We start from the raw sequence: 56653 nt of genomic DNA, 5'->3' as shown, positions 1-56653 counted from the left end.
CCAGGCGCATGGCCAGTTCCAGCTGCGGATCGTTCTTGATGCCCAGCTCGCCCAGCACTTCGTCGCAGGTCTTCTTCATCACCGTGGCACGCGGGTCGCGGTTCTTGTAGACGCGGTGACCGAAGCCCATCAGCTTGAACGGGTCGTTCTTGTCCTTGGCCTTGGCGATGAACTTGTCGATGTTCGAGACATCGCCAATTTCATCGAGCATGGTCAGGACGGCCTCGTTGGCACCGCCGTGGGCAGGGCCCCACAGTGCGGCGATACCGGCGGCGATACAGGCGAACGGGTTGGCACCCGAAGAACCGGCCAGGCGCACGGTGGAGGTGGAGGCGTTCTGCTCGTGGTCGGCGTGGAGGATGAAGATCCGGTCCATTGCCTTGGCCAGCACCGGGCTGATCGGTTTGATCTCGCACGGGGTGTTGAACATCATGTGCAGGAAGTTTTCCGCGTACGACAGGTCGTTGCGCGGGTACATCATCGGCTGGCCCATGGAGTACTTGTAAACCATCGCGGCCAAGGTCGGCATCTTGGCGACCAGGCGCACCGCGGAAATCTCGCGGTGTTGCGGGTTATTGATGTCCAGGGAGTCGTGGTAGAACGCCGACAGGGCGCCGACCACGCCACACATCACCGCCATCGGGTGAGCGTCGCGGCGGAAACCGTTGAAGAACGACTTCAGCTGCTCGTGAACCATGGTGTGGTTCTTCACGGTGCTGACGAACTGGGCCTTCTGCTCGGCGTTCGGCAGTTCGCCGTTGAGCAGCAGGTAGCAGGTTTCCAGGTAGTCGGACTTCTCGGCGAGCTGTTCGATCGGGTAGCCGCGGTGCAGCAGCACGCCCTTGTCGCCATCGATGTAGGTGATCTTCGACTCGCACGAGGCGGTCGCCATGAAACCAGGGTCGAAGGTGAAGTGACCAGTGGCCCCCAACCCGCGGACGTCGATTACATCAGGACCAACGGTGCCGGTTAAAATGGGCAGCTCGACGGGGGCAGCGCCCTCGATGACCAACTGCGCTTTTTTGTCAGCCATGTGGCCTCCTATTAATGCTTGAAATCATCAGACAGCCCCCCACGCAGGGCCCGCACCACTATAGAGAAGTAAATTCGAATGTCAATTTGCCTAAAGGCTGCTTGAAAGCCCCTCTGAAGCCTGATTTTTCTGGAATTTCTTGCCCGTTTACGCTTTTTGCTGGCTAAAGGCAATGCGCTATTTGGGCTAGCCCGTCACGTTGTCATAAGCAGCCTAACTGTCTATACTCGGCAGCCGACTCCCAAGGGCTTTCCTGCCCTTATCAGGGGGTCGCGCTTCTTGGGTGGTGGGTACCTGACCAGTACACTAACCAACAACCTTGCCCTGTTCGCTAGGGCTCTTCAGTGTGAAAAAAGCCGTGAAAAGCCAACGACCTGTAAACCTAGACCTAAGGACCATCAAAGTCCCAATTACCGCTGTTACGTCATTTCTTCACCGCGTCTCCGGCATCATCGTCTTCCTTGGCCTGGGCATCATGCTGTTTGCGCTGAGCAAGTCGCTGGGCTCCGAGGAAGGCTTCGCCGACGTGAAGGATTACCTGACCAGCCCGCTGGCCAAGTTCGTAGCATGGGGCCTCCTGTCTGCCTTGCTGTACCACATGATCGCCGGTGTCCGTCACCTGATCATGGATATGGGTGTCGGTGAAACGCTTGAAGGCGGCCGACTGGGCTCGAAAATCATCGTCGCCCTTTCCCTGGTGGCGTTCGTCCTGGCAGGAGTCTGGATATGGTAACTAACGTCACAAACTTTTCCCGTTCGGGTCTTTATGACTGGATGGCGCAGCGCGTTTCCGCTGTCGTGCTCGCGGCTTATTTCATCTTCCTGATCGGCTACCTTGCGCTGCACCCTGGCATCGATTACGCCCAGTGGCATGCCCTGTTCTCCAACAATGTGATGCGTGTCTTCAGTCTGCTTGCCTTCGTTGCCCTGGGCGCTCACGCCTGGGTCGGCATGTGGACCGTCACCACTGACTACCTGACGCCTCTGGCGATCGGCAAGTCGGCGACGGCGGTACGTTTCCTTGCTCAGGCGGTATGCGGCGTTGCGATGTTCGCTTACTTCGTCTGGGGTGTGCAGATTCTCTGGGGTATCTGATCCATGGCTAGCATTCCAACCATTTCCTTCGACGCCATCATCATCGGTGGCGGCGGCGCCGGCATGCGCGCTGCGCTGCAGCTGGCACAAGGCGGTCACAAGACTGCCGTGGTCACCAAGGTGTTCCCGACCCGTTCGCACACAGTATCGGCCCAGGGTGGCATCACCTGCGCCATCGCTTCGGCCGACCCGAACGACGACTGGCGCTGGCACATGTACGATACCGTCAAGGGTTCCGACTACATCGGTGACCAGGACGCTATCGAATACATGTGTCAGGAAGGCCCGGCTGCGGTCTTCGAGCTGGACCACATGGGCCTGCCGTTCTCGCGTACCGAAACCGGTCGTATCTACCAGCGTCCGTTCGGCGGCCAGTCCAAGGACTTCGGTAAAGGTGGCCAGGCCGCCCGTACCTGCGCCGCTTCCGACCGTACCGGTCACGCGCTGCTGCACACCCTGTACCAGGGCAACCTGAAAGCCGGCACCACCTTCCTCAACGAATACTATGCCGTTGACCTGGTGAAGAACCAGGACGGCGCATTCGTAGGTGTGATCGCGATCTGCATCGAAACCGGCGAAACCCTGTACATCAAGTCCAAGGCCACCGTACTGGCCACGGGCGGTGCCGGCCGTATCTACGCCTCCACCACCAACGCCCTGATCAACACCGGTGACGGTATCGGCATGGCCCTGCGTGCAGGCGTGCCGGTGCAAGACATCGAGATGTGGCAGTTCCACCCAACCGGCATCGCCGGCGCCGGCGTACTGGTTACCGAAGGCTGCCGCGGTGAAGGTGGTTACCTGATCAACGCCCACGGCGAGCGCTTCATGGAGCGTTATGCGCCGAACGCGAAAGACCTGGCCGGCCGCGACGTGGTTGCCCGTTCCATGGTCAAGGAAATCATCGCCGGCAACGGCGTGGGCCCGAACAAGGACCACGTACTGCTGAAGCTGGACCACCTGGGCGAGGAAGTGCTGCACAGCCGCCTGCCAGGTATCTGCGAACTGTCCAAGACCTTCGCCCACGTCGACCCAGTGGTCGCGCCGGTGCCGGTCGTTCCAACCTGCCACTACATGATGGGCGGCGTTGCCACCAACATCCACGGCCAGGCCATCACCATGGACGCCGAAGGCAACGACCACATCATCCCAGGCCTGTTCGCCGTCGGTGAAGTGGCGTGCGTATCGGTTCACGGTGCCAACCGCCTGGGCGGCAACTCGCTGCTCGACCTGGTGGTGTTCGGCCGTGCTGCCGGCCTGCACCTGGAGAAGGCGCTGTCCGAAGGCGTGGAATACCGCGACGCCAGCGACACCGACGTCGATGTTGCCCTGAACCGCCTGAACAAGCTCAACGAGCGCACTTCCGGCGAAGACGTTGCCAGCCTCAAGCGTGAGCTGCAAAGCTGCATGCAGAACTACTTCGGTGTATTCCGTACTGGCGAATACATGCAGAAGGGTATCGAGCAACTGGCCGGCCTGCGTGACCGCATCGCCAACGTCAAGATCAACGACAAGTCCCAGGCCTTCAACACCGCGCGTATCGAAGCGCTGGAGCTGCAGAACCTGCTGGAAGTCGCCGAAGCTACCGCCATCGCGGCCGAAGCCCGTAAAGAGTCTCGCGGCGCCCACGCCCGTGAAGACTTCGAAGACCGTGACGACGAAAACTGGCTGTGCCACACCCTGTACTACCCGGGTGAGAAGCGCGTTGCCAAGCGCGGCGTCAACTTTGCGCCGAAGACAGTTCCTGCCTTCGAACCAAAAGTCCGGACTTACTAAGGGTGGCTGCTATGTTGAAAGTCGAAGTTTATCGTTACAACCCGGACACCGATTCGGCCCCCAAAATGGAGTCGTTCGACGTCGATACCGGCGGCAAGGACCTGATGGTGCTGGATGTATTGGCACTGATCAAGGAAAAGGACGAAGGTTTCTCGTACCGTCGCTCCTGCCGTGAAGGCGTTTGCGGTTCCGACGGCATGAACATGAACGGCAAGAACGGCCTGGCCTGCATCACCCCGCTGTCGGGTGTGGTGAAGAAGGGCAAGTTGGTGCTGCGTCCGCTGCCAGGCCTGCCGGTCATTCGTGACCTGGTGGTCGACATGAGCATCTTCTACAGGCAGTACGAGAAGGTGAAGCCATTCCTGCAGAACGACACCCCGGCCCCGGCTATCGAGCGCCTGCAATCGCCGGAAGACCGTGACAAGCTGGACGGCCTGTACGAGTGCATCCTGTGCGCCTGCTGCTCGACGTCCTGCCCATCGTTCTGGTGGAACCCTGACAAGTTCCTGGGCCCAGCGGCCCTGCTGCAGGCCTATCGCTTCCTGGCCGACAGCCGTGACACCAAGACCCAGGAGCGCCTGGCGTCCCTGGATGACCCGTTCAGCGTATTCCGCTGCCGCGGGATCATGAACTGCGTCAACGTTTGCCCGAAGGGTCTGAACCCAACCAAGGCAATCGGTCACGTACGTAACATGCTGCTGCAAAGCGGCACCTGATACAAAGTGTTGTACCTGCAGTAAGCCGAGGTGCGGGTGGTGAGCCCGCACTGAGGTAAAACCTGGGCAAGGGCCCACAAAGCCCGCGCTCGATACCTATGAAGATATGAGACCAGCAGGGGCTTTCCGGGCTGGTACCCGGAAAATCAGCAGGATCCAAGTGGCGTGGTTCAGTCGCTTTATTCGGACTTTTCCAGGTTTGCTGTGGCTCTCGCCGATCAGTCCCCTAACCGAGGGTGACCAAGCATGCAAGAAAGCGTGATGCAGCGCATGTGGGAAAGCGCCCACCTTTCAGGTGGTAACGCTGCATATGTGGAAGAGCTCTACGAGCTCTACCTGCACGACCCTAACGCTGTGCCAGAAGAGTGGCGCACTTACTTCCAGAAGTTGCCCGCCGACGGCAGCACCGCTACCGATGTATCGCACTCGACGATCCGCGACCATTTCGTATTGCTGGCAAAGAACCAGCGCCGCGCCCAACCGGTGTCCGCCGGGAGCGTGAGCACAGAACACGAGAAGAAGCAGGTTGAAGTTCTGCGACTGATCCAGGCCTATCGTATGCGCGGCCATCAGGCTGCCAAGCTCGACCCGTTGGGGTTGTGGCAGCGACCTGCGCCTGTAGACCTGTCGATCAATCACTACGGCTTGACCAATGCCGATCTTGATACGACCTTCCGTGCCGGCGACCTGTTCATCGGCAAAGAGGAGGCGAGCCTACGCGAGATCGTAGAGGCACTCCAGAAGACATATTGTCGCACCATTGGTGCCGAGTTCACCCACATCGTCGATTCCGAGCAGCGCAGCTGGTTCCAGCAGCGTCTGGAGAGCGTGCGCGGCCGTCCGGAATTCTCCGTCGACGTGCAGGCTCACCTGCTTGAGCGCGTGACCGCCGGTGAAGGCCTGGAAAAATACCTGGGCACCAAGTACCCGGGCACCAAGCGCTTCGGCCTGGAAGGTGGCGAAAGCCTGATCCCGATGCTGGACGAAATGATCCAGCGCTCGGGCTCCTATGGCACCAAGGAAGTCGTGATCGGCATGGCCCACCGTGGCCGCCTGAACGTGCTCGTCAACACCTTCGGCAAGAGCCCGCGCGAGCTGTTCGACGAGTTCGAAGGCAAGAAGATGAACGAGCTGGGCTCCGGTGACGTGAAGTATCACCAGGGCTTCTCCTCCAACGTGATGACCTCCGGTGGCGAAGTTCACCTGGCCATGGCATTCAACCCCTCCCACCTGGAAATCGTCTCGCCAGTGGTGGAAGGTTCGGTTCGTGCCCGCCAGGACCGTCGCAACGACACCGTTGGCGACAAGGTGCTGCCGATCTCGATCCACGGCGACGCAGCCTTCGCCGGCCAGGGCGTGGTCATGGAAACCTTCCAGATGTCGCAGACCCGCGGTTTCAAGACCGGCGGCACCGTGCACATCGTGATCAACAACCAGGTCGGTTTCACCATCAGCAACCCGCTGGACTCGCGCTCCACCGAGTACGCCACCGACGTTGCCAAGATGATTCAGGCGCCGATCCTGCACGTCAATGGCGACGACCCGGAAGCCGTGCTGTTCGTGACCCAGCTGGCCGTCGACTACCGCATGCAGTTCAAGCGTGACGTGGTCATCGACCTGGTCTGCTACCGTCGCCGCGGCCACAACGAGGCCGACGAGCCGAACGGCACCCAGCCGCTGATGTACCAGCAGATCACCAAGCAGCGCACCACCCGCGAGCTGTACGCCGAGTCGCTGATCCAGGCTGGCCGCATCGATGCCGAGCGCGCCCAGGCCAAGATCGACGAGTACCGCAATGCGCTGGACAACGGCCTGCACGTGGTGAAAAGCCTGGTCAAGGAGCCGAACCGCGAGCTGTTCGTCGACTGGCGTCCGTACCTGGGCCATGCCTGGACCGCGCGTCACGACACCCGCTTCGACCTCAAGACCCTGCAAGACCTGTCGGCCAAGCTGCTGGAGCTGCCGGAAGGCTTCGTCGTTCAGCGCCAGGTCGCGAAGATCTACGAAGATCGCCAGAAGATGCAAGCCGGTGGCTTGCCGATCAACTGGGGTTATGCAGAAACCATGGCCTACGCCACCCTGCAGTTCGAAGGTCACCCGATCCGCATGACCGGCCAGGACATCGGCCGTGGCACCTTCTCGCACCGTCACGCGGTGCTGCACAACCAGAAGGACGCCAGCACCTACGTACCGCTGAAGAACCTGTTCCCGGGCCAGCCGAAGTTCGAACTGTACGACTCCTTCCTTTCGGAAGAAGCGGTACTGGCCTTCGAATACGGCTACTCCACCACCACGCCGAACGCGCTGGTGATCTGGGAAGCCCAGTTCGGCGACTTCGCCAACGGTGCGCAAGTGGTGATCGACCAGTTCATCACCAGCGGCGAGCACAAGTGGGGCCGCCTGTGCGGTCTGACCATGCTGCTGCCACACGGCTATGAAGGGCAGGGGCCGGAGCACTCCTCCGCGCGTCTGGAGCGTTACCTGCAGCTGTGCGCCGAGCACAACATCCAGGTCTGCGTACCGACCACCCCGGCACAGATCTACCACCTGCTGCGTCGTCAGGTCATTCGTCCGCTGCGCAAGCCGCTGATCGTGCTGACGCCCAAGTCGCTGCTGCGCCACAAGCTGGCCATCTCGACCCTGGAAGACCTGGCAGAAGGCTCGTTCCAGACCGTGATCCCGGAAATCGACGCGATCGATCCGGCCAAGGTCGAGCGCCTGGTCCTGTGCAGCGGCAAGGTCTACTACGACCTGCTGGAAAAACGCCGTGCCGAAGGCCGCGAAGACATCGCGATCCTGCGTCTGGAGCAGCTGTACCCGTTCCCGGAAGACGACCTGGTCGAAATCCTGGCGCAATACAGCAACCTCAAGCACGCCGTATGGTGCCAGGAAGAACCGATGAACCAGGGCGCCTGGTACAGCAGCCAGCACCACATGCGCCGTATCCTGGGCCGCCACAACAAGGCGCTGGTCCTGGAATACGCCGGCCGCGACGCATCTGCCGCGCCCGCTTGTGGTTACGCTTCGAAGCACGCCGAACAGCAGGAAAAACTGCTGCAAGACGCCTTCACTGTCTAACGCCTTCGCGCACCTGAAACCGAATTTAAGGAAACACAGATAATGGCTATCGAGATCAAAGCCCCAACCTTCCCGGAATCGGTTGCCGACGGCACCGTTGCCACCTGGCACAAGCAGCCGGGCGAAGCCGTCAAGCGTGACGAGCTGATCGTCGACATCGAAACCGACAAGGTCGTCCTGGAAGTGCTGGCCACTGCCGACGGCGTGCTGGGCGCGATCGTCAAGGGCGAGGGCGACACCGTCCTGTCCGACGAAGTACTGGGCTCGATCGTTGAAGGTGGCGCTGCCGCTGCTGCCCCTGCCGCCGCACCGGCCGCTGCTGCCCCGGCTGCCGCTGCCGCCGACGCTGGCGAAGACGACCCGGTCGCTGCCCCAGCCGCACGCAAGCTGGCTGAAGAAAACGGCATCGACCTGGCCACCGTTGCCGGCACCGGCAAGGGCGGTCGCATCACCAAGGAAGACGTCGTCGCTGCCGTCGCCAACAAGAAGTCGGCGCCTGCACCGGTTGCCAAGCCTGCCGCTGCCGCTGCTGCTGCCCCAGTTGTGGTCGCCGCCGGCGACCGCACCGAGAAGCGCGTGCCGATGACCCGCCTGCGCGCCAAGATCGCCGAGCGCCTGGTCGAAGCCCAGTCGAACATGGCCATGCTGACCACCTTCAACGAAGTGGACATGACCGAAGTCATGGCCCTGCGTTCGAAGTACAAGGACCTGTTCGAGAAGACCCACAACGGCGTACGCCTGGGCTTCATGTCGTTCTTCGTCAAGGCTGCCACCGAAGCCCTGAAGCGCTTCCCGGCGGTCAACGCCTCGATCGATGGCAACGACATCGTCTACCACGGCTATGCCGACGTCGGCGTTGCCGTGTCCAGCGACCGTGGCCTGGTGGTTCCGGTTCTGCGTAACGCCGAGTCGATGAGCCTGGCTGAAATCGAGAACGGCATCGCCACCTTCGGCAAGAAGGCCCGTGACGGCAAGCTGGCCATCGAAGAGATGACCGGTGGCACCTTCACCATCACCAACGGCGGCACCTTCGGTTCGATGATGTCGACCCCGATCGTCAACCCGCCGCAGGCCGCGATCCTCGGCATGCACAACATCATCCAGCGCCCGATGGCCATCAATGGCCAAGTGGTGATTCGCCCGATGATGTACCTGGCGCTGTCGTACGATCACCGCCTGATCGATGGCAAGGAAGCGGTAACCTTCCTGGTCACCATCAAGAACCTGCTGGAAGATCCGTCTCGCCTGCTGCTGGACATCTAACCCTCTGGCTGCGTACCGTGCCGGGCCTGGCTTCGCGAGAAGCCATGCCGCGCGGTCCGCGGCTTGTAGCTTGTAGCTGATAAGGAATCTTTTATGACCCAGAAATTCGACGTAGTGGTAATTGGTGCAGGTCCTGGCGGCTATGTGGCTGCCATCAAGGCCGCACAACTTGGTCTGAAGACTGCCTGTATCGAGAAGTACACCGACGCCGAGGGCAAGCTGGCCCTGGGCGGCACCTGCCTGAACGTAGGTTGCATCCCCTCCAAGGCGCTGCTGGACAGCTCCTGGAAGTACAAGGAAGCCAAAGAGAGCTTCAACGTCCACGGCATTTCCACTGGCGAAGTGAAAATGGACGTGGCCGCGATGGTTGGCCGCAAGGCTGGCATCGTCAAGAACCTGACCGGTGGCGTTGCCACCCTGTTCAAGGCCAACGGCGTGACCTCGATCCAGGGCCACGGCAAGCTGCTGGCTGGCAAGAAAGTCGAAGTCACCAAGGCTGATGGCACCACCGAAGTCATCGAAGCCGAGAACGTGATCCTGGCTTCCGGCTCGCGCCCAATCGACATTCCGCCGGCTCCGGTCGACCAGAACGTCATCGTCGACTCCACTGGCGCCCTGGAATTCCAATCGGTACCCAAGCGCCTGGGCGTGATCGGCGCTGGCGTGATCGGCCTGGAACTGGGCTCGGTATGGGCTCGCCTGGGTGCTGAAGTCACCGTCCTGGAAGCCCTGGACACCTTCCTGATGGCTGCCGACACCGCGGTGTCGAAAGAAGCCCAGAAGACCCTGACCAAGCAAGGCCTGGACATCAAGCTGGGTGCGCGCGTCACGGGCTCGAAAGTCAACGGCAACGAAGTCGAAGTGACCTACACCAACGCCGAAGGCGAGCAGAAGATCACCTTCGACAAGCTGATCGTCGCGGTTGGCCGTCGCCCGGTGACCACCGACCTGCTGGCTGCCGACAGCGGTGTGAACATCGACGAACGTGGCTACATCTTCGTTGATGACTACTGCGCCACCAGCGTGCCGGGCGTGTACGCCATCGGCGACGTGGTACGCGGCATGATGCTGGCCCACAAGGCCTCGGAAGAGGGCATCATGGTCGTCGAGCGCATCAAGGGCCACAAGGCCCAGATGAACTACGACCTGATCCCATCGGTTATCTACACCCACCCGGAAATCGCTTGGGTCGGCAAGACCGAACAAGCCTTGAAGGCCGAGGGTGTTGAGGTTAACGTAGGCACCTTCCCGTTCGCGGCCAGCGGCCGTGCGATGGCAGCCAACGACACCGGTGGTTTCGTCAAGGTCATCGCCGACGCCAAGACCGACCGCGTCCTGGGTGTGCACGTGATTGGCCCGTCCGCTGCCGAACTGGTACAGCAGGGCGCAATCGCAATGGAATTCGGCACCAGTGCCGAGGACCTGGGCATGATGGTCTTCAGCCATCCAACCCTGTCCGAAGCGCTGCATGAAGCAGCGCTGGCAGTGAATGGCGGCGCCATTCACGTAGCCAACCGTAAGAAGCGTTAATTATAAGAAACCACGGCGGGCTGCCCGTCGTGAGTCTTGCGTGCATGACTCACCGCGGAACGTCCGCCGGACTGAACCACATGGGATAACCCGGGGTTAACGGTCACAGGTGGTGCGGCGCCAGCAATGGCGCAGCGCCGAAGCGCAGTACCTAACGAAGACGGTAAAAAGCATGAATCTTCACGAGTATCAGGGTAAGCAGCTGTTCGCTGAATACGGCCTGCCAGTTTCCAAGGGTTTCGCAGTCGATACCCCTGAGCAAGCTGCAGAAGCCTGCGACAAGATTGGCGGTTCCGAGTGGGTTGTCAAAGCCCAGGTTCACGCCGGTGGTCGCGGCAAAGCGGGCGGCGTCAAGCTGGTTCGCAGCAAGGAAGACGCCAAGGCGTTCGCTGCACAGTGGTTGGGCAAGAATCTGGTTACCTACCAGACTGATGCCAACGGTCAACCCGTCTCCAAGATTCTGGTCGAATCCTGCACTGACATCGCCAAAGAGCTGTACCTGGGCGCTGTAGTGGACCGCTCGAGCCGCCGTATCGTGTTCATGGCCTCCACCGAAGGTGGCGTGGACATCGAGAAAGTCGCTCACGAAACACCTGAGAAGATCCTCAAGGCCACCATCGACCCGCTGGTCGGCGCTCAGCCGTTCCAGGGCCGTGAGCTGGCGTTCCAGCTGGGCCTGGAAGGCAAGCAAGTTCAACAGTTCGCCAAGATCTTCGTTGGCCTGGCCAAGCTGTTCAAGGATCACGACCTGGCCCTGCTGGAAGTGAACCCGCTGGTGATCAAGGCCGATGGCGACCTGCACTGCCTCGATGCCAAGATCAACATCGACGCCAACGCCATGTACCGTCAGCCTAAGCTGAAAACCTTCCACGACCCGTCGCAGGACGACGCCCGTGAAGCCCACGCTGCCAAGTTCGAACTGAACTACGTTGCCCTGGAAGGCAACATCGGCTGCATGGTCAACGGTGCCGGCCTGGCCATGGGTACCATGGACATCGTCAACCTGCACGGCGGCAAGCCAGCCAACTTCCTCGACGTGGGCGGCGGTGCTACCAAAGAGCGCGTTACCGAAGCGTTCAAGATCATTCTGTCCGACAGCAATGTCGCGGCCGTTCTGGTCAACATCTTCGGCGGCATCGTTCGCTGCGACATGATTGCCGAAGGCATCATCGGTGCAGTGAAAGAAGTCGGCGTTAAAGTTCCGGTTGTGGTTCGCCTCGAAGGCAACAACGCCGAACTGGGCGCTAAAGTACTGGCAGAAAGCGGTTTGAACATCATTGCGGCCACCAGCCTGACCGACGCTGCTCAACAAGTTGTCAAAGCTGCGGAGGGCAAGTAATGAGCGTTCTGATCAATAAAGATACCAAAGTCATCTGCCAGGGCTTCACCGGCTCGCAGGGTACTTTCCACTCCGAACAAGCCATCGCCTACGGCACCAAGATGGTCGGCGGCGTAACCCCGGGCAAGGGTGGCACTACCCACCTGGGCCTGCCAGTGTTCAACACTGTCAAGGAAGCCGTGGAAGCTACCGGCGCTGACGCTTCGGTCATCTACGTTCCGGCTCCTTTCTGCAAGGACTCGATCCTGGAAGCGGCCTTCGGCGGCATCAAGCTGATCGTCTGCATCACCGAAGGCATTCCTACCCTGGACATGCTGGATGCCAAGGTCAAGTGCGACGAGCTGGGCGTGACCCTGATCGGCCCTAACTGCCCAGGTGTCATCACCCCGGGCGAGTGCAAGATCGGCATCATGCCAGGCCACATCCACCTGCCAGGCAAGGTCGGTATCGTTTCGCGTTCCGGCACCCTGACCTACGAAGCGGTCAAGCAGACCACCGACGCCGGCTTCGGCCAGTCGACCTGCGTGGGCATCGGTGGCGACCCGATCCCAGGCTCCAACTTCATCGACATCCTGAAGCTGTTCCAGGAAGACCCGAAGACCGAAGCGATCGTCATGATCGGTGAGATCGGCGGTTCGGCTGAAGAAGAAGCGGCGGCCTACATCAAGGCTAACGTGACCAAGCCAGTGGTTTCCTACATCGCTGGTGTTACCGCACCTGCGGGCAAGCGCATGGGCCACGCTGGCGCCATCATCTCCGGCGGCAAAGGCACTGCGGACGAGAAGTTCGCTGCGCTGCAGGACGCCGGTGTGAAGACCGTGCGTTCCCTGGCTGACATCGGCAAGGCCCTGGCCGAGCTGACTGGCTGGGAAGCCAAGAAGTAATTTAGCGACACCCCCCACGCGCACAGAGGCCACCTTCGGGTGGCCTTTGTCGTTTCAGGGATTCGGGTATTAACCCACCTGGTAGGAGCGAGCGTAGCTCGCGATGGGGCTGCAGAGCAGCCCCGGCATCATGTGCTGCGAAGCTGAAACCCCTGGGCCGCTGCGCGCCCCATCGCGAGCTACGCTCGCTCCTACCAGGTTGGCGCACGCCCCTTGGATATGGGTTACGCAAAGAGGGTTGTCGAGGCAGCAAAGATTTTTCGATAGGTTTAATAGGGATTTTCACACAGACAAATGTTTCAGTCCGAGGATAATTCCTACTGTCTTCGGTCATACAGACGACAAACATGTACGCACATCGGACAAGCAGCACTGTGCCAGTGCGTTTACCGGGTAAAACGGTTAATCTACGCGTTCACTCTGTGCCCGTACCCCAAAAGGGAACGACACGCTAAACGGGTCTGGCCTATCAAGCCGGGCAGCATTTCCCTCACCCATGGGGAAATCCCCTCTCGAATCCCGATTTCAGCAGTGTGGTACTACCCTAAATGAAAGTTCTCAAAGGCCAGGATATCCTGGCGCTTGGCTTTATGACGTTTGCGCTTTTCGTAGGCGCCGGCAACATTATCTTCCCGCCTATCGTTGGCCTGCAGTCTGGCCCGCACGTATGGATGGCGGCCCTGGGCTTCCTGGTTACCGCCGTGGGCCTGCCGGTCATCACCGTGGTCGCTCTGGCCAAGGTCGGTGGCGGCATGGACGCGCTGAGCAGCCCGATCGGCAAGTTCTTCGGCGGCCTGCTGGCGGCTGTGTGCTACCTGTCGGTCGGCCCGCTGTTCGCCACCCCGCGTACGGCAACCGTGTCGTTCGAAGTGGGCGTTGCGCCGCTGACCGGTGAAAGCCCGATTGCGCTGTTCATCTACAGCCTGGTGTATTTCGCCGTGGTACTGGCCGTGTCCATGTACCCAGGCAAGCTGCTCGACACCGTCGGCCGCTTCCTCGCGCCGCTGAAGATCATCGCCCTGGCGGTGCTGGGCATCGCTGCCTTCGCGCTGCCGGCCGGAACCATTGGTGAAGCGCAGCCGGCCTATGCCGCCGCCGCCTTCTCCAAGGGCTTCTCCGACGGCTACCTGACCATGGACACCCTGGGTGCCCTGGTGTTCGGCATCGTGATCGTCAACGCCATCCGCTCGCGCGGCGTGGAGTCGCCGAAGTTGATTACCCGCTACGCCATCATCGCCGGCCTGATCGCCGGTGTAGGCCTGGCCCTGGTGTACATCAGCCTGTTCCGCCTGGGTGCCGGCAGCCACGAGATCGCCGCCAACGCCACCAACGGCGCCGCCGTGCTGCACGCCTACGTGCAACACACCTTCGGCTCCCTGGGCAGCGGTTTCCTCGCCGTGCTGATCGCCCTGGCGTGCCTGGTGACCGCGGTGGGCCTGACCTGCGCCTGCGCCGAGTATTTCAGCCAGATCCTGCCGCTGTCGTACCGCGCCCTGGTGGTGATTCTGGCCGGCTTCTCGCTGCTGATCTCCAACCTGGGCCTGACCAAGCTGATCATGTTCTCGATTCCGGTGCTCACCGCCATCTACCCGCCGTGCATCGTGGTGGTGGGCCTGAGCTTCGTGAAGGAACTGTGGAACTCGCCGACCCGCATCCTGGCGCCGGTGATGCTGGTGTCGCTGGTGTTCGGCATGGTCGACGCGATCAAGGGCAGCAGCATTGCCCACGTACTGCCAGACTTCATGGCCCACCTGCCGCTGAGCGACCAGGGCCTGGCCTGGCTGGTGCCGTCGGTGGTAACGCTGGTTGGCGCCGTGGCATGCGATCGCATGCTCGGCAAGCCGCGTGAGGCGTTAGCCTGATGGCATGATGTTGAAGCCTGAGGGCGGCACCGGCCACAAGCCGAAGGGTGCTCGCCAAGGGTGGAAACGCGAAGGCCCCGTGTCCGAGAGGATGCGGGGTTTTTTATTGCCTGTGTGGGCCTCTTCGCGGGGCAAGCCCGCTCCTACAAGGGTATTGCACGCATTTTGTAGGAGCGGGTTTACCCCGCGAAGAGGCCTGCACGAATTGTGCAATTTTCACAGTAAACCCTGTGCCTTTTGCCACTGGCCAGCGTCGAACCCCGGACTCTATTCTTTGTGCACCTGGCCCCTGCGGAACCCTGCATGAACTTTATCCAAAGCAACCTCCACAACCTCCTGGCCGTCTGCTGGTTCGCCCTCTGCTGGGGCGGCTACACCCGTTATGCCATCTGGAAGGGCCGCGACACCGCGTGCCTGGCCAGCGTGCTGCACCTGTACCGGGAAGACTGGATGCGCCGCATGCTGCTGCGCGACAACCGCATCGCCGACGCCAGCGTGATCGGCAACCTTGAACGCAACGCCTCGTTCTTCGCCTCCAGTACCCTGATTATCCTGGCCGGCATCCTTACCGTGCTCGGCGCCTCGGACCGCGCCCTGTCGCTGCTGGCCGACCTGCCCCTGGTGCAGCAGGCCTCCCAGGGCATGTCGGAAATCAAGCTGCTGTGCCTGGCGATGGTGTTCGTCTACGCCTTCTTTACCTTCAGTTGGTGCATGCGCCAGTACAACTTCGCCGCCGTGCTGGTCGGTTCGGCGCCGATGATCGGCGAACGCCTGGTCAATGAACTGGAGCGCAAGGCATTCGCCTCGCGCGCAGCGCGGGTGTTGTCGCTGGCGGCCAACCAGTTCAACTTTGGCCTGCGCTCGTATTACTTCGGCATGGCCATGCTGACCTGGTTCATCAGCCCCTGGTTGTTCATGGTGATGAGCGTGGGCGTGGTGTTGGTTCTTTATCGCCGTGAGTTTCATTCCGATGTGCTGGACGTGATGGTATTCACGCCCACGGAAAGTGCCCCGACCGATGTCCCTAGGGAAAGTTCCAGTGCAAGTAACTGAAACGTTTAATCGATAAAACACAGGCACAAAAAAACCCGACAAGCGTCGGGTTTTTTTGTATTGGCTTATTACTGCTTGGCAGGTTCGGCCGGGGTAGCAGGCGCGGTTTCCGGCGCCGGCGTTGCCGGGGCGGCTTCTTCCGCTGCCTTCTGCTCGGCTTCGGCCTGATCTTTGGCGGCTTCGGCGTTTTCCTTGGCGGCGTCGTTCATTTTATCCTGAGCTTCGCCCATCTTTTCCTGGGCTTGCTCGGCATGTTTCTGTGCGTCCTGGGCTTTGTATTCGCTCGCTTTATCGCAAGCAGCCAGGCCCATGGCAGCAGCCAGCATCAGAGCAAAAGCAAAAGGTTTACGCATGGGGTTGTTTCTCCTTGGTGGAATAACTGAGTTGTTCCTTCGAGTTCAGCCATGGCGGATAAGTTCCACGGCAGTTACAGATATATAACACCGCGTTCTATATAGACTTTTTACGGGTTTTATGCCGTTTCGGCAGTGAGCAGGGAAACTGTGTATGAACGACTCGAACTTGCAGGCCATGGCCGAACGTTTCCTGGGGGCGTTGAAGCATTGCCAGGTGTTGCAGATGCGCGTGGCCCAGGCCGATGCCCAAGGCATCACCCTGGAGCTGCCCTGGTCACCCTCGATTGTCGGTAACCCGCAAACCGGCGCGGTGCACGGCGGCGCGTTGACCACGCTGATGGACACCACCTGCGGCATGGCCACCCTGTGCGTGCTGCCGCGCTTCGAAGTGTGCCCGACCCTGGACCTGCGCATCGACTACATGCACCCGGCCGAGGCCGGCAAGCCCATCTTCGGCCATGCCCAGTGCTATCGGGTGACCCGCGACGTGATTTTCACCCGCGGCAGCGCCTACCAGGACGACCCCGAGCAGCCGATCTGCCAGGTGGTGGGCACCTTCATGCGCCTGGGCCACGACATCCAGGGTGGGATTCGTTTCGGCAACAGCCTGAAGGAGGGCAAGGCATGATCCCTGAAGAGGTTCGCCAGCAACTGAGCGCCGCCCATGCAGCCGGAGACTACCGCCCCCTGCTGGCACTGATCCCCTATGCCGGGCTGATCGGCATCGAGTGCCAGCGCCAGGATGACGACCTGCTGTTCCGCCTGCCGGCCAGCGCCGACAACATCGGCAACCCGTTGCTGCCGGCCATCCACGGCGGCGTTATTGCGGGTTTCATGGAGCTTTCGGCGGCGCTGTACCTGCTGATCTACAGCGAAAGCATGAGCATCCCCAAGATCATCGATTTCTCCATCGACTACCTGCGCGCCGGGCACGTTCGCGACACCTACGCCCAGTGCCAGCTGTGGCGCCAGGGCCGGCGCGTGACCAACGTGGCGATCACCGCCTGGCAGGGTGATCGCCAGGCGCCGATCGCCACTGCCCGTGCGCATTTCAAGATCGAGCCGCAAAAGCCCTTGAAATCGTCTGGGCAGCCCCCATCTGCATGACATCCGCCGTTAAAGCAGGCCATGTCGGCCGCCAGGCGCCACTGCCATCAGATCGGAGTTTTGAAGACCATGAGTGTGGAGACTCAAAAAGAAACGCTGGGCTTCCAGACCGAGGTGAAGCAACTGCTGCACCTCATGATCCATTCGCTGTACTCGAACAAGGAGATCTTCCTGCGTGAGCTGGTCTCCAACGCCTCCGACGCCGCCGACAAGCTGCGTTTCGAGGCCCTGGCCAAGCCAGAGCTGTTCGAGGACGATGCCGACCTGAAGATCCGCCTGAGCTTCGACAAGGACGCCGGTACCGTGACCCTTGAGGACAACGGCATCGGCATGAGCCGCGAAGACGTCATTGCCCACCTGGGCACCATCGCCAAGTCCGGCACCGCCGACTTCATGAAGAACCTCACCGGTGACCAGAAGAAGGACTCGCACCTGATCGGCCAGTTCGGCGTGGGCTTCTACTCGGCATTCATCGTCGCCGACAAGGTCGACGTCTACAGCCGTCGCGCCGGCCAGCCGGCTGCCGAAGGCGTGCACTGGTCGTCCAAGGGCGAGGGCGAATTCGAAGTCGCCACGATCGACAAGCCGCAGCGCGGCACCCGCATCGTCCTGCACCTGAAAAAGGACGAGCTGGAGTTCGCCGATGGCTGGCGCCTGCGCAATGTGGTGAAGAAGTACTCCGACCACATCGCCCTGCCGATCGAACTGCCCAAGGAACAGGCCGAGGCCGCCGAAGGTGAAGAAGCCCCGGCGCAGGAATGGGAAACCGTCAACCGTGCCAGCGCCCTGTGGACCCGCTCGCGTTCCGAGGTGAAGGACGAGGAGTACCAGGAGTTCTACAAGCACATCGGCCATGACTTCGAGAACCCGCTGGCCTGGAGCCACAACAAGGTCGAAGGCAAGCTGGAGTACAACTCGCTGCTGTACGTGCCGGCCCGTGCGCCGTTCGACCTGTACCAGCGCGAAGCGCCACGCGGCCTGAAGCTGTATGTGCAGCGCGTGTTCATCATGGACCAGGCCGAGTCGTTCCTGCCGCTGTACCTGCGCTTCATCAAGGGTGTGGTCGACTCCAACGACCTGTCGCTGAACGTGTCTCGCGAAATTCTGCAGAAAGACCCGATCATCGATTCGATGAAGACCGCGCTGACCAAGCGCGTGCTGGACATGCTGGAGAAGCTGGCGAAGAACGAGCCTGAGCAATACAAAGGCTTCTGGAAAAACTTCGGCCAGGTGCTGAAGGAAGGCCCGGCTGAAGATTTCGCCAACAAGGAGAAGATCGCCGGCCTGCTGCGCTTCGCCTCCACCCAGGACGATAGCGGCGAGCAGAGCGTCGCCCTGGCCGACTACCTGGCCCGCGCCAAGGAAGGCCAGGACAAGATCTACTACCTCACCGGCGAGTCGTACGCGCAGGTCAAGAACAGCCCGCACCTGGAAGTCTTCCGCAAGAAAGGCATCGAGGTGCTGCTGCTGACCGACCGCATCGACGAGTGGCTGATGAGCTACCTCAACGAGTTCGATGGCAAGGCCTTCGTCGACGTCGCCCGTGGCGATCTGGACCTGGGCAAGCTGGACTCCGAAGAGGACAAGAAAGCCCAGGAAGAAGTCGCCAAGGACAAGGAAGGCCTGGTCGAGCGTCTGAAAGCGGCGCTGGGTGACAGCGTTGCCGAAGTGCGCGTGTCGCACCGCCTGACCGACTCGCCGGCCATCCTCGCCATCGGCGAACAGGACCTGGGCCTGCAAATGCGCCAGATCCTCGAAGCCAGCGGGCAGAAGGTGCCGGACTCCAAGCCGATCTTCGAATTCAACCCGACTCACCCGTTGATCGAGAAGCTGGACCACGAGCAGAGCGAAGACCGCTTCGCCGAGCTGTCGCACATTCTCTTCGATCAGGCCGCACTGGCGGCCGGTGACAGCCTGAAAGACCCTGCTGCCTACGTTCGTCGCCTGAACAAGCTGCTGGTCGAGCTGTCTGCTTGAGTTGATGCAAAGGAAAGCCCGCTTCGGCGGGCTTTTTTCATGGCGGGCTTTTTAAGAAAAAGTGCCTAAGGAGTGCTTGATGAGCAAAGTAATCGTCGAATCGCTGGTCTATCACCTGTCCGGCAAGACCTATGAAAGCCGCCTGGTGTACGAGCCCGGCGCGCTGAGCCGCCCGGGGCTGGTGATGGCACCGAACTGGATGGGCATTGGCGAAGGCGCCGAGCGCATCGCCAAGGAAGTGGCCGAGAAAGGTTATGTGGTGCTGATTGCCGACCTGTACGGGCAATCGGTGCGGCCGTCCAGCGCCGAAGAAGCCGGGGCGGCGATGATGCCGTTGAAAAACGACCGCGGCGAACTGCGCAAGCGCATGCAGGAAGCCCTGTCGCAGCTGTTGGGCCAGTCCAAGGCGCTGCTGGAGCCTGGCCAGGTGGCGGCGTTCGGTTTCTGCTTCGGTGGCTGCTGCGCCCTGGAGTTGGCGCGTACCGGCGCCGACCTGAAGGCTGCGGTGTCGTTCCACGGCACGCTGGATACGCCGAACCCTGAGGATGCCAAGCGCATCAAGGGCTCTGTGCTGGTACTGCACGGCGCCTCGGACCCGTTGGTGCCCCAGGAGCAATTGCCGGCGTTTGAAGCTGAGATGAACGCGGCCAAGGTGGACTGGCAGTTGGTGAGCTACGGTGGCGCGGTGCATTCGTTCACCGACCCGCATGCCAATGTGCCGGGCAAGATGCAGTATGACCGCCGCACCTCGGAGCGGGCATTCCGGGCCATGCATAACCTGCTGAGCGACGTGTTCCCGCGTTGAGATCGCAGGGGGCCGCTTTGCGGCCCATTCGCTGTGTAGGAGCGGGCTTGCCCCGCGATGGGCCGCAATGCGGCCCCACGCTCAGCGAGGCAACTCGATCCTCGCCGTTTCCCCCGGCACCCGAGGCCAATCCCCCGCCGCCCACCGTACCCGCGCCCGTTCGATCAGCTGCGGGTCGCTGGCCACGAAATTCCAGTTCATCCGCCGCGGCCCATCCAGTGGCGCCCCGCCAATCAGCACCAGCTGGCTCTGTTCTTCGGCATACAGCGTCACCTCCTCGCCCTCAGGCAGCACCACCAGGCTGCACGCCTCGACGGGCTCATCGCCCATCAGCAATTCACCATCGAGCAGGTACAGCGCCCGCTGTGCATGTTCGGCCGGCACCATCAGGGTGGTTGCTGCCTGCATCTGCACCTGCGCATACAGGGTAGGGGAGAGTACTGGCACCGGTGACTGCAGGCAGAAGCCGGTGCCGGCAATCATGCAGATCCGCACCCCCAGGCTGTCGCTGACCGGCAAGCTCGCTGCCGGGTGATGGCTGTAGTGCGGCTCACCCTGTTCCAGTGCCTGCGGCGACGCCAGCCACACCTGTAGCCCATGCAAGCGCGAGCCGTGGGCCAGGGCGTCGGCGGGGGTGCGCTCGACATGCGCCACACCTCGCCCGGCGGTCATCCAGCTCACGTCCCCAGGCAGCACGCGCTGCTCCGAGCCCAGGCTGTCCTTGTGCAATATCGCCCCTTCGAACAGGTAGGTCAGGGTCGACAGGCCGATATGCGGGTGTTGGCGGATGTCCATGCCATGGCCCGGGGCGTAGTCGGTTTCCAGCATATGGTCGAAGAACACGAACGGGCCAACGCTGCGGCACTGCGCCGAGGGCAGCGGGCGCAAGATCGGCTGCCCCTCCACCGATTCGGCGCGTGGGCGGATGACCAGGGGGCTGCTCATGGTGGGCTCCGGGCAGGGCAGGGTAGGCAAACAGCATAGCGCGTCGCCAAACATTGCTGAACCGCTGTGCAGGCAATATTGCCCGCAAGCGCGCCGCGATCCCCTGTAGGAGCGGGCTTGCCCCGCGAACACCGGCGAAGCCGGTGCCATGCACCGCGCCGCCTGCTTCGCGGGGCAAGCCCGCTCCTACAGAAATATCCGTTAAATCAGATAGTTATGATTTGTTCCATAGAAGCGGCTTGCCGCGAAGCAGGCGACGCGGTGGCTGGCGCCGGTACAAGCAACACCAACAAAAACGCCCCGAACCAGTCGGGGCGTTTTCAGTTACCGCAGCAGCGCCTTACTTGCCTTCCCAGCGCTTGAGCACCAGGGTGGCGTTGGTGCCGCCGAAGCCGAAGCTGTTGCTCATCACGGTGGTGAGCTTGGCGTCTTCGGTCTTGCGCACGATCGGCAGGTCCGCAACTTCCGGGTCCAGCTCGTCGATGTTGGCGGAGCCGGCGATGAAGTTGTTTTCCATCATCAGCAGGCAGTAGATCGCCTCGTGCACGCCCGCGGCGCCCAGCGAGTGGCCCGACAGGCTCTTGGTCGAGCTGATCTTCGGTGCCTTGGCGCCGAACACTTCGCGCACGCCCTTCATCTCGGCTACGTCGCCCACCGGCGTCGAGGTGCCGTGGGTGTTCAGATAGTCGATCGGGGTGTCGACGGTGGACAGCGCCTGCTGCATGCAGCGGATGGCGCCTTCGCCGCTCGGGGCGACCATGTCGTAGCCGTCGGAGGTTGCGCCGTAGCCGACGATTTCGGCGTAGATCTTCGCGCCACGGGCCAGGGCGTGTTCGAGTTCCTCGACCACTACCATGCCGCCGCCGCCAGCGATCACGAAGCCGTCACGGTCGGCGTCGTAGGCACGCGAGGCCAGTTCCGGGGTTTCGTTGCGCTTGGTCGACAGGGCGCCCATGGCATCGAACAGGAACGACTGGCTCCAGTGCTCTTCTTCACCGCCACCGGCGAAGACGATGTCCTGCTTGCCCCACTGGATCTGCTCCAGGGCGGTGCCGATGCAGTGCGCGGAAGTGGCGCAGGCCGACGAGATCGAGTAGTTGATACCCTTGATCTTGAACGGCGTGGCCAGGCAAGCCGACACGGTGCTGCCCATGGTGCGGGTGACGCGGTACGGGCCAACGCGCTTGACGCCTTTCTCGCGCAGGGTGTCCAGCGCTTCCATCTGGTTCAGGGTCGAGGCGCCGCCGGAACCTGCCACCAGGCCGGTACGCGGGTTGGAGATCTGCTCTTCGGTCAGGCCGGAATCCTTGATCGCGTCCTGCATCGCCAGGTAGGCGTAGGCAGCGGCGTGGCCGACGAAGCGGTAGACCTTGCGGTCGATCAATTCTTCGAGGTTGAGGTCGATGGACCCGGAAACCTGGCTACGCAGCCCCATTTCCTTGTATTCCGGGTTGTAGCGGATACCCGGACGGCTGTTGCGCAGGTTTTCGGTGACGGTAGCTTTGTCATTGCCCAGGCACGATACGATGCCCAGACCAGTGATAACGACGCGGCGCATGCGAATAACCCTTAGAAATTGTCAGTGGAGGTGAACACGCCGACCCGCAGGCCTTCGGCGGTGTAGATCTCGCGGCCGTCGACGCTGACCGAGCCATCGGCGATGGCCATGTTCAGCTTGCCCTTCAGGACGCGCTTGATGTGAATGTTGTAGGTGACGGTCTTGGCGGTAGGCAGTACCTGGCCGAAGAACTTCACTTCGCCCGAGCCCAGCGCGCGGCCACGGCCTGGCAGGCCCTGCCAACCGAGGAAGAAACCGACCAGCTGCCACATGGCGTCGAGGCCCAGGCAGCCTGGCATGACCGGGTCGCCTTCGAAATGGCAGGCGAAGAACCACAGGTCCGGGGTGATATCCAGCTCGGCGACCAATTCACCTTTGCCGTACTTGCCGCCTTCTTCGCTGATGTGGGTGATGCGATCGACCATCAGCATGTTCGGCGCGGGCAGTTGCGCATTACCTGGGCCGAACAGCTCACCGCGACTGCAGCGCAGCAGGTCTTCCCGAGTAAAGGCGTGTTGTTTGGTCATGCGAGCTCCTCAATAACCCCCTGTGGCAGGGGATGAATCTTCCCGTCCGGCCCGAGATGAGTCCAGGGCGGCAGCCTACAGGTAGACTATTGCGTTGTGGTGAAAGTCACAGTGCACCTGGCAAAAGAAGTACAGGTGTGCACTGAAACGTCTATTTTCAGGGCCGACGAAGGTTCTGTCCAGTCTTTAAGACTGCCGCACTTTAGCATTTATCGCCAGTCGCGGCTGTCTGGCCGGGTAACCATCGTTGCAACACCCGCTGCAGCTCGGTGCGCCGGAACGGTTTGCTCAGGTAATCGTTCATGCCTGCGGCCATGCAGCGCTCGCGGTCGCCCTGCAGGGCGTTGGCGGTCAGGGCGATGATCGGCAATTGTCCGCCACCGGGTAGCTGGCGGATGCGCCGAGTGGCCTCGTAGCCGTCGATCTGCGGCAGGCGGCAGTCCATCAGCACCGCGGCGAAGCGCTGCGAACCTGCATGTTCCACGGCCTGCAGGCCGTCATGGGCGACGCTGACCTCAAGCCCCAGGCTGCGCAGCATGGCTTCGATGACGCTTTGATTGACCGGATTGTCCTCCACCAGCAGGATCCGCGTGCCGGCATCGACCGATACGCTGGCCGGTGGCGTGCCAGGCAGCTCGTCCGGTGCATTGCTGGCCAAGGGCAGCGGCATTTCCAGGGTAAAGGTCGAGCCCAGGCCTTCGCGGCTCTCGCCGCGCAGCTTGCCGCCCATGCGCTCGGCCAGGGTGCGCGCGATCGACAGGCCCAGGCCGGTGCCGCCGTAGCGCCGGGAAATCGAGCTGTCGGCCTGCTGGAAAGCCACGAACATCATTTCCAGGCGCTCGCTGTCGATGCCGATGCCGGTGTCGCGCACGCTGCAGGAAAGCCACAGCATGCCACGGTCGAGCAGTTGCCAGCGGGCCTCCACCTGCACCTGGCCGCGTTCGGTGAACTTCAGCGCGTTGCCCACCAGGTTCAGCAGGATCTGGCGGATCCGCGTCGGGTCGCCGGTGACCAGGGTTGGCGTGTCGCCGCCGGGCAGTTGCAGGTGCAACTCCAGGCCGCGTTGCTGGGCGCTGTGCTGGAACGACTGCACGCTGCTGGCGATCAGCTCGCCGAGGTTGAAGTCGATGTGCTCCAGTTGCAGGGTGGTGCGTTCGATGCGCGAGAAGTCGAGGATGTCGTTGATTACCTTCAACAGGTGCCCGGTGGACTCGCTGGCCACGGCCGTGTAGTCGGCCTGCTCGCTGGTCAGCTGGGTGGTTTCCAGCAGTTGCAGCATGCCCAGCACACCGTTCATGGGCGTGCGCAGCTCGTGGCTCATCATCGCCAGGAATTCCGACTTCGCACCGTTGGCCTGCTCGGCTTCCTCACGGGCCTGGATCAGCTCGGCGATGGCTTGCTTCTGTTCCGCGCTGGCCTGGTCGAGGGCGGCGGCGAGGTTGTTGATGTGGCGTGCCAGGTGGCCCAACTCGCTGTCGTCGACCACCGGCAGCGGCGCGTTGTATTCGCCCTCCTGGATGGCCTTGACCGCGTGGCCCATGTCGCTGATCGGCTTGGCCAGGCTCATGGCCAGGCGGCGCGCGAGCAGGAAGGTGAACAGCAGGGCGAACAGCGCCAGGATGGCAGCCTTGATGACGATTTCCTGCTGGCGCTGGCTGAAGGCATCGTCGGACATGCCCACGATCACCCGGCCCAGGTAGTCATCGCCAATGGCCGGTGTGGTTGGCCGGCCTTGCTGCAGGAAGTCGTTGTCCAGGCGGATTTGCTGCAGGCGGATGGGCGCCTGGAACACTTCCACCTGCTGGGCGCGGTTGCTGCTTTCATCGGACTGCTCGACATAGACCAGGATATGGTTGCGGCTGTCCTGCACTTCCAGGAAACGCACGTGGGGGATGCTCAGGGTGGCGCGCATCAGGCCTTCGAGCACTTCATTGTTACCGGATATGACGCCGTACTCGGAGGCCGGTGCCAGCTGGTTGGCGATCAGTTGCCCGGTATGGTTGAGCTCCTGGCGCAAGTCCTGGATGCGCACGAAGGTGAAGAAGCTGATCAACAGCAAGGTCAGCAGCAGCGCCGGGCCTAGGCTGATGATCTGGGTACGGGTGTGGATATCCCAGCTCAGGCGTTTGCTCATGGGGTGGGTTCTCCTTCGGCCAGGGCCTTGGCAGTGGCGTTCGGATCGATGGGTTCGAGCCCCAGGGCGCGCGCCACCTGCTGGTTGCCGCTGACGCCATAGCGTGCAGGGTACAAGCTGCGCGGCCAGCGTGCCGGCGGCTGGTCGAGCAACTGGTCGAGCACCGCCAGCCAGTCGCCTTGGTCGCTGAAGGTGCTGGCCAGGGCGCCGGCGCGGACGAAGCCGGCATTGGGGCCAATCAGCGCCATTTGCCGGCCGTAGCTGCTGAGCAGTACGTTCTTCGCCGTATTGGAGTTGAACAGGTCGGGGTCATCGATGCCCAGCAGCACGTCACTGCTGGCCAGCAGGTGCTGCAGCGGGCGGCTGTCGCGCTGGTCGGGCCAGTCCTGGGCAACGATTTCCAGGCCCAGTGGCCGCGCTGCCTGGCGCAGTTCATCCAGCAGGAAGTGGCTGTGCTCGCCATACAGCACGCCGATGCGCTGGGCCTGCGGCAGCAGGTAGCGGGCCAGGCGCAGCTGGCGGGCCAGCGGCGGGTCGCTCCATAGCAAGGTCAGGTAGCCGGGGCGTGACTTTCCCAGGCGCTGCTCGGCCTGCACCCGGCTGATGCGCATGGCCAGCGCAGGTGGGCCGGCCGTTTCGTGCAGGCGCCAGTCCAGCGCCGTGCTGTCGAGCAGCACCAGGCGCAGGTCGGCCTTGAGCTGGCCGGGGTGGGGCAGGCTGTCGACCGTCTGGAAGCGCACCTGGTCGTGGCTGCGGCGGCTTTCAAGGGCGGCGACGAAGCTGCGGATGCCTGGCTGGTCTTCGCCACCGACCAGCAGGATTTCACTGGCAGACAGCGAACCCAACGGCAGCAGGCAGAACAGCAACAGGCGCAGCAGACGGGCCATCAGAACTCCAGCTCCGCACTCACGCTCAGGCGGTGGCGGCTGTCGTAGAGGTTCTGCTCGACCGTGGTGGGCTGGTCGTCCAGGCGTTGCTGCCACAGCGCCGCCAGCTCCAGGGTGCTGCCCTGGATACGAAAGCGCTTGGCCACGCGCAGGTCGACACGCTCGTAACGGTACTGGTTGAGGGCATCGTCGCCGTAGTAGAACAGCGCGCTCGACCAGCCCTCGCCCCACTCGCGCATCCACCCGGCCGAGCCGCTGTTGCGGGCGCTGAGGCGGCGGTCGGCGGGGTTGCTGGCCCAGGCATCGACGTAGGCGTAGGTCAGGCGCAGGCGGTCGCGCTGGCTCGCGCGCCAGTCGAACTGCGCTTCGCTGCCGCTGAAGCGGGCCTTGTTGGCATTGCTGGCGATGTACTGGTTGTTCTTCAGCGGCTCGCTGATCATTCCCGTGATCTCGTCGTAGAACAGCTTCACATCCATGCTCAGGTCGATATCGCTGAAATAGCCGTTGTAGCCAAGCTCGCGCGAGCGCATGCGCTCCTGGTCGAGGTTGCCTGGGCCGCGGGTCTTGACGAAATACTGGGCGTTGCTCTGGCCGAACGCGGTTGGGGTCAGGTTGCGAACGGTGTAGCTCCAGTTGACGTTGTTCTCGAACATGTCGGGCGAACGCACCGCCTCGGAGTACACCGCGCGCAGGCCGTGGCGCGGGGTAATCAGGTAGTTCACCGCCATGCGCGGGGTCAGCGAGCTGCCCGACAGCTGCGAGTTCTCGAACATCGCCCCGCCCTGGACGATCCAGTGCTCATCGGCCCGCCACTCCAGCTGGCTGAACAGGCGCCAGGTCTGGTCGTCGATGCTGCCGTTGAAATAGGTTTGCGAATTGGCCCGATCATAGCGGTAGTTCATGCCGCTGAGCAGGCGCAGGCTGTCGGTGAGGCTCAGGGTGTCCTGGATTTCCAGGTCGTAGCGCGATTCCCGGGTGCTTTGGTCGACATCGCCGCAGACCACGTTGCTGCCACCCAGGTTGTTCCACTGGTTCTTGATCGCATCGACCAGCGCCTGTTCCTCGGGGTTGCTGCTGCTGGGCGGGTTGTTGGCCCCGCGGGCGACTTTTTCGGCGTAATCCGGGTTCATTTGCCACAGGCGGGTCAGCTCGGGGCTGAACGACAGCGCCGCGTCACAGGCGCGCCACACTTGCTGGCGGTCGAAGTGCTGCGCCGAACCTTGCACGTACAGGCTGTGCTCAGGGTTGAAGTCGATGCTCCAGCGCACCGACCCGGCGTAGTCCTTGGCGTCGACGTCGGCGTTGTCGCCCCGTTGGGTGACGAAGGGGAACACCGCCTGGTAGGTGTAGGGGCGCTGGTTGCTGCCTTCCTTGGCCGCCAGTTGCCATTCCAGGGTCTGGTCTGGCGCCAGGGTGTGGCTGACGCTGAGATTGAAGCGGTTCAGGCGGCGGCTGTCGCGGTAGTCCTGGCCGAGCTGGTTCTTGTCGAAACCATCGTCCTGCTGGCCTGACACCGACAGGCGCAGGTCGCCACCTTCCCAGCCGAAGCCGTGGCTGAGGTAGTAATCGTTGATGCCGTCCTGGCCGCGGGTCAGCTTCATGCGCGTGCCGTGGCTGTCGGCCGGGTTGCGGGTGAGGATGTTGACCACCGCCATCAGCGCGTTGGCGCCGTAGCTGACGGTGTTGGGGCCGCGGAACACCTCGATGCGCTCGATATCCTCGATGGCCACCGGGATGTCGCTCCAGTCCACCGTGGCCAGGCCTGCGCGGTACACCGAGCGGCCGTCGATCAGTACCTGCATGCGCCGGGCGTCGTTGACGTTGCTGCCATGGTAGTTGACGGTTGGCTGGTTGCCGGCGCCGTAGCCGATCATCATGCCCGGCACCAGGCGCAGCAGCTCGGGGATGTCACGGGCACCGCTGGCGCGAATCAGCTCGCTGTCGAGCACGGTCATGCTGCCGGGAACCGCCGCCGGGGATTGTTTCAGGCGCGTGGCGGTCAGAACCTGCGGCAGGTCGGTGTTGTCGATGAACAAGTCATCGGCCACGGCCGAGCCACCGAGCAGGGCGGTCAGCAGCAGCAGGCGAGGGTAAGGGGGCGAGCCAGGGAACACAGGACAGCCTTGTCTCAGGTTTGAAACAGGCATGGTAACTGACCGTGGGGGTTTTGCCAGTGATCTGCGGCGGTTTTGCGGCTTGGAATGGTGATTGGGTTGGGGGGGGGCCTGCCTTGGGATTTGCAGTGGGGCGTATATCGAGCGCCGCCCGCGCGGCGCTTCGCGAGCTGCGCTCGCTCCTACGTTTGTTTCGGGCCAGTGAGTCCTGGGGGATTTGCGCGCGAGCGCCCTGGCGCATGGCGCGACGGCCGCGCGCGGCTGCCACAGGCGTTACTGGCCAAAAACAAACGTAGGAGCGAGCGCAGCTCGCGATGCGCCGCGCGGGCGGCGCTCGATCTCCCAGGCACCGCCAATCCCAAGGCAAACCCTTGCAACCACCCCGACACTGGCTCTGTAGCAGACGACCCGTATAATGAACGGGTCGCCACTTCACTAATGGCTTTAACGGATCGATTATGACTGAACAGCAACCTGTTGCAGTTCTGGGAGGCGGCAGCTTCGGCACCGCCGTGGCGAACCTACTGGCCGAGAACGGCGTGCCAGTGCGCCAATGGATGCGCGACCCCGAACAAGCCGAGGCAATGCGCGTCAACCGCGAGAACCCGCGCTACCTCAAGGGTATCCGCCTGCTGGACGGTGTCGAGCCGGTCAACGACCTGCTGGCCACCCTGCAAGCGAGCGACCTGATTTTCGTCGCCTTGCCCTCCAGTGCCCTGCGCAGCGTGCTGGCGCCCCACGCCGACCTGCTGAGCGGCAAGTGCCTGGTCAGCCTGACCAAGGGCATCGAGGCGCAGAGCTTCAAGCTGATGAGCCAGATCCTTGAAGAAATCGCCCCCCAGGCACGCATCGGCGTGCTGTCCGGCCCCAACCTGGCCCGTGAGATCGCCGAGCATGCGCTGACCGCCACCGTGGTCGCCAGCGAAGACGAGGCCCTGTGCCAGCGCGTGCAGGCCGTGTTGCATGGCCGCACCTTCCGCGTCTATGCCAGTGCCGACCGCTTTGGCGTCGAGCTGGGCGGGGCGCTGAAAAACGTCTATGCCATCATCGCCGGCATGGCCGTTGCCCTGGGCATGGGTGAGAACACCAAGAGCATGCTGATTACCCGCGCCCTGGCCGAGATGACCCGCTTCGCCGTGAGCCAGGGCGCCAACCCCATGACCTTCCTGGGCCTGGCCGGGGTCGGTGACCTGATCGTCACCTGCTCCTCGCCCAAGAGCCGCAACTACCAGGTGGGCCATGCCCTCGGCCAGGGCCTGACCCTGGAACAGGCCGTCAGCCGCCTGGGCGAAGTGGCCGAAGGGGTCAATACCCTCAAGGTGCTCAAGGCCAAGGCCCAGGAGGTGCAGGTGTACATGCCGCTGGTGGCTGGCCTGCACGCCATCCTGTTCGAAGGCCGCACGTTGAACCAGGTGATCGAGCACCTGATGCGCGCCGAACCCAAGACCGACGTCGACTTCATTTCCATCAGCGGCTTCAACTGAAAGCCCCGAGCAAGGAGCGAAACATGAACGATACCCCAGAGCGCGCCCAGCGCGAGTCGATCATCCTGCGGGTGCTGTGGATGCTGGTGTTCCTGGTGGTCTGGCAGCTGGCCGAACTGCTGCTGGGTGGCCTGGTGCTGGTGCAACTGGTCTACCGCCTGATCTACGCTGCGCCCAGCGCCAGCCTGATGAACTTTGGCGACAGCCTGAGCCAGTACCTGGCACAGATCGGCCGCTTCGGCAGCTTCCACACCGACCAGAAACCCTGGCCGTTCGCCGACTGGCCAACCCCGCGTGCCCCGGAAGGCGAGGCGCCCCATGCCGTGGCTCCGGCGCCGCACCCAGTGCGTGACGAGGAGCCGAAGCTGTGAAGCTGTGGGTGCTGCGCCATGGCGAGGCCGAGCCGCGGGCCAATACCGATGCCGAACGGCGCCTGACCGGCCATGGCCGCGAGCAAGTGCTGCACAGCGCCGCGCACCTGCTCGGCCAACCGTTGCAGGCGATCTATGCCAGCCCCTTCGTGCGCGTCCAGCAGACGGCGGCCCTGGTGCATGACACCTTGGGCTTCGCCGAGCCGGTGCGCACCGTGCCCTGGCTGACCCCGGAAAGCAACGTGCAGCAGGTGCTCGGGCAGCTCGAACGCCTGGGCCTTGAGCATGTGTTACTGGTCAGCCACCAGCCGTTGGTGGGGGCGCTGGTGGGCCTGCTCGAACATGGCCATGTGCAGCAGGCGGCGCCCATGGGCACCGCCAGCCTGGCCGTGCTTGAGGGTGACTGGCCGCTGGCCGGGCTGATGACCCTGCACCACCTCCACCACGCCCCCTGAGGCCATTGCAACTGGCATTTCTGTCAGTTGCCGGGACTTTGGATCCATTGCTAGCCTTGGCCCCACATGACAGGTACATGACTGGGCCGAGGTGCGATGAATGTTTGGGCGGCGCTTGGAACTGGTGGGCTCGATGGACCTGCAACCGACGGTGGACAAGGTCCACAACGGTATTGCCCTGGACTTTGCCCAATACAGCCTGCTGCGCGAAGGGGCGGACGCCAAGCTCTACCAATTGCTGGGCAGGTTGCAGGGCGCGCCCGCCGCGCAGGCCGCCAACGACCTGCAGACGTTGCAGGAAGCCTGCCAGCAGCTCGCCCACTTGCTGCAAGCCAGTTGCCTGACCCTGCGCCGCCTGCAACTGCCCCCGCAAGACCAGCGCCTGGCCCGTGAGGCCCTGGAAGGGCAACTGGCCTGCATGCAAGCCTGCCTGCGCCGCTCGCTGGGCAGTTTCGACGCCCAGGCATGACCTGATCGCCCTTGCCGATGACCTTTCCAGACGTTGCCGAGTGACCCGCCAGCGCTGACAATGGGCCATCATCCCTTGGCCCGGACTCGCCGCCATGTCGCAGCAGATTTTCTTCGCCCATGCCAACGGCTTTCCGTCTGCAACCTACGGCAAGCTGTTCGCGGCCCTGGCGCCGGACTACCGGGTAGGGCACCTGGAGCAGCATGGCCATGACCCACGCTTCCCGGTGGGCGAGAACTGGCAACAACTGGTGGACGAACTGCTGCACCACCTGGCGCAACAAGAGGCGCCGGTGTGGGGCGTTGGCCATTCCCTGGGCGGTGTGTTGCACCTGCACGCGGCCTTGCGCCGGCCCGAGTATTACCGTGGCGTGGTCATGCTCGATTCACCGGTGCTCACCCGCGCCGACCAGTGGCTGCTGCGCACCGCCAAGCGCTTTGGCTTCATCGACCGCATCACCCCGGCCGGGCGCACCCTGGGCCGGCGCGAGGCATTCGCTGACCGCGACAGCGCCCGCGACTACTTCGCCAGCAAGTCGCTGTTCCGCCAATTCGACCCCGATTGCCTGGAGGCCTACCTGGAACATGGCTTACAGGCGGCCAATGAAGGCTTGCGCCTGCGCTTCGACCCGGCCACCGAAATCAGCATCTACCGCAACATCCCCCACACCAGCCCGGCACCGGCCCGCCAGCTGCAAGTGCCGTTGGCGATGGTGCGCGGCGAGCGCAGCAACGTTATCCGCCGCCACCATGCACTGGCGGTGCGCAGCATGCCCCGGGGCGAGTACCACAGCGTCCCGGGCGGGCACATGTTCCCGTTGGAGCGGCCCACCGACACCGCCAGCCTGATCAAGGGCCTGTTCGACCGCTGGAGCCAGGCATGAGCGCGCACGTCGAGGAAACCCGCCTGAACCTCGGGCATATCGAACTGGCGGCGCACCTGTTCGGCCCGGCAGATGGCCTGCCGGTGATCGCCCTGCACGGCTGGCTGGACAACGCCAACAGTTTTGCCCGGCTGGCGCCACGCTTGAAGGGCCTGCGCATTGTTGCGCTCGACCTGGCCGGGCATGGCTATTCCGAGCACCGCCCGCCGGGTGCCGGCTACGCCTTGCCCGACTACGCCCATGATGTACTGCGCGTTGCCGAGCAGCTGGGCTGGAGCCGGTTTGCCCTGCTCGGGCATTCGCTGGGGGCGATTATTTCCGTGCAGCTGGCCGGCGCCTTGCCCGAGCGGGTCAGCCACCTGCTGCTGATCGACGGGGTTATTCCGCCCACCGGCGCCGAGCAGGACGCCGGCGAGCGCCTGGGCATGGCCCTGCAGGCCCAATTGCGCCTGGATGGCAAGCGCAAGACGGTGTACGCCACTGTCGAGGAGGGTGTGCAGGCGCGCATGAAGGGCATGGTCGCGGTCAGCCGCGAGGCTGCCGAACTGTTGGCCCAGCGTGGGCTGATGCCGGTGCCCGGGGGCTATAGCTGGCGCAGCGACAGCCGCCTGACCCTGCCTTCGCCGCTGCGCCTGAGCCAGGCCCAGGCCATGGCCTACGTGCGCCGGGTGGGTTGCCCGGCCAGCCTGGTGGTGGCGGCCGATGGCATGCTGGCGCGGCACACCGAGCTGCTGGAGCAGCTACCCTTCCAGCAGACGGTGCTGCCCGGCGGCCATCACCTGCACTTGAATGACGAGGCAGGCGCGGCCCTTGTCGCAGACTGTTTCAATCGCTTCCTTGGCTTTGCTTGACTTGCATCGGCCAAGTGCCGAGGCTTGGCGGGTTGAACAGGGAGACAACCATGCAACTGCCAGACATCCTGGAGCTTCACTTCGGCGCTGAGCGCCGCCTGGGCCGCCGATGAGCGCGCCCACAACCCTGCGCCTGGCCTTCGCGGCCTGCCTGGCGCTGGCCAGCCCGCTGCTGCTGGCCGGCACCCTGCCGGTTCCGGTCGATGGCAAAGTGGTGGACGAACGCCCGGCCGTGGAGCAGGAGCGCGTGTACCCACTGGGCCCGCTGCGCAAGATCAGCGGCCGGCTGCGGGTCGAGGACAAGGTCGAGAGCCGCGGCCTGGTCAGCTCGGTAACCTATGAACTGCCCGTCGAGCGCACCGCCCGCGAAGCCTTCACCAGTGCCCGCGAAGCCCTTCAGCATGATGGCGGCTACCCGTTGTTCTGGTGCCAGGGCCGCGACTGCGGCGAGGCCAGCCTGTGGGCCAACGACGTGTTCGCCAACGCCCGCCTCAACGGTGGCGACGAGCAACAGGCGTTCATCCTGCTGCGCCGGTCGGCCGAGCAAGCCGATACCCTGGTCGCGCTGTACAGCGTTACCCGTGGCAACCGCCGTGCCTACCTGCATGTCGAAGAGTTCGTCGCCGCCAGTGCGCTGGGCGACATACTGCCCACCGCCGCCACGGTGCTGCGCGAGATGCGCGACACCGGCAAGCTCGACTACCCTGACCTTGCCGAGCCACAGGCCAACTGGGTGGCGCTGCTGGCGCGCAGCCTGAACCTCGACAGCACCTTGCGCGCGAGCCTGAGCGGCGCCCAGGCCGAGGCCTGGCGCGAGCAACTGCTCAAGGCTGGCGTGCGTGACGGCCGGCTTGAGGTGGGCAGCGCGCCGACCGATGGCCTGCACCTGGAACTGATCCGTTGAGTGAGCCCCATGATGGTCAACAATGACCGCCTGCTGATCCAGATTCTGCTGCTGGCACTGCTGGGCGCCGCGCTGTGGGTAATGGCGCCGTTCATTTCCGCCCTGCTGTGGGGGGCTATCCTGGCTTTCGCCAGCTGGCCGTTGATGCGCTTGCTCACGCGCCTGCTGGGCGGGCGTGAAACCCTCGCTGCCAGCCTGCTGACCACGGCCTGGATCCTGATCGTGGCGCTGCCGCTGGTGTGGCTGGGCTTCAACCTGGCCGACCACATTCGCGATGCCACCGCGTTCGTGCGCGATGTGCAAGTCGACGGCCTGCCCGATGCCCCCGACTGGCTCGGCAGCATTCCCTTGGTTGGCGAGCGCCTGGTCAGTGGCTGGCAATCGCTCGACCAGCAGGGCGCGGCCTTGCTGGCCACGGCCAAGCCCTACCTGGGCCAGGTCGGCAATTGGCTGCTGGCACGCAGCGCGCAGATCGGCAGCGGCATACTGGAACTGACCCTGAGCCTGGTGTTCGTGTTCTTCTTCTACCGCGACGGCCCGCGCCTGTCGGCCTTCGTGCTGCGCCTGCTGCAGCGGTTGGTGGGCGAGCGCGCCGATTACTACCTGGACCTGGTGGCCGGTACCGTGCAGCGTGTGGTCAACGGGGTGATCGGTACGGCGGCGGCGCAGGCCCTGCTGGCGCTGATCGGCTTCCTGATCGCCGGTGTGCCCGGTGCCATCGTGCTGGGGCTGGTGACCTTCATGCTCAGCCTGATCCCGATGGGGCCGCCGTTGGCGTGGATCCCCGCGACCGGCTGGCTAGCGTGGAAGGGCGAGTACGGGATGGCGGTGTTCCTGGGCATCTGGGGCACGTTCGTCATCAGCGGTGTGGACAATGTGCTCAAGCCTTACCTGATCAGCCGCGGCGGCAACCTGCCGCTGGTGATCGTGTTGCTGGGGGTGTTTGGCGGGTTGATCGCCTTTGGCTTCATCGGCCTGTTCATCGGGCCGACCTTGCTGGCGGTGGGGTATAGCCTGCTGCTGGATTGGAGCAGGCACTCAGAGCAGGCTCGGCAGTAACCTGTGGCGGCCTCTTCGCGTGTAGGCGCGGGCTTGCCCCGCGAAGAGGCCGGCCCAGACAACCCCACCTTCGATTTTTACGCATTCTTTATTCCTACCCCAACCCGCCCATCTCGCCCCTTTACGCCCCACCCTCGGACAATTCCCCCAAAGCGGTAAGAAACCGCGAACAGGGGAGTTGCAATCATGTACATGCTCGACGGTCTGTCACTGCTGTTGGCAGTGGCCTTGGCGGTATACCTGCTGGTGGCGCTGCTGCGCGCCGATCGCAGCTAGGGAGCCGCCATGCACAGTTACGACTACGCATTGCTACTGGCCTTCTTCGCCATCGTGCTGCTGCCGGCACCCTGGCTTGGGCGCTTCTACTACAAGGTCATGGAAGGCCAGCGCACCTGGCTGACGCCGCTGCTCGGGCCGCTGGAGCGGGGCTGCTATCGCCTGGCCGGGGTACGCGCCGAACAGGCGCAGAACTGGAAGCAATACACCCTGGCCCTGCTGGCCTTCAACCTGGCCGGCTTCCTGCTGCTATTCGCCGTGCTGCTGCTGCAAGGCTACCTGCCCCTGAACCCGCAGCACCTGCCTGGCCAGGAATGGTCGCTGGCCTTCAACACGGCGGTGAGCTTCGTCACCAACACCAACTGGCAGGCCTACAGCGGTGAAGCCTCGGTCAGCTACCTGAGCCAGATGCTCGGCCTGACTGTGCAGAATTTCGTCAGCGCCGCCACCGGCCTTGCCGTGCTGGTTGCCCTGTGCCGTGGCATTGCCCGGCGCTCGACCACCAGCCTGGGCAACTTCTGGGTCGACATGACCCGCGCCACGCTCTACGGGCTGCTGCCGCTGTGCCTGCTGCTGGCACTGCTGCTGGTGTGGCAGGGCGTGCCGCAAACCTTCGCCGACTATGCCCATGCCGTAACCCTGCAGGGCGCCGACCAGGTCATCCCACTGGGCCCGGCCGCCAGCCAGATCGCCATCAAGCAACTGGGCACCAACGGCGGTGGCTTCTTCGGCGTCAACTCGGCCCATCCGTTCGAAAACCCCACCGCCTGGAGCAACCTGTTCGAGGTGGCGTCGATCATCCTGATTCCGGTGGCGCTGGTGTTCACCTTCGGCCACTACGTCAAGGACCTGCGCCAGAGCCGCGCGATCATCGCCTGCATGCTGGCCCTGTTCCTGCTCGGCGGCGCCACTGCGCTGTGGGCGGAGTACCAGCCGAACCCGGCACTGGCAAGCGCCCAGGTGCAACAGGCACCGCCCATGGAAGGCAAGGAAAGCCGCTTTGGCACCACCGGCTCGGTGCTGTGGACGGTCACCACCACGGCGGCTTCCAACGGCTCGGTCAACGCCATGCACGACAGCCTCAACCCGCTGACCGGCATGGTCGCGCTGGTCAACATGATGGTCGGCGAAGTGATTTTCGGCGGGGTTGGCGCAGGGCTCTACGGCATGCTGCTGTTCGTGCTGATCGCGGTGTTCCTGGCCGGGTTGATGATCGGCCGCACCCCGGAATACCTGGGCAAGAAGCTGCAGGCGCGGGAGGTGCAACTGTTGGTGGCAACCTTGCTGGTGATGCCGGTCGGCGTGCTGGTGCTCGGCGCCATCGCCGCCAGCCTGCCGGGCCCGGCAGGGGCGGTAAGCAACCCTGGTGCCCATGGCTTCAGCCAGCTGCTGTATGCCTACACCTCGGCCACTGCCAACAACGGGTCGGCGTTCGCAGGTTTCGGCGCTAACACGGTGTTTCACAACCTGATGATCGGCCTGGCCATGCTGATCGGCCGCTTCGGCTACATCCTGCCGGTTCTCGCCCTGGCCGGCAGTTTGGCGGCCAAGAACAGCGCGCCCCAGGGCCTGAACAGCTTTCCCACCCACGGCCCGCTGTTCGCCAGCCTGTTGCTGGTGACCATCCTGCTGGTGGGTGGCCTGACCTTCCTGCCGACCCTGGCCCTTGGGCCGATTGCCGAGCAGTTGAGCCTAGGTTTCTGAGGAATCATCCATGAACATGCCCCTTCCCGATATGAACGCGCCCCACGCTGCCAAGGACCAGACCCGCTTCGCCGCCCTGTGGCGCCCGGCGCTGGTGCAGGCCTTCGTCAAACTCGACCCGCGCCAGCTCAAGCGCGCGCCGGTCATGCTGGTGGTGGCCCTGACCGCGGTGCTCACCACGGCCCTGTGCTTTGCCCCCGGCAACGGCGTCAGCAGCGGCGTGGCGGCGCAGATCGCCCTGTGGCTGTGGTTTACCGTGTTGTTCGCCAACTTCGCCGAAGCACTGGCCGAAGGCCGCGGCAAGGCCCGCGCCGACAGCCTCAAGGCCGGCAGCCAGGGGCTGACGGCGCAGCGGCGCAAGCGCGATGGCAGCTTCGAAACCGTCCTGGCCACGTCGCTGCGCAAGGACGATGTGGTGCGCGTGGTGGCCGGTGAGATGATCCCCGCTGACGGCGAGGTGCTCGAAGGCATCGCGGCGGTCAACGAGGCGGCCATCACCGGTGAGTCGGCGCCGGTCATTCGTGAGTCCGGTGGCGACCGCTCGGCGGTGACCGGCAATACCCGGCTGGTGTCCGACTGGCTGCTGATCCGCATCACCAGCAACCCCGGCGAGTCCACCCTGGACCGCATGATCGCCCTGGTCGAAGGCGCCAAACGGCAGAAAACCCCGAACGAAATCGCCCTGGATATCCTGCTGATCGGCCTGACCCTGATCTTCCTGATCGTGGTGGTGACCCTGCAGCCCTTCGCCCATTTCGCCGGTGGCAGCCTGCCGCTGATCTTTCTCGCCGCGCTGCTGGTCACGTTGATCCCGACCACCATCGGCGGCCTGCTTTCGGCCATCGGCATCGCCGGCATGGACCGCCTGGTGCGGCTCAACGTGATCGCCCGCTCCGGCCGTGCGGTCGAGGCGGCTGGCGACGTGCACACGCTGATGCTCGACAAGACCGGCACCATCACCTTTGGCAACCGCCGCTGCAGCGCCCTGCACGCCGCCCCTGGCGTCACTGCCCGGGAGCTGGGGGAGGGCGCCTTGCTCGCCTCCCTGGCCGATGACACTGCCGAAGGCAAGTCGGTGGTCGAGTACCTGCGCCAGTTGCACGATTTCACCGAGCCGGCGCCTGGGCAGTACACGGCCATCGCCTTCAGCGCCGAAACGCGCCTGTCGGGCATCGACTTCCAGCAGCACCGCTACCGCAAGGGCGCCGTCGATGCGCTGCTGGCCTTCGTCGGCATGCAGCGCCTGGAGATGCCGGCCGCCCTGGCCCGTGAAGTGGAGCGCATCGCCCAGAGCGGCGGCACGCCCCTGCTGGTGTGCCTGGACAGGCGCCTGTTGGGCGTGATCCACCTCAAGGACGTGGTCAAGCCCGGCATCCGCGAACGCTTCGCCGAACTGCGCAAGCTGGGTATTCGCACGGTGATGGTCACCGGCGACAACCCGCTGACCGCCGCTGCCATCGCCGCCGAGGCCGGTGTTGACGACGTGCTTGCCGAAGCCACCCCGGAGAAGAAGCTGGCGCGCATTCGCCAGGAACAGAACGATGGCCGCCTGGTGGCGATGTGTGGCGACGGCGCCAACGACGCCCCGGCGCTGGCCCAGGCCGACGTCGGCATGGCCATGAACGATGGCACCCAGGCGGCGCGCGAGGCGGCCAACATGGTCGACCTGGACAGCGACCCGACCAAGCTGCTGGATGTGGTGCAGGTGGGCAAGGAGCTGCTGGTGACCCGTGGCGCACTCACCACCTTCTCCATTGCCAACGACGTGGCCAAGTATTTCGCCATCCTGCCGGCGTTGTTCGCCGCCATCTACCCGCAACTGGGCGTGCTCAACCTGATGCACTTGGCCAGCCCGCAGAGCGCGATCCTGTCGGCCATCGTGTTCAACGCGCTGATCATCGTCGTGCTGATTCCGCTGGCGCTGCGCGGTGTGCGCGTGCAGGCGGCGAGCGCGGCGCACCTGCTGCGGCGCAACCTGTTGATCTATGGGGTGGGCGGCATCGTCGTGCCGTTTGCCGGGATCAAGCTGATCGACCTGCTGCTCACTGCCTTGCACCTGGTCTGAGGAGGCCACCATGAACACCTATGTACGCCCGGCCTTGAGCCTGATTGTGCTGATGACCGTGGTCACCGGCGCGCTGTACCCACTGGCCGTGACCGGGGTTGCCCAGTTGGCGTTCCCCGAGCAGGCCAATGGCAGCCTGGTGCGCGATGAACAAGGGCAGGTGCGTGGGTCGGCGCTGATCGCCCAGGATTTCCAGGGCGATGGCTGGTTCCATGCGCGGCCCTCGGCAGGTGCCTACGCCACCGTGGCCAGCAGCGCGAGCAACCTGGCGCCGAGCAACCCGGCCTTGGCCGAGCGGGTCAAGGGCGATGCCGCGGCGCTGTACCAGGCGGCGCTGGGGCCGGTGCCCCAGGCCTTGCTGACCACCTCGGGCAGCGGCCTGGACCCGCACCTGCCGCCTGAAGCCGTGGCGTATCAGATTCCGCGCGTGGCGGCAGCGCGGCAGGTGCCCCAGGCGCGCTTGCAAGCCTTGCTGGAACAAGCCACCCTCCACCCATTGATCGGGCCGCCAGTGGTCAATGTGCTGGCGTTGAACCAGGCGCTTGAGCGGCTTTGAAGGGCCGGCCTTGCGGGCCTCATCGCGAGCTTCGCTCGCTCCTACCGGTGAACACATGCCCCCGTAGGGGCGAGCGAAGCTCGCGATGAGGCCCAAGAAGCCTGTGCACATCTAAGGATCGAACATGAATGATTCCACCCGCGCCGACGCACTGCTGGCCACCCTCCCGCGTGCTGGCCGCGGCCGCCTGAAGGTCTTTCTCGGCGCCGCCCCCGGCGTGGGCAAGACCTTCGCCATGCTCCAGGCCGCCCACGCCCAGCAACGCCAGGGCGTGCAGGTGCTGGCGGCGGTGGTCGAAACCCACGGCCGGGCCGAAACCGAGGCCCTGCTCGGCGGCTTGCTCCAGCAACCCCTGCTGCGCAGCGAGTACCGCGGTGTCACCCTTGAGGAAATGGACCTGGATGGCCTGCTCAAGGCCGCCCCGGCCCTGGCCCTGGTCGACGAGCTGGCCCACACCAACGCCCCCGGCAGCCGCCATGCCAAACGCTGGCAGGACGTGCAGGAACTGCTCGCCGCCGGCATCGACGTGTACACCACGGTCAATGTCCAGCACCTGGAAAGCCTCAACGACAAAGTTCGCGGCATCACCGGCGTGCAGGTGCGCGAAACCCTGCCGGATTGGGTGCTGCAGGAGGCCTTCGAGCTGGTCCTGATCGACCTGCCGCCACGTGAACTGCTTGAGCGCCTGCGCGAAGGCAAGGTGTACGTGCCGGAGCAGGCGCGCGCCGCCATCGATGCGTTCTTCTCGCCAACCAACCTCACCGCCCTGCGCGAGCTGGCCATGCAGACCGCCGCCGCGCAGGTGGACGCCGACCTGGCCCATGGTTACCGCCTGCGCGGTGAAGCAGCGCCGGCCCTGCGCGGGCGCCTGCTGGTCGGGGTGGACGGCGATGAACAAGCCGAGCGCCTGGTGCGCCACGCCAGCCGTGTCGCCCTGCGCCGTCACCTGCCCTGGAGCCTGGTGCATGTGGACAACGGCCGGCTGCGCGACGAAGCTGCCCGCCAGCGCCTGCAGGCAGCGCAGCAGCTGGCTGAGCGCTTGGGTGGTGAAGTGGTGGTGCTGCGTGCAGGCGAAGTGGCCCGCACGTTGATCCAGCACGCCGCTGAACGGCGCGCCAGCCTGGTGCTGGTGGGGCAGTCGCGCGACCGCTTGCGCCGGCGCCTGTTCGGTGCAGGCGTTGCCACCCGGCTGCTACGTGAAAGCCATGGGCTGGAGATCAACGTGCTCGACCGCGACAGCCAGGCGCGCCCGGCGCGGGCGGCGGTGAGCCGGGTGTGGGTCTGGCGCCACTATCTGCTGGCGCTGCTGGCTACCGGGCTGGCTGCGGGCCTGGCCTGGGCAGTGGCCAGCGTGCTGGCGCTGCCGAACATCTCGTTGGTGTTCCTCGCCGCCGTGCTGCTGGTGGCCGTGCGCAGCAGCCTGGGCCCGGCACTGGCCTGTGCGGCGCTGTCGTTCCTGGCCTACGACTTCCTGTTCATTCCCCCGAATTTCTCGTTCAGCATCCAGCGCGAGGAAGACGTGCTGACGCTGGTGTTCTTCCTGCTGATGGCGGCCCTTACCGGCAACCTTGCCGCCCGCCAGCGCAGCCAGCTGCAGGCCCTGCGCGAAACCCAGGCGCAGACCAACCAACTGCTCGACCTGTCCCGCCGGCTGACCGTGGCCACCGACCGCCAGGCGGTGTTCAACGCTGCTGGCCGCCACCTCAATGGCTGGAAGGACGTGCAGGTGTGCCTGCTGGAGCGCAACACTGAAGGCCTGCTGCAGCTGGCCAGCGGCGAAGCCCAGGCCTTGAGCGACAACGAGCGCGCCGCCGCCGAGTGGGCCTGGCAGCATGGCCAGGCCGCCGGCCACGGCAGCGACACCTTGCCCAATGGCCGCTGGTGGTGGTGGCCGCTGGCGGTCGATGAGCAGCCGCTGGCACTGCTTGGCGTGCGCCCACGTTCTGGCGAGCCGCTGAGCGCCCAGCGCAGGCGCCTGCTGATGGCGCTTGGCCAACCGCTGGCCCAGGCCCTGGCCCGGGCGCGCCTGGCCGAGCAGCTTGAAGCGGCGCGCCTGCACGGCGAAACCGAGCAGTTGCGCAGCGCCCTGTTGGCCTCGGTGTCCCATGACCTGCGCACGCCGCTGACGGCCATGCGTGGCAGCATCGACAGCCTGCTGGCGCTGGGCGAGGCCATTCCCGTGGAAGACCGCCGTGAACTGCTCGAAGGCACCCGCAACGAAGCCGAGCGCCTGGACCGCTACATCCAGAACCTGCTCGACATGACCCGCCTGGGCCATGGCGGCCTGAAGCTTGCCCGCGACTGGGTGGCCCCGGCCGATATCGTCGGCAGCGCCTTGAACCGCCTGCGCGCGGTGCTTGCGCCCCTGCGCGTGCACACCGAGGTGCCCGCTGAGCTGCCGCTGCTGTTCGTGCACGCCGCGCTGATCGAGCAGGCGCTGATCAATGTGCTGGAAAACGCCGCACGCTTTTCCCCAGCCCAGGGGCGCCTTGAGCTGCAGCTCGCCGTGCACGGCGAGCAACTGCATTTCGCCGTCAGCGACCAAGGCCCGGGCATTCCGGTGGCCGAGCGCGAGAAGATCTTCGACATGTTCTACACCGCTGCCCGTGGCGACCGCGGCGGCCAGGGCACCGGCCTGGGCCTGGCGATCTGCCAGGGCATGATCGGAGCCCATGGCGGGCAGATTCTGGTCGGTGAAGGCATCGATGGCCACGGCACCTGCATCACTCTATGCTTGCCTCTGCCCCCGCAACCTGAAGCCGAAAGCGAAAGCCCATGAGCCAGTCCGCCACCTTGTTGGTCATCGATGACGAACCGCAGATCCGCAAGTTCCTGCGCATCAGCCTGAGCTCCCAGGGCTACAAGGTGATCGAGGCGGCCACCGGCGGCGAGGGGTTGGCCCAGGCGGCCCTGGCCAAGCCGGACCTGGTGGTGCTCGACCTCGGCCTGCCCGACATGGACGGCCAGCAGGTGCTGCGCGAGCTGCGCGAATGGAGCGCGGTGCCGGTGCTGGTGCTGTCGGTGCGGGCCAGCGAGGTGCAGAAGGTCGATGCCCTGGATGGCGGTGCCAACGACTATGTGACCAAGCCGTTCGGCATCCAGGAATTCCTTGCCAGGGTGAGGGCCTTGCTACGCCAGGTGCCGCAGTCGGGCGGCAGCGAAGTGACGGCGAGCTTCGGGCCTTTGCGGGTGGACTTTGCCTTTCGCAAAGTGACGCTGGACGGCGTGGAGGTTGCACTGACGCGCAAGGAGTACGCGCTGCTGGCGCAACTGGCGGGGCACCCGGGGCGGGTGATTACCCAGCAGCAGCTGCTCAAGGACATCTGGGGGCCGACCCATGTGGACGATACCCATTACCTGCGGATCGTGGTGGGGCATTTGCGGCAAAAGCTGGGCGATGACCCGACGGCGCCACGGTTCATCATTACCGAGGCGGGAGTGGGCTATCGCCTGGTGGCGCCGGCCTGATGATCGTGTAGGCGCGTGTGCATTCAGGCTCTTGGTGGTTCCTTTTCGAACAGCTGGCGCATCACTTCCAGGTAACGCCTGGCACCCAACCCCAGCGGTCTTGGCTTGAGCCAGATGATATCCACCCACAGCCGCAAGCGGCTGGCCATGTTGTTGAAACGCACTTCGGCCAGCGCCCCCGAGGCGATCAATGGCTCCACCAACGGCTGCGGTAGGTAGGCCCAGCCCAAGCCGGATTGCACCAGGTCCAGGGTCGCCAGGTAGCTGTCGGTCAACCAGATGCGCCGCGACAGCACCATGCGTGGGTCCGAGCCGGTCGCCTTGCCCGAGGCCACGATGATCTGCCGCTGTTCGGCGAACGCTTCCTCCGGCATGGGCATGCCGCTGTTGCTGCCAGCAGGGTGGCGCGGCGAGGCGACGGCTACCAGCAGTTGGCTGCCAGCTTCGAGAAAGGATTCGCGCTCATCGATGCCTGGCCGTTCGAACACCAGCGCCAGTTGCACGCTGCCTTCATGCAGCAAGCGCACCGCTTCGGTCTGGGTGGCCGAGCGCACTTCGATTTCCAGGCTGGGAAATTCCCTGGCCAGGGTTTCCAGCGGCTGGCTCCAGCGGCCGGTTTGCAGCTCGGGGGCCATGGCGATGGTCAGGCGTTTTTCCAGCCCTTGGTGCAGTTGCAGGGCCTGGGCGTCGAGCAGGTTGAGTTGGCAGATCACCTGGCGCGCCTGGGGCTCCAGGGCCAATGCGGCGCTGGTGGGTAGGGCTTTGCGGGTGGCGCGGTCGAACAGGGCGAGGTCCAGTTCCGCCTCCAGTTGCGCGATGGCCATGCTCACGGCTGACGGCACGCGGCCCAGCTTGCGGGCGGCGGCGGAGAACGAGCCGGCTTCCAGCACGGCGAGGAAGATGGTCAGGGAGTCGCTGGTGAAGGCCATGGTGCTCGCGCCTGGGGTTGGGGTGATTGAGAGTAATGGATTGAGCGCCGCTGCGCGCCTACCAGGACAGCGCAGATCCCCGTAGGAGCGAGCGCAGCTCGCGAAGCGCCGCCCGTGCGGCGCTCGATCTCCCAGGCGCCAAACATCCCAAACCAAACGCTACAACCCTTCCCCCAACACCCGGTCAATGCTGTCGACGAAGTAGTCGACACTGGCCCGCGTCGTGCACATCGGCGGCTTGATCTTGAGAATGTTCAGGTAATCCCCCGTCGGCTGCATGAAAATCCCCAGCTCACGCAGGCGGTCGCACAGGGCCATGGTTTCCTCGGTAGCCGGCTCCAACGTTTCACGGTCGCGCACCAGCTCAAGCCCCAGGTAGAACCCCGAGCCATGGGCCGCGCCGGCCAGCGGGTGCTTGTCGACCAGCGCCTGCAGGCGTGCCTTGAAATAGCGCCCGGTGTCTCGGGCGTTGTCCCACAGGCCTTCTTCCTGCATCACATCGAGCACGGCCATGCCGATGCGGCAGCTCACCGGGCTGCCGCCAGCCGACGAGAAGAAGTAGCCCTCGGCCTCCAGCGCCTCGGCAATCTCGCGGCGGGTGATGACCACGCCCAGCGGCTGGCCGTTGCCCATGCCCTTGGCCATGGTGATGATGTCCGGCACCACGCCCTGTTCCTCGAAACCCCAGAAGAACTCGCCCAGGCGGCCATAGCCGACCTGCACCTCATCGGCGATGCACACCCCACCGCGCGCACGGACCTTGGCGTAGGCCTCGCGCAGGTAGCCCGCCGGCAGCGAGATGCCCCCGGCATTGCCATACACCGGCTCGCAAATGATGCCGGCCAGCTGGCGGCCACGGGCGTCGAGGTCGGCCAGCTTGGCGTCGACGTCGCGCAGGTAGCCGGCGGCGGTGTCGGCGCCGCGCAAGCGGCCACGGAAGGTGTTCGGCGCCTCGACCGGGTGCACCCAGTCCGGGCGGGTTTCCAGGGCCTGCGGGTTGTCGGCGATGGAGGTGGAAATGGCGTCGGTGGCCACCGACCAGCCATGGTAGGCCTCCAGCACGCTCAACAGGTCACGCCCGCCGCTGTAGGCCCAGGCCAGGCGGATGGCCAGGTCGTTGGCCTCGGTGCCGCTGTTGACCATGAACACCCGGTCGAAGCCCTCGGGCGCAAGCGTTAGCAGGCGCTCGGAGAATTCGGTGATGGCGGCATAGTGAAAACGCGAGTTGGTATTGAGCAGCGACCACTGGCGCGCCGCTTCAGCGGCCATGCGTGGGTGCCCGTGGCCAAGCACGGCGACGTTGTTGAGCATGTCCAGGTAGGAACGGCCCTGCAGGTCGATCAGGTAGTTGCGCCAGCCGCGTTCGATCTGCGGCGGCTGGGCGTAGTAATGCTTCTGCGAGCGGGCGAAGCTGGCGTCGCGCCGGGCCAGCAGGGCCTGCGGGTCGGCCAGTGGTTCGGCATCGCAATCGATCCCCAGCAACGCCGCAGGTGACGGGCACAGGGCCAGCCAGGCGGCAGCGTGGGACGGTGTGGCGAAGAACGGCGGCTGGATGCCGGTGTCCAGGCACAGCTGGACACTGAGAAAGCCGCAGCTGCTGCCCAGGGGTTGCTCTTTCTCCACCGCCTGGCCATCCGCCGGGGCATCCTCCAGGCCGTGCAACCACAAGGCCCAGTGTGAGGTGCGCAGGCAACCGCGGCCGTCGCCGTGGCGTTGCCAGGTGCCCGCTTCTGGCGCCTGAACGGGGCTGCCATTGGGCACATGCAGCTCTACGCCCAGCGCGCAGGTCGCAGGTTCTTCAGGGCGATCGATATGGGTTTGTGACAGGCGATACTGGCCGTGCAGGCTGCAGGCCGGCGCAGGTTGCGCGCTCAACAGGTGCTGGTCGAAGCCTGCCTGTTCCCAGTTGCCGGCTTCGCAGTGGGCACTGAGCACGCCCAGGTCGACGCGCCCGACGGGTTGCCCGGCCAACTCAGGAAGCAGGGCGGCGCAGCCCATCAGGTCGGCGACGTCGGCTTGCAGGCCGGCCGCCTGGAGAATGGCCACCTCCATCAAGGCGAACGGCACGGCCGTGGCGGTATCGAAAATTTCCCACTCATGGGCGACATTGTCGCGGGTGTACTGGTTGTCAGGGTCCACGGCCAATTGCTGCGCGCTGCTCAGCACCAGCACCGCCGCACGGTTGACGACCAGCGGCCACAAGGCACGCAGTTCGGCTTCGGTCAGTGGGTTGAGGGCCTGGTAGGCGCTGACTGCCGGCAGGATACGCAGCGGGTCGCCCTCGGCGTGGTGCAGCAAGGCTGCGCAGGTTACCGAGAGGTCGGCGATGCGCCAGGTGCGCGACAGGTCGCCGAAGTCGATCACCCCTTGCAATTGCCATTGGCGTTGGTCGTCGCGGGCCCACACGGTGTTGTCGTCGGTGATGTCCAGGTGTACGGCCTGGGTTGGCAGGCGCTGCGCCAAGGGGGCCAGGCGCGCGTTGGCCAAATGCGCGGCCTGTGTGATGCGGGTGCGTTGCGCAGCGTCCTGCAGCACCGGCAGCAGGTGCGCGATCAGCGCCTGGGCATGTTGCGGGTCCCATTGCAGGGTACGCACAAGGCCTGGGTGGTCGAAACCTGCCAGCGCGTTGCCGAGTTGCGCGCAGAGCTTGCCCTGCTCGGCTACCAGGCGTGCGGGCAGGTGCTTGAGGCGGGTCAGTGGCTGGCCGTCGATGTAGCTGAGCAGGCGCACCCGCAGCGGTTGGCCGTCGATCTCCAGGGCCAGCAGGGTTTCGCCGTTGCTGGCCGGTTGCACGCTGGGCACGGGCAGGCCTTGTTCACGCAGGTAGGCGAGGGCGGCGTGCTGGGCCTGCAGCTCGGCCTCGGCGTAGCTGCCGTGGCAGGCCTTGAGCACGAAGCGCCCTTGGGCCGTGTTCACGCGGTAGTTCAGGTCCTGCTGGCTGCCCATTGCCGACAACTCCCCGTGCAGACCGTAATGCGCCTTGAGCAGGGCGTGGGCCTGGGCTTCGCCGAGCACGGGGCTGGGCAGGCCGGCGCGCTGGATCAGCGTGTCGAGGGCAGGGAAGGCGGGCAGGTGTTGGTTGGGCATGGGCTCTACCGTGGGTGCATGGGTGACAGAGGCGACTTTATTCCCGATTTAACTGATGATGAAAGATGATCGTGATCAGATTTTTTGATGATTAGTTGGCTTGGGGGTGACATCGCATCGCGAGCTTTGCTCGCTCCTACAGGTTGGGGTTGGGGTTGGGGGCGGGGCGTAATGGGCAGGCCATCTGCAGGCGTTGCAGCAACACGGCGCGCAGTTGCAGTAATGCCTCCACCCGCTGTTCCACCAGCGCCAGCTTGTCGCGCAGCAACCCTTCCACCGCCTGATCGGGGGCTTCTGCCTGCCACAATTGAGCCACGTTGCTACCAATTTCCCCCAGGCTGAACCCCAGCTGCTGCGCCGTGCGAATAAACCCTACCAACTGCACCGTCTCCTGCGGGTAGTCGCGATAACCATTGGCCAGGCGCCGCGCCTGGATCAACCCGCGCTCCTCATAGAAGCGCAAGGTGTCGCGGCTTACTTCGCAGGCCTGGGCCAATTCACCAATTCGCACGGTTTTCTCCTTGTACGGGCTTGACCTTGGAGCATACCCCAGGCTTTAGCCTGCTCGCTTCATTGAAACCAGAGGAGCAATCACCATGTGGAGCAGGGCCCAATACCGCAAGCTGGTCCGTGCCAGCGGCCTTTACGACCTGATCGTCACGGCAGGCTTTGCCACGCCGTGGACCTTCGCCCTGTTGCACGACGCGCTCGGCACGCTGCACGCCACCTGGGGCTTGCACGGGCAGATTCCGGCGTTCGGCCCGACGCATATGCTGATGGCCAACCTGATGGGGTCGATCGTGTGCGTTTGGGCCTGGTTGAGGATACGCCATCCGCTGCAGCGGTTCGGGCGCTACGACGCGGTGGGGAGGGTGCTGTTTGCCAGTTGGCAGTGGTATGCCCTGTTGCACGGGGCGTCTGGTTTGTTGTGGGCTTTTCTAGTACTTGAGGTGGCTTGGGCGATCGTGCAGTTGGCGCCGGTCAAGCCGTCGCGGGTAAGCTTGGCGGTTTCCCAGGAAGGGTTGAACCATGACGCAGGTGTATGAGGGAAGTTGCCTGTGTGGCGCGGTGCGCTACACGTTGCTTTGCGCGCCGAAGGCGGTGAGCCATTGCCATTGCAGCCAATGCCGCAAAGGCCATGGTGCGGCGTTTGCCAGTTATGGCAGCGTGCCCCGGTCGGCGTTGCAGGTGGTCAGTGGGGCGGATGCGATCAGCGTCTATGCGTCTTCGGATGCGGTGCGGCGTGAGTTCTGTTCACGGTGTGGGTCGAACCTGTTCTGGTCGCGGTCGCAGGGAGATTATTCAGATTGGATATCCATCGCGCTGGGGACGCTGGATACGGCGTTCAAGCCCGGTAAGCAGGCGCATGTTCACACGGATTCCAGGGCACCCTGGTACGCGCATGCGTAGATGGCCAAAGTTGCTTAAAGAAGGAACTTGAATTCTGAAAGCAATTTGACCGTTTCGGGCAACTTCTGCTGAAGCAGCTTATTCAGGTACTCCTGCACGCCATGGGGCGGTTTTCTCAGGGATTGCCGCTGGCGCTGAGCGGCTTCAAGAACTGCCGCTTTATCCAGATCCCACAAATCAGCGATGAAGTCATCCGGGTGCAGAGGCTCGATGTCGAAATTGCCAAGTGTGGAAGGGGGAAAGTCCTTGAGGTTGAAGGTGACGATCACTGAGGCGTTGCATTTGATTGCTGCTGCGAGCACATGGCGGTCGTCCTCATCTGGTAGGTCGAGCCCGTTGACCAGCGCTTCGTAATCCGTGACGAGTGCGTCAGGGACCGCTGCATCCATCAGTTCTGATGTGCGATCCACCTGGGAGCGGGTCAGGTCTGTTCGATTGAGCAAGAGATTGCGTTTCCATTCCTCATGAATCTTCGCTGACCAGCGAGCGCGGTAAATGCCAGTCAGTGCGAGGTTCATGAGGAAGTCGCGCAGGGGGGCTGGATACAGTACGTTGGCGTCATAAAAGGCTGTGAAGGGCGAGTGCTTCATTCGTAACCCATTCTCAAGTCCTGAGCTTGTGCGGCCAGCGCGTCCATCGCGGAGCGACTGATTTCGTCGCGCTTGTCTTTATAGGTAACCAGGTCAGAGAATTTGACTCGACGATGGCGGCCCGTCTTGGTGTGAGGAATCACCGCTTCATCCAGAAGCTTTACCAGGTGCGGGCGAGACACGTTCAGCAGGTCTGCGGCCTCCTGGGTGGTCAGCTCGGCGTGAATGGGAACGACTTTGACAGCGTTGCCCAGCGCCAACTCACTCAGGATTTCACCGAACAAACGCAGCGCAAAAGTGGGTACCTCAACGATTTGGCGCTGGTTCTCCTCATTGAACAGCTCAATCCGTTGGGTTCCTGATTGGGTCGAGAGGAAGGCGGCTAGCGTTCGGCTCGATTCGACAGCCGCAGCAATCTCTTTCTCATCGGGGATCATGTTGCGAGAAAAGTCGGTAGTGGGCATGGGTGTCTCCAGAACGGTATCAAGGGAAGTGCTGATGCGCTCAGCAGCAGCCTAGCTGGAGTTATATTCGAAATATTCGAAAATCGCAATAAACGAAACAGTGCGGTGATTTCTTCGCGGGGGCAAGTCGGATCGCTGCACCGCCGCTCCTACAGACGGACGCGATCCCCTGTGGAGCGGCGGTGCGGCGACCTGACTTGTCCCGCGAAAGGGCCGGAACAGGCATTACATCACCTGAGCATCAGGGCAAGGTCCGAGACTAGGTCTCCACCCAGACAGCCGCAACGGAAAAAGAGCGCCCAGAGCATCTTTGGGAAATGGACTACAAACCAGCCGTTAAATCTGATTCTTGATGCTTCAAACGTCCCGCAAAAACGCTGCCTCCAGCAGTTGCTTTGTATAAGCATGCTGCGGCGCATGGAAGACTTCCCGCGCATCCCCTTGCTCCACCACATGCCCATGCTTGATTACCATCAGCTGGTGGCTCAACGCCTTGACCACCGCCAGGTCGTGGCTGATGAAGAGGTAGGTGAGGTTGTACTTGGCCTGCAGGTTGCGCAACAACTCCACCACCTGCCGCTGCACCGTGCGGTCCAGCGCCGAGGTGGGTTCATCCAGCAGAATCAGTGCCGGCTTCAACACCAATGCCCGGGCAATGGCGATGCGCTGGCGCTGGCCACCGGAAAACTCATGCGGGTAGCGGTGGCGGGTGCGCGGGTCCAACCCTACTTCCTCCAGCGCCGCAATAATCGCTGCCTCTTGCTCTTGAACCGTGCCGATCTTGTGAATCCGCAACCCCTCGCCAACGATGTCCGCCACACACATGCGCGGGCTCAGGCTGCCGAAGGGGTCCTGGAACACGACCTGCATTTCCCGCCGCAGCGGCCGCACTTCCTTCTGGTTCATCCCTTCGAGCTGCTGCCCGTGGAAGCGGATGGCGCCCTGGCTGGAGATCAACCGCAGAATCGCCAGGCCCAGGGTCGACTTGCCCGAGCCGGACTCGCCGACGATGCCCAGCGTCTGCCCCTGGGGCAGGCTGAAGTTGATGCCGTCCACCGCCTTCACATGGTCGACCGTCTTGCGCAGTAGCCCTTTCTTGATCGGGAACCATACTTTCAGGTCATTCACCTCCAGCAGCGGCGCCCCCACCGGGTTATGCGCCGGCAAGCCGCTGGGCTCGGCATTGATCAGCATCTGCGTGTACGGGTGTTGCGGCGCGCTGAACAACGTGGCGCAGTCGGCCTGCTCGACGATCTGCCCGCGCTGCATCACGCAGACCCGATGGGCGATGCGCCGCACCAGGTTGAGGTCGTGGCTGATCAGCAGCAGCGCCATGCCCAGGCGCGCCTGCAACGCTTTCAGCAGGTCGAGGATTTTCAACTGCACGGTCACGTCCAGCGCCGTGGTCGGCTCGTCGGCAATCAGCAACTCCGGCTCGTTGGCCAGGGCCATGGCGATCATCACTCGCTGGCGCTGCCCGCCGGACAGTTCATGGGGCAGCGCTTTCAGGCGCTTGTGCGGCTCGGGAATGCCGACCAGCTCCAGCAGCTCCAGGCTGCGCGCGGTGGCTTGCTTGCCGGTCAGGCCCTTGTGCAGCAGCAGGATTTCGTTGATCTGCTTCTCGATGCTGTGCAGCGGGTTCAGCGAGGTCATCGGTTCCTGGAAGATCATCGCGATGCGGTTGCCGCGAATGCGCTGCATGGCCTTCTCGCTCTGCTGCAGCAGGTCTTTGCCTTCATAAGTGATGCTGCCGCTGGGGTGGCGGGCCAGGGGGTAGGGTAGCAGGCGCAGGATCGAGTGGGCGGTCACCGACTTGCCCGAGCCGCTTTCGCCAACCAGGGCCAGGGTTTCGCCCTTGCGGATGTCGAAGCTGATGCCGTCGACCACCCGGTTGACCTGCTCGCCGGTAACGAACTCCACCGCCAGGTCGCGCACTTCGATCAGGTTCTGTTCGCTCATATCACTTCCTCGGGTCGAAGGCATCACGGGCCGATTCGCCGATGAACACCAGCAGGCTCAGCATGATCGCCAGCACGGCAAAGGCGCTGATGCCCAGCCACGGGGCTTGCAGGTTGGATTTGCCCTGGGCCACCAGCTCGCCCAGCGACGGGGCGCCTGGCGGCAGGCCGAAGCCCAGGAAATCCAGTGCGGTGAGGGTGCCGATGGCACCGGTGAGGATGAAGGGCATGAAGGTCATGGTCGAGATCATGGCGTTGGGCAGGATATGCCGGTACATGATCGCGCCATTGCGCATCCCCAGGGCGCGGGCGGCGCGCACGTATTCCAGGTTGCGCCCGCGCAGGAACTCGGCGCGCACCACGTCCACCAGGCTCATCCACGAGAACAGCAGCATGATCCCCAGCAGCCACCAGAAGTTGGGCTGCACGAAGCTTGCGAGAATGATCAGCAGGTACAGCACCGGCAGCCCCGACCAGATTTCCAGGAAGCGCTGCCCGGCAAGGTCTACCCAGCCACCGTAGAAGCCCTGCAAGGCACCGGCGATCACGCCGACGATGGAGCTGAGCACGGTGAGGGTCAGGGCGAACAGAACCGACACGCGAAAACCATAGATCACCCGCGCCAGCACATCGCGGCCCTGGTCGTCGGTGCCCAGCCAGTTGTCCGCCGAGGGCGGCGCCGGGGCCGGCACACGCAGGTCGTAGTTGATGCTCTGGTAGCTGAACGGGATCGGCGCCCACAGCACGAAGCTGTCTTTCTTGGCCAGCAGCTCGCGGATGTAGGGGCTTTTGTAGTTGGCTTCCAGTGGGAATTCACCGCCAAAGGCCGTTTCCGGGTAGCGCTTGAATGCCGGGAAGTACCACGAACCTTCGTAGCGCACGGCAATGGGCTTGTCGTTGGCGATCAGCTCCGCGCCCAGGCTCAGCCCGAACAGGATCAGGAACAGCCACAGCGACCACCAGCCACGGCGGTTGGCCTTGAAGCGCTCGAAGCGCCGGCGGTTGAGAGGGGACAGGGCCATGTCAGTGCTCCCGGCTGGCGAAGTCGATGCGTGGATCGACCAGGGTGTAGGTCAGGTCGCCGATCAGTTTCACCACCAGCCCGAGCAGGGTGAAGATGAACAGGGTGCCGAAGACCACCGGGTAATCGCGGTTGATGGCCGCCTCGAAACTCATCAAGCCCAGGCCGTCGAGGCTGAAAATCACCTCGATCAGCAGCGAACCTGTGAAGAAGATGCCGATGAAGGCCGAAGGGAAACCGGCGATCACCAGCAGCATGGCGTTGCGGAACACGTGGCCGTACAGCACCCGCGGCCGGCTCAGGCCCTTGGCCTTGGCGGTTACCACGTACTGCTTGTTGATCTCGTCGAGGAAGCTGTTCTTGGTCAGCAGCGTCATGGTGGCGAAGTTGCCGATCACCAGTGCGGTGATGGGCAGCACCAGGTGCCAGAAGTAATCCAGCACCTTGCCGGTGTTGGACAGCTCGTCAAAGTTGTTTGACGTCAGGCCGCGCAGCGGGAACCAGTCGAAGTAACTGCCGCCGGCGAACAGCACGATCAGCAGGATGGCGAACAGGAACGCCGGAATGGCGTAGCCGACGATGATCGCCGAGCTGGTCCAGACGTCGAAGTGGCTGCCATGGCGCACGGCCTTGGCGATGCCCAGGGGGATCGACACCAGGTACATGATCAGCGTGCTCCACAGCCCCAGCGAGATCGACACCGGCATCTTCTCGACGATCAGGTCGATGACCTTGGCGTCGCGAAAGAAGCTGTCGCCGAAATCCAGCGTGGCGTAGTTCTTGATCATGATCCACAGCCGCTCGGGCGCCGACTTGTCGAAGCCGTACATGTGCTCGATTTCGGCGATCAGCGCCGGGTCCAGGCCTTGTGCGCCACGGTAGTTGGAGCCGGCCACGGAAACCTCGGCGCCGCCGCCGGCAATGCGGCTGGTGGCGCCTTCGAAGCCTTCGAGCTTGGCGATCATCTGTTCCACCGGGCCGCCGGGGGCGGCCTGGACGATGATGAAGTTGATGATCAGGATGCCGAACAGGGTCGGGATGATCAGCAGCAGGCGGCGCAGGATATAGGCCAGCATGTCATTGGGCCTCTTGCGCAGGCGGTTGGCTGACCGCCGGCGTTACACCGGGCTTGATCCACCAGGTGTCGATGCCGACGTCGTACTTGGGCGACACCTTCGGGTGGCCGATGTGGTTCCAGTAGGCCACGCGCCAGGTCTTGATGTGCCAGTTGGGGATCACGTAGTACCCCCACAGCAGCACGCGGTCCAGCGCCCGGCAGTGGTCGATCAGGCTCTGGCGTGAATCGGCGTTGATCAGCTCTTCCACCAACTGGTCGATGGCCGGATCGCGCAGGCCGATGAAGTTGCGGCTGCCGGGGTTGTCGGCGGCGGCGCTGCTCCAGTATTCACGCTGCTCGTTGCCGGGCGAGTTGGACTGGGCGAAGCCGCCGACGATCATGTCGTAGTCGCGCGAGCGCAGGCGGGTGATGTACTGGGAAACGTCGACGCGGCGAATGTTCAGGTCAATGCCAAGGTCGGCGAGGTTGCGCTTGAACGGCAGCAGAATGCGCTCGAACTCGGTTTGCGCCAGCAGGAATTCGATCACCACCGGCTTGCCCTGGGCATCGACCATCTTGTCGTCGACGATTTTCCAGCCCGCTTCCTGCAGCAGCTTGTAGGCCTTGCGCTGTTGCTCGCGGATCATCCCGCTGGCGTCGCTGACCGGGTTGTGGAAGGCCTCGGTGAAGGCCTGCTCGGGGATCTTGCCGCGCAGCGGTTCGAGGATTTTCAGCTCGCTGGCGCTGGGCAGGCCGTGGGCGGCCATTTCAGAGTTTTCGAAATAGCTGCCGGTACGGGTGTAGGCGCCGTTGAACAGCTGCTTGTTGGTCCATTCGTAGTCCAGCAGCTGGCTCAGGGCCTCGCGCACGCGCACGTCCTGGAACAGGGGGCGGCGGATGTTGAAGACGAAGCCCTGCATGCCGGTGGGGTTGCCGTTGGGCAACTCTTCCTTGATCAGGCGGCCCTCGCGCACCGCCGGCACGTTGTAGGCGGTGGCCCAATTCTTTGCGCTGACTTCCAGGGCGTAGTCGAAAGCGCCGGCCTTCAAGGCTTCCAGGGCGACGGCGGTGTCGCGGTAGGAGTCGAAGGTCATGGCATCGAAGTTGTAGAAGCCGCGGTTGATCGGCAGGTCCTTGGCCCAGTAGTCCTTGACCCGCTCGTAGCGGATGGTGCGCCCGGCCTTGACCTCGGCCACCTTGTACGGGCCGCTGCCCAACGGGATTTCCAGGTTGCCGCGGTTGAACTCGCGGTTTTCATACCAGTGCTTGGGCAGCACTGGCAGTTGGCCAAGAATCAGCGGCAGTTCGCGGTTGTTCTTGTGCTTGAACCTGAACAGCACCCGCAGCGGGTCTTCAGCGACCGCTTCGGCGACATCGCCGTAGTATTGGCGGTACAGCGGCGCGCCGTCCTTGATCAGGGCGTTGAAGGTGAACACCACGTCTTCGGCGCGTATCGGGTGGCCATCATGAAAGCGCGCTTCGGGGCGCAGGTAGAAACGCACCCAGCTGTTGTCGGGGGCTTTTTCGATCTTGCCGGCGACCAGGCCGTACTCGGTGAACGGCTCGTCCTGGCTTTGGCGCATCAGGGTGTCGTAGATGATGCTGACGTTGTCGGCCGAGACGCCCTTGTTGATGAACGGGTTGAGGCTGTCGAAGCCGCCGAAGCTGGACTGGCGAAAGGTGCCGCCCTTGGGCGCGTCGGGGTTCACGTAGTCGAAGTGCTTGAAGTCGGCCGGGTATTTCGGTGGCTCGTCATAGAGCGTCAGCGCGTGTTGCGGCGCGGCCAGCGCGGGCAGGCTCAGGCAGGCGAACAGCAGGCTGCAGGCCAGGCGATGCGTTGGCTTCATTGGGCTTTCTCCGAAGGCTTTATCCACCAGCTGTTCAGCCCCAGGGTGTAGGGCGGCGTGGTGACGAAGGCGAACCGGTTGCGGTAGGCCAGGCGATGGTTGTCGAGGTACCAGTTGGGGATCATGTAGTACTGCCATGAAAGCACGCGGTCCAGGGCGCGGGCGGCGGCGACCTGGTCGTCGCGGGTGCGCGCGGCGAGCAAGGTGTCGAGCAGGTGGTCGACCACCGGGTCCTTGACCCCAGCATAGTTCTTGCTGCCTTTGATGGCGGCCTGGCTTGAGTGGAAGTACAGCCATTGCTCCAGGCCCGGGCTCAGCGTCTGGTTCAGGGTCATCAGGATCATGTCGAAGTCGAATTGGTCCAGGCGTTGTTTGTACTGGGCGCGGTCCACGGTGCGCAAGCGCGCATCGATGCCGATGCTGGCCAGATTTTCGACATAAGGTTGCAGGATGCGTTCGAGGCTGGGGTTCACCAGCAGCAGCTCCAGGCGCAGTTGCTGGCCCTTGGCGTCGACCAGGCGCTGGCCGTCGAGCTTCCAGCCGGCCTGGTTGAGCAGGCCCAGGGCCTGGCGCAGGGTTTGCCGGCCGATACCGCGCCCGTCGGTGTGGCTGACCTGGTAGGGCTGGGTGAACAGCTGGTCGGGCAACTGGTCGCGAAACGGTGCCAGCAGCAGCCATTCCTTGCCGGTGGGCAGGCCGGAGGCGGCGAACTCGCTGTTGGGGTAATAGCTGGTCGCGCGGCGGTAGGCGCTGCTGAACAGCGCCCGGTTGGTCCACTCGAAGTCGAGCATCAGGCCCAGCGCCTGGCGTACCCGGGGGTCGCTGAAGGTGGCCCGCCGGCTGTTCATGAACAGGCCCTGGGTTTGCGTGGGGATCTGGTGCGGGATCTGCGCCTTGATCACCTGGCCACGGCGCACGGCCGGGAAGTTGTAGCCATTGGCCCAGTTCTTCGCCTGGTGCTCGATGTAGATGTCGAACTCGCCAGCCTTGAAGGCTTCGAAGGCCACGGTGGCATCGCGGTAGAACTCGTATTCGACGCGGTTGAAGTTGTACTTGCCGCGGTTTACCGGCAAGTCCTTGCCCCAGTAGTTCTTCACCCGCTCGAACACCAGGCGCCGGCCCGGCTCTACCTGGGTGATGCGGTACGGCCCGCTGCCCAGGGGCGGCTCGAAGGTGGTGGCCTCGAAGTCGCGCTTCTGCCAGTAATGCTTGGGCAGTACCGGCATCTCGCCCAGGCGCAGGATCAGCAGCGGGTTGCCGGCGCGTTTGAACACGAAGCGGATGCGCAGCGGGCCGAGCACATCGACGCGCTGCACTTCCTGCAGGTTGGTGCGGTAGATCGGGTGGCCCTGCTTGAGCAAGGTGCGGTAGGTGAACGCAACGTCCGCGGCGGTGATCGGCGTGCCGTCATGCCAGCGCGCTTCCGGGCGCAGGTTGAACACCACCCAGCTGCGGTCCTCGCTGTATTCCACGCTGCGGGCAATCAGGCCGTAGCTGGAGGTGGGCTCATCACCGGAGGGGTCGTACTGGCCGGTGCCGACCATCAGCGTTTCGTTCAGCTCGCTGACGCCGTATTGCAGGAAGTTCGGCGTGGTGACGGGGCTGGTGCCCTTGAAGGTGTAGGGGTTGAGCGTGTCGAAGGTGCCGAACGCCATCGCCCGCAAGGTGCCGCCCTTGGGCGCTTGCGGGTTGACCCAGTCGAAGTG

General features: G+C 64.0%; 49 protein-coding genes (2 of these 49 only partly in view). 31 read left to right on the top strand and 18 right to left on the bottom strand.

The window, feature by feature from the left end:
* Positions 1-1033 carry the 5' portion of a citrate synthase gene (gene gltA, locus F3J44_RS12730; RefSeq protein ID WP_167070337.1) on the bottom strand. It extends 257 nt beyond the left edge of the window, so only the first 1033 of its 1290 coding nucleotides appear in the window; its start codon is at positions 1031-1033; the stop codon falls past the left edge of the window.
* 346 nt (positions 1034-1379) lie between these two features.
* Between gltA and sdhC the strand changes: the two genes are divergently transcribed.
* The 11 genes from sdhC (at position 1380) to F3J44_RS12675 (ending at position 15629) form a co-directional block, all read left to right on the top strand.
* Positions 1380-1766: a succinate dehydrogenase, cytochrome b556 subunit gene (gene sdhC / locus F3J44_RS12725; RefSeq protein ID WP_370526739.1), complete on the top strand. Its 387-nt coding sequence runs from the start codon at positions 1380-1382 to the stop codon at positions 1764-1766.
* Positions 1760-2128, top strand: a complete 369-nt coding sequence (sdhD, locus tag F3J44_RS12720) for a succinate dehydrogenase, hydrophobic membrane anchor protein (protein ID WP_167272835.1) — start codon at positions 1760-1762, stop codon at positions 2126-2128. Before sdhC ends, sdhD begins: the two co-directional genes overlap by 7 nt.
* A 3-nt stretch (positions 2129-2131) precedes the next feature.
* Positions 2132-3904, top strand: a complete 1773-nt coding sequence (gene sdhA, locus F3J44_RS12715) for a succinate dehydrogenase flavoprotein subunit (RefSeq protein ID WP_167070333.1) — start codon at positions 2132-2134, stop codon at positions 3902-3904.
* 11 nt (positions 3905-3915) lie between these two features.
* Positions 3916-4620, top strand: a complete 705-nt coding sequence (locus tag F3J44_RS12710) for a succinate dehydrogenase iron-sulfur subunit (protein WP_167272832.1) — start codon at positions 3916-3918, stop codon at positions 4618-4620.
* A 246-nt stretch (positions 4621-4866) separates the two neighbouring features.
* Entirely contained in the window at positions 4867-7698 is a 2832-nt protein-coding gene (locus F3J44_RS12705; RefSeq protein ID WP_167070329.1) for a 2-oxoglutarate dehydrogenase E1 component, read from the top strand.
* Positions 7699-7740: 42 nt separating this feature from the next.
* Positions 7741-8961, top strand: coding sequence for a 2-oxoglutarate dehydrogenase complex dihydrolipoyllysine-residue succinyltransferase (gene odhB / locus F3J44_RS12700; RefSeq protein WP_167272829.1), 1221 nt, complete (start codon positions 7741-7743; stop codon positions 8959-8961).
* A gap of 93 nt (positions 8962-9054) precedes the next feature.
* Positions 9055-10491, top strand: a complete 1437-nt coding sequence (gene lpdA, locus F3J44_RS12695; RefSeq protein ID WP_167070325.1) for a dihydrolipoyl dehydrogenase — start codon at positions 9055-9057, stop codon at positions 10489-10491.
* Between the two features lie 172 nt (positions 10492-10663).
* Positions 10664-11830: an ADP-forming succinate--CoA ligase subunit beta gene (sucC, locus tag F3J44_RS12690; protein WP_011534748.1), complete on the top strand. Its 1167-nt coding sequence runs from the start codon at positions 10664-10666 to the stop codon at positions 11828-11830.
* Positions 11830-12714 (top strand): succinate--CoA ligase subunit alpha, encoded by an 885-nt coding sequence (gene sucD, locus F3J44_RS12685; protein ID WP_016393102.1) that lies wholly within the window; start codon positions 11830-11832, stop codon positions 12712-12714. The genes sucC and sucD overlap by 1 nt, the downstream gene beginning before the upstream one ends.
* A gap of 548 nt (positions 12715-13262) precedes the next feature.
* Entirely contained in the window at positions 13263-14576 is a 1314-nt protein-coding gene (gene brnQ, locus F3J44_RS12680; protein WP_167272827.1) for a branched-chain amino acid transport system II carrier protein, read from the top strand.
* Positions 14577-14879: 303 nt separating this feature from the next.
* Complete coding sequence (locus F3J44_RS12675; RefSeq protein WP_167272824.1) at positions 14880-15629, top strand: DUF599 domain-containing protein; 750 nt, start codon at positions 14880-14882, stop codon at positions 15627-15629.
* A 68-nt stretch (positions 15630-15697) separates the two neighbouring features.
* On the opposite strand, the gene F3J44_RS12670 is transcribed toward F3J44_RS12675, so the two are convergent.
* A complete protein-coding gene (locus tag F3J44_RS12670) occupies positions 15698-15982 on the bottom strand; it encodes a hypothetical protein (RefSeq protein ID WP_167272821.1) in 285 nt (94 codons plus the stop codon).
* Positions 15983-16136: 154 nt separating this feature from the next.
* Between F3J44_RS12670 and F3J44_RS12665 the strand changes: the two genes are divergently transcribed.
* From F3J44_RS12665 to F3J44_RS12650, 4 genes are all read left to right on the top strand, one after another.
* Positions 16137-16613 carry a PaaI family thioesterase gene (locus F3J44_RS12665; protein ID WP_167272819.1) on the top strand — a complete coding sequence of 159 codons (477 nt, stop codon included), beginning with the start codon at positions 16137-16139 and terminating at the stop codon, positions 16611-16613.
* Positions 16610-17092, top strand: coding sequence for a PaaI family thioesterase (locus tag F3J44_RS12660; RefSeq protein WP_167272816.1), 483 nt, complete (start codon positions 16610-16612; stop codon positions 17090-17092). Before F3J44_RS12665 ends, F3J44_RS12660 begins: the two co-directional genes overlap by 4 nt.
* 69 nt (positions 17093-17161) lie before the next feature.
* Positions 17162-19069: a molecular chaperone HtpG gene (htpG, locus tag F3J44_RS12655; RefSeq protein ID WP_167067171.1), complete on the top strand. Its 1908-nt coding sequence runs from the start codon at positions 17162-17164 to the stop codon at positions 19067-19069.
* 79 nt (positions 19070-19148) lie between these two features.
* Positions 19149-19874 (top strand): dienelactone hydrolase family protein, encoded by a 726-nt coding sequence (locus F3J44_RS12650; RefSeq protein WP_167067174.1) that lies wholly within the window; start codon positions 19149-19151, stop codon positions 19872-19874.
* 81 nt (positions 19875-19955) lie between these two features.
* On the opposite strand, the gene F3J44_RS12645 is transcribed toward F3J44_RS12650, so the two are convergent.
* From F3J44_RS12645 to F3J44_RS12620, 6 genes are all read right to left on the bottom strand, one after another.
* Positions 19956-20819: a pirin family protein gene (locus tag F3J44_RS12645; RefSeq protein WP_167272812.1), complete on the bottom strand. Its 864-nt coding sequence runs from the start codon at positions 20817-20819 to the stop codon at positions 19956-19958.
* A gap of 340 nt (positions 20820-21159) precedes the next feature.
* Positions 21160-22377 carry a beta-ketoacyl-ACP synthase I gene (gene fabB / locus F3J44_RS12640; RefSeq protein WP_167067179.1) on the bottom strand — a complete coding sequence of 406 codons (1218 nt, stop codon included), beginning with the start codon at positions 22375-22377 and terminating at the stop codon, positions 21160-21162.
* Positions 22378-22388: 11 nt separating this feature from the next.
* Positions 22389-22904 carry a 3-hydroxyacyl-[acyl-carrier-protein] dehydratase FabA gene (fabA, locus tag F3J44_RS12635; protein ID WP_054899906.1) on the bottom strand — a complete coding sequence of 172 codons (516 nt, stop codon included), beginning with the start codon at positions 22902-22904 and terminating at the stop codon, positions 22389-22391.
* A gap of 202 nt (positions 22905-23106) precedes the next feature.
* A complete protein-coding gene (locus F3J44_RS12630; RefSeq protein WP_167272809.1) occupies positions 23107-25038 on the bottom strand; it encodes an ATP-binding protein in 1932 nt (643 codons plus the stop codon).
* Positions 25035-25925: an ABC transporter substrate-binding protein gene (locus F3J44_RS12625; protein WP_167067185.1), complete on the bottom strand. Its 891-nt coding sequence runs from the start codon at positions 25923-25925 to the stop codon at positions 25035-25037. The genes F3J44_RS12630 and F3J44_RS12625 overlap by 4 nt, the downstream gene beginning before the upstream one ends.
* Positions 25925-28039, bottom strand: coding sequence for a TonB-dependent receptor (locus F3J44_RS12620; RefSeq protein WP_167272807.1), 2115 nt, complete (start codon positions 28037-28039; stop codon positions 25925-25927). The genes F3J44_RS12625 and F3J44_RS12620 overlap by 1 nt, the downstream gene beginning before the upstream one ends.
* Positions 28040-28497: 458 nt before the next feature.
* On the opposite strand from F3J44_RS12620, the gene F3J44_RS12615 reads away from it, so the two are divergent.
* The 14 genes from F3J44_RS12615 to F3J44_RS12550 all read left to right on the top strand — a co-directional run bounded on the left by F3J44_RS12615 (position 28498) and on the right by F3J44_RS12550 (position 42584).
* A complete protein-coding gene (locus F3J44_RS12615) occupies positions 28498-29523 on the top strand; it encodes an NAD(P)H-dependent glycerol-3-phosphate dehydrogenase (protein WP_167272804.1) in 1026 nt (341 codons plus the stop codon).
* Positions 29524-29546: 23 nt separating this feature from the next.
* The gene (locus F3J44_RS12610) at positions 29547-29894 is read left to right on the top strand and encodes a DUF4389 domain-containing protein (protein ID WP_167067191.1); all 348 of its coding nucleotides are present in this window, start codon (positions 29547-29549) and stop codon (positions 29892-29894) included.
* On the top strand, positions 29891-30349 hold the full coding sequence (gene sixA, locus F3J44_RS12605; RefSeq protein WP_167272802.1) for a phosphohistidine phosphatase SixA: 459 nt from the start codon (positions 29891-29893) through the stop codon (positions 30347-30349). Before F3J44_RS12610 ends, sixA begins: the two co-directional genes overlap by 4 nt.
* Positions 30350-30449: 100 nt before the next feature.
* The gene (locus tag F3J44_RS12600) at positions 30450-30818 is read left to right on the top strand and encodes a hypothetical protein (protein ID WP_167272799.1); all 369 of its coding nucleotides are present in this window, start codon (positions 30450-30452) and stop codon (positions 30816-30818) included.
* 94 nt (positions 30819-30912) lie between these two features.
* Positions 30913-31701 carry an alpha/beta fold hydrolase gene (locus F3J44_RS12595; RefSeq protein ID WP_167067200.1) on the top strand — a complete coding sequence of 263 codons (789 nt, stop codon included), beginning with the start codon at positions 30913-30915 and terminating at the stop codon, positions 31699-31701.
* Complete coding sequence (locus F3J44_RS12590; protein ID WP_167272797.1) at positions 31698-32552, top strand: alpha/beta hydrolase; 855 nt, start codon at positions 31698-31700, stop codon at positions 32550-32552. Before F3J44_RS12595 ends, F3J44_RS12590 begins: the two co-directional genes overlap by 4 nt.
* A 109-nt stretch (positions 32553-32661) precedes the next feature.
* Entirely contained in the window at positions 32662-33456 is a 795-nt protein-coding gene (locus tag F3J44_RS12585) for a DUF4892 domain-containing protein (protein ID WP_167272794.1), read from the top strand.
* A gap of 9 nt (positions 33457-33465) precedes the next feature.
* The gene (locus tag F3J44_RS12580) at positions 33466-34515 is read left to right on the top strand and encodes an AI-2E family transporter (RefSeq protein WP_205299857.1); all 1050 of its coding nucleotides are present in this window, start codon (positions 33466-33468) and stop codon (positions 34513-34515) included.
* Positions 34516-34701: 186 nt separating this feature from the next.
* On the top strand, positions 34702-34791 hold the full coding sequence (gene kdpF, locus F3J44_RS12575; protein ID WP_033696222.1) for a K(+)-transporting ATPase subunit F: 90 nt from the start codon (positions 34702-34704) through the stop codon (positions 34789-34791).
* 9 nt (positions 34792-34800) lie between these two features.
* Positions 34801-36495, top strand: a complete 1695-nt coding sequence (gene kdpA / locus F3J44_RS12570) for a potassium-transporting ATPase subunit KdpA (protein ID WP_167272791.1) — start codon at positions 34801-34803, stop codon at positions 36493-36495.
* A gap of 16 nt (positions 36496-36511) precedes the next feature.
* Positions 36512-38560, top strand: a complete 2049-nt coding sequence (kdpB, locus tag F3J44_RS12565) for a potassium-transporting ATPase subunit KdpB (protein WP_304622150.1) — start codon at positions 36512-36514, stop codon at positions 38558-38560.
* A gap of 10 nt (positions 38561-38570) precedes the next feature.
* The gene (gene kdpC, locus F3J44_RS12560; RefSeq protein ID WP_167272786.1) at positions 38571-39116 is read left to right on the top strand and encodes a potassium-transporting ATPase subunit KdpC; all 546 of its coding nucleotides are present in this window, start codon (positions 38571-38573) and stop codon (positions 39114-39116) included.
* A gap of 124 nt (positions 39117-39240) precedes the next feature.
* A complete protein-coding gene (locus F3J44_RS12555) occupies positions 39241-41895 on the top strand; it encodes a sensor histidine kinase KdpD (protein ID WP_167272784.1) in 2655 nt (884 codons plus the stop codon).
* Positions 41892-42584 (top strand): response regulator, encoded by a 693-nt coding sequence (locus F3J44_RS12550; RefSeq protein ID WP_167067221.1) that lies wholly within the window; start codon positions 41892-41894, stop codon positions 42582-42584. Before F3J44_RS12555 ends, F3J44_RS12550 begins: the two co-directional genes overlap by 4 nt.
* 23 nt (positions 42585-42607) lie before the next feature.
* Here the strand turns inward: F3J44_RS12550 and F3J44_RS12545 are convergent, their stop codons facing one another.
* The 3 genes from F3J44_RS12545 to F3J44_RS12535 all read right to left on the bottom strand — a co-directional run bounded on the left by F3J44_RS12545 (position 42608) and on the right by F3J44_RS12535 (position 47111).
* Positions 42608-43513 (bottom strand): LysR family transcriptional regulator, encoded by a 906-nt coding sequence (locus tag F3J44_RS12545; protein WP_167272781.1) that lies wholly within the window; start codon positions 43511-43513, stop codon positions 42608-42610.
* Between the two features lie 159 nt (positions 43514-43672).
* Positions 43673-46600: an aminotransferase gene (locus tag F3J44_RS12540; protein ID WP_167272779.1), complete on the bottom strand. Its 2928-nt coding sequence runs from the start codon at positions 46598-46600 to the stop codon at positions 43673-43675.
* A 136-nt stretch (positions 46601-46736) separates the two neighbouring features.
* Entirely contained in the window at positions 46737-47111 is a 375-nt protein-coding gene (locus tag F3J44_RS12535; RefSeq protein WP_167272776.1) for a MerR family transcriptional regulator, read from the bottom strand.
* A gap of 85 nt (positions 47112-47196) precedes the next feature.
* Here F3J44_RS12535 and F3J44_RS12530 point away from each other — a divergent pair, with 85 nt between their 5' ends.
* Together F3J44_RS12530 and F3J44_RS12525 are read left to right on the top strand one after the other, a co-directional pair.
* Positions 47197-47646: a hypothetical protein gene (locus tag F3J44_RS12530; protein WP_167272773.1), complete on the top strand. Its 450-nt coding sequence runs from the start codon at positions 47197-47199 to the stop codon at positions 47644-47646.
* Positions 47630-48010: a GFA family protein gene (locus tag F3J44_RS12525; protein WP_167272770.1), complete on the top strand. Its 381-nt coding sequence runs from the start codon at positions 47630-47632 to the stop codon at positions 48008-48010. Before F3J44_RS12530 ends, F3J44_RS12525 begins: the two co-directional genes overlap by 17 nt.
* A 14-nt stretch (positions 48011-48024) precedes the next feature.
* Here F3J44_RS12525 and F3J44_RS12520 read toward each other — a convergent pair whose 3' ends face one another.
* The 7 genes from F3J44_RS12520 to F3J44_RS12490 form a co-directional block, all read right to left on the bottom strand.
* Positions 48025-48600, bottom strand: coding sequence for a PIN domain-containing protein (locus tag F3J44_RS12520; protein ID WP_167272767.1), 576 nt, complete (start codon positions 48598-48600; stop codon positions 48025-48027).
* Positions 48597-49064 (bottom strand): helix-turn-helix domain-containing protein, encoded by a 468-nt coding sequence (locus F3J44_RS12515; protein ID WP_167272764.1) that lies wholly within the window; start codon positions 49062-49064, stop codon positions 48597-48599. Before F3J44_RS12515 ends, F3J44_RS12520 begins: the two co-directional genes overlap by 4 nt.
* A gap of 357 nt (positions 49065-49421) precedes the next feature.
* Positions 49422-51023, bottom strand: a complete 1602-nt coding sequence (locus F3J44_RS12510; RefSeq protein WP_167272761.1) for an ABC transporter ATP-binding protein — start codon at positions 51021-51023, stop codon at positions 49422-49424.
* A 1-nt stretch (position 51024) separates the two neighbouring features.
* Entirely contained in the window at positions 51025-52044 is a 1020-nt protein-coding gene (locus tag F3J44_RS12505; RefSeq protein WP_167067242.1) for an ABC transporter permease, read from the bottom strand.
* Between the two features lies 1 nt (position 52045).
* The gene (locus F3J44_RS12500) at positions 52046-53119 is read right to left on the bottom strand and encodes a microcin C ABC transporter permease YejB (protein WP_167067245.1); all 1074 of its coding nucleotides are present in this window, start codon (positions 53117-53119) and stop codon (positions 52046-52048) included.
* A 1-nt stretch (position 53120) separates the two neighbouring features.
* Positions 53121-54947, bottom strand: coding sequence for an extracellular solute-binding protein (locus tag F3J44_RS12495; protein WP_167067248.1), 1827 nt, complete (start codon positions 54945-54947; stop codon positions 53121-53123).
* On the bottom strand, positions 54944-56653 hold the 3' portion of the coding sequence (locus F3J44_RS12490; RefSeq protein ID WP_205299856.1) for an extracellular solute-binding protein. The gene runs 120 nt beyond the window's last position; only the last 1710 of its 1830 coding nucleotides appear in the window; the start codon falls outside the window, past its right edge; it ends in the stop codon at positions 54944-54946. The genes F3J44_RS12495 and F3J44_RS12490 overlap by 4 nt, the downstream gene beginning before the upstream one ends.

Origin of the sequence: Pantoea sp. Tr-811, from assembly GCF_011752535.1 — a bacterium.
Classification (GTDB): domain Bacteria; phylum Pseudomonadota; class Gammaproteobacteria; order Pseudomonadales; family Pseudomonadaceae; genus Aquipseudomonas.
This window is presented reverse-complemented; position numbering and strand designations above follow the sequence as displayed.

What these genes read in the sequence shown, in the direction of transcription:
- F3J44_RS12555 (WP_167272784.1), top strand. Translation starts at nt 39,241, where the DNA reads ATGAATGATTCCACCCGCGCCGACGCACTGCTGGCCACCCTCCCGCGT.
- F3J44_RS12585 (WP_167272794.1), top strand. Translation starts at nt 32,662, where the DNA reads ATGAGCGCGCCCACAACCCTGCGCCTGGCCTTCGCGGCCTGCCTGGCG.
- sdhD (WP_167272835.1), top strand. Translation starts at nt 1,760, where the DNA reads ATGGTAACTAACGTCACAAACTTTTCCCGTTCGGGTCTTTATGACTGG.
- kdpC (WP_167272786.1), top strand. Translation starts at nt 38,571, where the DNA reads ATGAACACCTATGTACGCCCGGCCTTGAGCCTGATTGTGCTGATGACC.
- F3J44_RS12530 (WP_167272773.1), top strand. Translation starts at nt 47,197, where the DNA reads ATGTGGAGCAGGGCCCAATACCGCAAGCTGGTCCGTGCCAGCGGCCTT.
- odhB (WP_167272829.1), top strand. Translation starts at nt 7,741, where the DNA reads ATGGCTATCGAGATCAAAGCCCCAACCTTCCCGGAATCGGTTGCCGAC.
- F3J44_RS12590 (WP_167272797.1), top strand. Translation starts at nt 31,698, where the DNA reads ATGAGCGCGCACGTCGAGGAAACCCGCCTGAACCTCGGGCATATCGAA.
- F3J44_RS12515 (WP_167272764.1), bottom strand. Translation starts at nt 49,064, where the DNA reads ATGCCCACTACCGACTTTTCTCGCAACATGATCCCCGATGAGAAAGAG.
- F3J44_RS12670 (WP_167272821.1), bottom strand. Translation starts at nt 15,982, where the DNA reads ATGCGTAAACCTTTTGCTTTTGCTCTGATGCTGGCTGCTGCCATGGGC.
- F3J44_RS12550 (WP_167067221.1), top strand. Translation starts at nt 41,892, where the DNA reads ATGAGCCAGTCCGCCACCTTGTTGGTCATCGATGACGAACCGCAGATC.
- F3J44_RS12520 (WP_167272767.1), bottom strand. Translation starts at nt 48,600, where the DNA reads ATGAAGCACTCGCCCTTCACAGCCTTTTATGACGCCAACGTACTGTAT.
- brnQ (WP_167272827.1), top strand. Translation starts at nt 13,263, where the DNA reads ATGAAAGTTCTCAAAGGCCAGGATATCCTGGCGCTTGGCTTTATGACG.
- sdhA (WP_167070333.1), top strand. Translation starts at nt 2,132, where the DNA reads ATGGCTAGCATTCCAACCATTTCCTTCGACGCCATCATCATCGGTGGC.
- F3J44_RS12495 (WP_167067248.1), bottom strand. Translation starts at nt 54,947, where the DNA reads ATGAAGCCAACGCATCGCCTGGCCTGCAGCCTGCTGTTCGCCTGCCTG.
- F3J44_RS12595 (WP_167067200.1), top strand. Translation starts at nt 30,913, where the DNA reads ATGTCGCAGCAGATTTTCTTCGCCCATGCCAACGGCTTTCCGTCTGCA.
- F3J44_RS12580 (WP_205299857.1), top strand. Translation starts at nt 33,466, where the DNA reads ATGATGGTCAACAATGACCGCCTGCTGATCCAGATTCTGCTGCTGGCA.
- sucD (WP_016393102.1), top strand. Translation starts at nt 11,830, where the DNA reads ATGAGCGTTCTGATCAATAAAGATACCAAAGTCATCTGCCAGGGCTTC.
- F3J44_RS12665 (WP_167272819.1), top strand. Translation starts at nt 16,137, where the DNA reads ATGAACGACTCGAACTTGCAGGCCATGGCCGAACGTTTCCTGGGGGCG.
- F3J44_RS12675 (WP_167272824.1), top strand. Translation starts at nt 14,880, where the DNA reads ATGAACTTTATCCAAAGCAACCTCCACAACCTCCTGGCCGTCTGCTGG.
- F3J44_RS12705 (WP_167070329.1), top strand. Translation starts at nt 4,867, where the DNA reads ATGCAAGAAAGCGTGATGCAGCGCATGTGGGAAAGCGCCCACCTTTCA.
- F3J44_RS12505 (WP_167067242.1), bottom strand. Translation starts at nt 52,044, where the DNA reads ATGGCCCTGTCCCCTCTCAACCGCCGGCGCTTCGAGCGCTTCAAGGCC.
- F3J44_RS12630 (WP_167272809.1), bottom strand. Translation starts at nt 25,038, where the DNA reads ATGAGCAAACGCCTGAGCTGGGATATCCACACCCGTACCCAGATCATC.
- F3J44_RS12500 (WP_167067245.1), bottom strand. Translation starts at nt 53,119, where the DNA reads ATGCTGGCCTATATCCTGCGCCGCCTGCTGCTGATCATCCCGACCCTG.
- F3J44_RS12525 (WP_167272770.1), top strand. Translation starts at nt 47,630, where the DNA reads ATGACGCAGGTGTATGAGGGAAGTTGCCTGTGTGGCGCGGTGCGCTAC.
- F3J44_RS12660 (WP_167272816.1), top strand. Translation starts at nt 16,610, where the DNA reads ATGATCCCTGAAGAGGTTCGCCAGCAACTGAGCGCCGCCCATGCAGCC.
- F3J44_RS12510 (WP_167272761.1), bottom strand. Translation starts at nt 51,023, where the DNA reads ATGAGCGAACAGAACCTGATCGAAGTGCGCGACCTGGCGGTGGAGTTC.
- F3J44_RS12625 (WP_167067185.1), bottom strand. Translation starts at nt 25,925, where the DNA reads ATGGCCCGTCTGCTGCGCCTGTTGCTGTTCTGCCTGCTGCCGTTGGGT.
- kdpA (WP_167272791.1), top strand. Translation starts at nt 34,801, where the DNA reads ATGCACAGTTACGACTACGCATTGCTACTGGCCTTCTTCGCCATCGTG.
- kdpF (WP_033696222.1), top strand. Translation starts at nt 34,702, where the DNA reads ATGTACATGCTCGACGGTCTGTCACTGCTGTTGGCAGTGGCCTTGGCG.
- F3J44_RS12650 (WP_167067174.1), top strand. Translation starts at nt 19,149, where the DNA reads ATGAGCAAAGTAATCGTCGAATCGCTGGTCTATCACCTGTCCGGCAAG.
- F3J44_RS12645 (WP_167272812.1), bottom strand. Translation starts at nt 20,819, where the DNA reads ATGAGCAGCCCCCTGGTCATCCGCCCACGCGCCGAATCGGTGGAGGGG.
- lpdA (WP_167070325.1), top strand. Translation starts at nt 9,055, where the DNA reads ATGACCCAGAAATTCGACGTAGTGGTAATTGGTGCAGGTCCTGGCGGC.
- fabA (WP_054899906.1), bottom strand. Translation starts at nt 22,904, where the DNA reads ATGACCAAACAACACGCCTTTACTCGGGAAGACCTGCTGCGCTGCAGT.
- htpG (WP_167067171.1), top strand. Translation starts at nt 17,162, where the DNA reads ATGAGTGTGGAGACTCAAAAAGAAACGCTGGGCTTCCAGACCGAGGTG.
- F3J44_RS12545 (WP_167272781.1), bottom strand. Translation starts at nt 43,513, where the DNA reads ATGGCCTTCACCAGCGACTCCCTGACCATCTTCCTCGCCGTGCTGGAA.
- F3J44_RS12540 (WP_167272779.1), bottom strand. Translation starts at nt 46,600, where the DNA reads ATGCCCAACCAACACCTGCCCGCCTTCCCTGCCCTCGACACGCTGATC.
- F3J44_RS12710 (WP_167272832.1), top strand. Translation starts at nt 3,916, where the DNA reads ATGTTGAAAGTCGAAGTTTATCGTTACAACCCGGACACCGATTCGGCC.
- F3J44_RS12615 (WP_167272804.1), top strand. Translation starts at nt 28,498, where the DNA reads ATGACTGAACAGCAACCTGTTGCAGTTCTGGGAGGCGGCAGCTTCGGC.
- kdpB (WP_304622150.1), top strand. Translation starts at nt 36,512, where the DNA reads ATGCCCCTTCCCGATATGAACGCGCCCCACGCTGCCAAGGACCAGACC.
- sucC (WP_011534748.1), top strand. Translation starts at nt 10,664, where the DNA reads ATGAATCTTCACGAGTATCAGGGTAAGCAGCTGTTCGCTGAATACGGC.
- F3J44_RS12600 (WP_167272799.1), top strand. Translation starts at nt 30,450, where the DNA reads ATGTTTGGGCGGCGCTTGGAACTGGTGGGCTCGATGGACCTGCAACCG.
- fabB (WP_167067179.1), bottom strand. Translation starts at nt 22,377, where the DNA reads ATGCGCCGCGTCGTTATCACTGGTCTGGGCATCGTATCGTGCCTGGGC.
- F3J44_RS12610 (WP_167067191.1), top strand. Translation starts at nt 29,547, where the DNA reads ATGAACGATACCCCAGAGCGCGCCCAGCGCGAGTCGATCATCCTGCGG.